This is a genomic window from Neptunomonas qingdaonensis (genome assembly GCF_900113275.1).
GTDB lineage: Bacteria > Pseudomonadota > Gammaproteobacteria > Pseudomonadales > Balneatricaceae > Neptunomonas > Neptunomonas qingdaonensis.
In genome coordinates, this window is record NZ_FOOU01000019.1 from 1 (window position 1) to 57,671 (window position 57,671).

The window sequence follows — 57,671 nt, forward strand, 5'->3', positions numbered from 1 at the left end:
TACGTTGTTCATTTATAGTGTCCACTAACGAATAAGTGGACACTATCATGACGCCTGCCGCACCAGGCTCAAGATGGGTTTACCGGACGCTTACCCAACAGATAGGTTTCATCCATCACAAAGGAATGGAATCGTTCCTGCCAAAGATGACCGCGCCAACCTTCCCTAACATTAATGCGCCGTGTGTATTGTCGATGAGCTGCACGAAAGAAAACCGCCAGGCTATCTTCATGTTCGGGAACCACCACCAGATGTACGTGATTTGGCATCAGGCAATAAGCCCATACATCTATGCCTGCCTGCTTTTTAGCATTACTCAGCAGTGAAATGTAAGCCTGATAATCATCACCTATAAAAAAGGTTTCCTGGCGGCGGTTGCCACGCTGGGTAATATGGTGGGGGTAGTTTGGAATAACCACTCGAGCCATCCTGGCCATAGTTTTGCTCCTTGCATTCGATACATCCTTATCGAGTATAGCTTATCGCAACAGAACTGATGAATTAAGTAAACTGTCCCCGGAATAACTAAATTAACATAAACTGATGAATCAACTCATATAACGCTACGCAGCCGAATGCGATAAAGAGCACCCCGCTACCCCGATGAATCCAGCTGATCGGTACCCGCTGGAATAACGCCTGACCAACAATCACGCCAAGCAGCGTAGTGAGTGACAACGCCAACGTAGCGCCACTCCAGACCAGCCAGATGTTATTAACACTCGCCAGCGCCGCAACAGCCAACTGAGTTTTATCACCAAACTCCGCAACAAAGATCAGCAGGAAGACCGACACCAACAACTGCTTACCGACTTTAACGTTGTCATCACTCTCGGCTTCTGCATCGAAGCGTAGCGACTGAAAGCCAAAAACAAAAAACAGAACAGCCACCACCACCGCGACGATCCATCCAGGGATCCATTGCGATATCACGCCTCCAAAAAGCACACCCAACAGGTTAAGCACTGAAAATGCAGCCACTGCCCCAATAATAACCGGCCACGGCCGGTACCGGGCACTCAGAGTCATGGCGACTAGCTGGCTTTTATCGCCAAACTCAGCCAGGAAAACCAAAAATAAGGTTTGAAAAAAAGGGGTTATCACATCCAACAGAGATTGGCCTGTAGTCAATAATGGTCAGAATATTACGGGGACAGTTTACTTAATCCATCTTACTTTTTGGTCCGGTTTTTTGCCTTTACGTAAAATACGCTTTGTCTGCTGCTCTAGTTTATTCAAAAATCATCTGACGATTTACCGGGAATTAAGTAAACTGTCCCCGGAATCACCTGTCCCCGGAATCACGGAATCACCGGAATCACGCGCTAACCATTCTTTGTCAGTTTTTTTTACACCTTCTATTATTACTGTAAGAATTTTTTTACTATCCCCATGATAATATTGTTTTTTTTATTTATGGCGCGTTTATTGCTGTATTTTAAAATACAAATAATTCTTCGATTGGAGACACCACGCCATGCAGACTTTATTCCGCCACTTACTAATTTTCATGACCTCGATAGTGCTCTATATCCCCGCAGCACACTCAGCTGTTCTCTATGATCAGGATTTCGAAAACCCTACAGGCTTTAACAATGATGGCGCTGATGTCAATGTTTATAACAATGTGAACACTTTATACGGTAATCAACCACCGGGGTTCTCTTTTGCCCAGACTTTTACGGTGGAAACGCTTCTGATCACCGGAACGTCGGCGTTCGGAACTGGTTATTCTGACCCCACAGGCACCGGAGGTAACTATGCAATAGGCATGCTTTCAAATCGACAGGACGACAAGCTCGGCCTCTCCTTCGATGTCGGCACCAACGATTTTCTCAATATTAGTGTCGATTTATCCAGTATAGACCTCAGCGCCTTCGCAGGACCCTTCGTACCTCAAGGTGCAACACCTACATTTCGATTCACCCTATATGACAACCCTACTGGTGTTGCTGGCGTAAGCACCCCCACTGCCCTAAGTTTTCTCGAAGCGACCGCTACCGCATCCGCACCAAGTGTGTTCGACTGGACAAATTTCGTGTTGCCGCTCGATGCAACTGGTAACACTAATGGGAATGTGATTCTAGGTATCGATCTTCTGTCTGGTGGTTATGCATCCTTTGATAATCTTCTGATCGTGGCTTCAGATATATCGGGAAATGTTGGTAACAATGTACCCGAACCTGGCACCATAGCACTTTTTAGCTTGGGCTTGGCTGGGCTTACATTTGCGCGAAGAAAGAAAGCTTAGCAATTTCTGCTAACAAAAGCCCCGCCTATTGGCGGGGCTTTTTGTATATAGTGAATATCTCCTCGAGGTTAACACTAAGAAAAAGGCCGCCCCTTTCCTAGATGCTACCTAAGTATCAAAGTGGAAATGCGAATTACCACTAAAAAGAAAACCAGCAAAGTCATGCCAAACAGCCCCGCACTAATAACCTTTCTCTGACTTAGCGAAACGTATAGACTTTAATCGCTATTAGCAGCCTACAACTGGGGACTGACTGGATTAACATCCAATAATATTATTGGCAGAGTTTCTTCCGCTGAGGACTGCGTGTCATTTGAGAACACATGGGGTAACGCAACCTGTAACGATCTAGTAATGTACGCACCGCCCGAAAACGATGATCTGTAGCTCGTTCGGCCGCAGCAAGAACCTGTATTTGCAACTCAGGCTGCAGCTGCCTCCAGCCTATCAGCCCGGCTTCAAGTACAGTCAGATTAGCACTTAACTCCCAAGGCCCGAACTTAGCGGCTTGCGCTACTGCGGTTGAAAATTCCTGGTCAAACTCGCCTAAATACGCCTTCATCAGGCTTTTATTGGCCCAACTATACGGCCAATGAGGACGGTGCCCAATAGCAGACTCATGCAAGCTCAGCGCCTGCCGAATATTGCTTTCAAAATCAGCGGGCTCTTCTCTCGAAAGCAGCGCCCGATATAACAACAAACGGGCTTTTAGCTCATAATATTCGGCATTATCCGCGCTCCAGTCCAGCGACGTATCGATATTATCCGTCACCTTATCCAGCGCTGCTAACGTAACCGCCTCATCCGAAGACTGCCAACGCTCAATCGCATAACGGACCGGATACGCATTCATATCCGCTGCGGCCCAGCGAAAAGATTGATAAATCAACGGAATAGCCAGCAGGATAACAAGCATCGCCGCCATACGTGGGAGTGCGTTACTCAACGTTCTGTCCAGCAGCATCTTTACCAGAAAGAATCGTCTGCGGATTTTTATCAAACAGCAGTTCAGCACGCGCTGCGCCATACATCTGCTCGATTACATGACGCGCTTTAGACAAAAGAGGGGGGCGATGCTGCAGGTTATGCCCATCGGTAGCGATCACTGTCGCCCAATTATTTTCAAGGATTTCATGTGCACGCTGATGCGCCGGCATACCAAACTCACCGGTCACCGACATAGCAGTAATCTGGAATAAACAGCCCAGATCAACAAAAGGCAGGATCTTATCAGGATTGTGAATAATATCTTTATTACGCTCAGGGTGAGCAATCATCGGCAGAATATTACGCGCTAACAACCATTTAACTAACTTGTCACTACCCGGCGGAATATGGCTATGCGGCAACTCTAACAACACCACGTTATAACCATTCCAGATGCCGATAAAAGGCAGCTCATCAGCGGCGACAAGCTGCAACACTTCGGGGCTTAAACGCACCTCGCCCGCCAATGAAACAGCCAATGCAATCTCGGCCTCGGCCAACGCCTTTTTAAATGCGATAAAGTGCGGCTGCAAACCCGCAATGGAATTATCATATCGTCCCGGATGCACATGCGGCGTCAACACCGCATGGAGAATCCCATCAGCAACAGCCAGTCGCGCTAAACTAAGCGCCTCCGACAGATCAACTGCACCATCATCAACACCCGGTAACAGATGACAATGCAGATCAATCACGCTTTTTCGCTGCTATAACCGTAGACATCATAATAACCGGCATAATCCTCGCCGTAGTATTTAGCCCCTTTTTTAACATCCACCTGATTCAGCACCACACCAATCACAGGCGCATGTGCTTCCCGCAAACGCTTCAAGCCATTTTTCGCATGTTGATAAGAGGTTGAATCTGACTTAACAACGTAGATCATTGCACCCACCAGCGGCGCTAACACCAGCGCGTCACTCACGGATTGCGACGGTGCCGTATCAATAATGATGCGATCATAGCGACTCTCAAGCTGAGTTAACACATCCGCAAAACGCTTAGAAGAGAGCAACTCAGACGGGTTAGGTGGAATAATCCCCGCAGGCATCACATCAATATTACCCGCCTCGTAATGCTGAATACATTCATCAATAGCCGCCGCACCGGCCACCAAACTCGACAACCCAGGTGCTGCCCGATCAAGTCCTAATGCTTTTGCCACAGAAGGACGACGCAGATCCGCATCGATCAGCAACACTTTTTCCATCTGACCTGTGGCGAACGCCAAACCCAGCGCCAAAGAAGTTTTACCTTCACCCGGCAAAGTGGAGGTCACAGACACCACTTTATGCGGATTATCCAATGCCGACAAAATCAAACCGGTACGGATAGTGCGCAACGACTCAGCATAACTCGACTGCGGATCCTCCATAAACATAGCATAGCTCTGATGAGGCTTTTTCCGATTCCTGGGCAGCAACGGCAGCAAACCCAGCATCGCCATACCCAATTTAGTTTCAACTTCTGATGCGGTTTTAATCGTGTTATTTAATGCCTGCAAGACAAACGCAATCATCACACCAAACATCATACTAGCAACAAACGCCAGGACGACTAACAGCTTCTTCTTAGGCTTGGCCGGATACAGCGGCACAACTGCCGGATCTGATACGCGCGCATTCGCGGTTCTCAGGTCGCCGGTAGCCGTTGTCTCGTTAAAGCGCGTCAGGAAAGTATTAAAAACCGCACGCTTAGTTTCAACATCCAGCTCATACTCACTTAACTTATATTCTTTACGGCTCAGGCTCTGAATATTGCCTTTCGTACCTTCCAATGCAGATTTTAAAGAGTTCTCATTAGCCACAGCCACTTTGTAGTTTGTTTCTATACCATTGACAACAGACAAAATTTGATTATTCAAAGCGAATCGCGCATTGGCCAGCTCAGAATTAACCGCTTGCATGGTAGGATGTTTCGCGCCATAACGCTTAGCCAACTCAGAACGCTTCAGCTCAACCCGTGCATACGACTCTTTCATGCGCTGCACCAGCGGATGCTGCAATACCGTAGGCACTAACTCCAAACGCGACGGGTTATTCTTACCAATGGCGCGCACTTGCTGATACAGACTTTCTGCCTCCAGACGATCACGGCGGGCATCAACCAGCTTACCGGCCACCAGTTCAAGCTCTTGCCCGGCAATATTCAAGCCGCCTCTTTCACCAACAATCTGCTCTTTCTCGCGATATTCCTGCAAACGCTGCTCAGCCTTGGTCAGCTCGGTACGCAGGCCTTCCAACTGCCCACTCAACCAGGATGAGGCTTTCAAGGTCAGCTGTAACTTGGCATCCAGATTACTCTCGATATAACTCTCACCCAAGGTGTTAGCGATCAACGTGGCTAGCTCAGCATCGGAAGACTCATAGGTAATATTCACCAACTGAGTTTTTCTCAGCGGAGAAATAGTCAACCCTGCCATAAACTGATCGACGATACTACGGAACTTAGCGGCTTCGGTTTCTACCTGCGCTTCGGCAACGGGTAATTCAAACGGCAGCCATTCACGCCACTTAACTTCAAACGGCAACAATGATTTTTTCGGCTGATTAAAAACAGGATGATTAACCAGATCCAACTTTGTCACGACTTTTTCAGCCAGACTACGAGATTTCAGGATCCCAAATTGTGTTTCGAAATACTCTGATTTACCACCATCCAGCCCATAAACTTCTTCGATAGAGACAATATTAGCCTGCTGCGACTCAATCAGCAGCGTAGCGGTGGCACGATAGATAGGTGTGATTGAAGAAACCACCAGCGCGGTTAATAAGGTCACAATAAAGGCAAAGCCGATAATGCCCCACTTATGGCGCATTATGGTTTGCAAATACTGGCGCAAATCGATCACATCTTCTTGTGGCAGGCGATCAACCGTTCCCTGCTCTTTGTGAATATCCATGTTCTGTTTTAATTCTCTCTATATTAATTCTGTCTACGTTAGCTCTATGTGATTAGCGCATTGCCACTAGCAAAATGACTAACCAAGCAACTAGCAAAATGACTAGCTAAAAAAAGCTTTCTTCGATGTTGATAACATCACCCGGGGCAACCGGCGAACCCAACTTAGCCCTCACACTTTTATTATTGCTCGTGCTACCTTCATGAGAGATATAAAACTTGCTAGAAGACGCACGCTCAGTAAAACCACCGGCCAGCGACACAGCCCTCTGTAATGTCAGGCCTGGCTGATAGGGATAAGCTCCGGGTTTTTTCACGGCACCATCAATATAAAATTCACGATATTCCAGTACCGTGATATTGACGCTAGGGTTGACTAAATAACCATCCAATAACTGGTTCGTGATCAGCTCGCTCAATGCACCAATAGTCATCCCCTGAACCCGCAACTCACCCAAAAAAGGGTAGGAAATGGTGCCGGCATCACTCATCCTGACTTCAACGCTCAAATCATCCTCACCGAAAACCTGGATACCGAGTAAATCACCCGCCCCCAGACGATAATCAGAAAAACCATCACCGGCCACGGCAGGGCTATTATTAGAAGCACCAGCAGAAAAAGATAATTGGCTGACCGTAAGCAAAAACACGAAAACACAAAACCGATATAACATTTTTAACAAAACCTCTACGCTAACAGTAACATTAGAGCCACATTAATCCGAAGCACCAGCATTATTACTAGCAACAAAACCGCAAGAACTACTGATAAGACATAAACTCAGAGCGAACCCTGAAGCGACAGATATACACCATTATCATCGTATTCATACTCTGCCTGATTTGACGACCGTTCCGTATGGTAGACATCAAGCCCCAAGGTCATCCAACGACGCAGATCATAAGAAACACCTGCCGTAACGCTATTAGTATCATCTTCACGATTGGTCAGGTCATACGATCCATTAGTAAAAGCATAAGCCAAGGCCGTGTCGAGTTGATCATTCCAGGAATGATCCCAGTTAATACTCATGAAACGCGTATCAATATAGTCATCATTGCCATTAGACTCTTCCAGCTCCTGACCGGTGCGCAACACAAACGTAGAATAGGTACGTGGTGCCCAGCTAACCTCCGCTTCCCAGCTAAACTCGCCAGTATCATCTCTAGCGTCAGCAGAGAAGTTTTTCTTCGTATATCCGGCTTTGACCACACCCGTGGTTTTAGCAGTAGCATCCCAGGTAGCACCTACCAGGTACTTCCATTCGGTGCTATCCAGACTTGATGCGGCGGTTACATCGTTTTGATAATTGATGTCATCGCGGCGCACTTCAAACAGCAAGGAAGTTTTTGGCATCACACGATAGTAAAAGGTAACGCCGGTGCTTAAGATATCGTAGTCACGGGGCTCTGTCAGACTGCGAAAATTAGTGTAATCACGCACCGTATAAGAAAGCTTACCAACAATCCGCCCCTGAGCCTCATCTACCCCGTAGGTATAAGTAGCACCTACTATTTTTTGATTATATTTAATAGGCGCATCATTGATAGTGGCATTTGGACCCTCAGTGATAGTCCCCGTACCACGCGCTTCGTGCGCTTTAAGATATGCAGCCAGCAAGTCGAGCTTTTTACGCACATCAAAAATGATATTCGCATCTCCAAACAACTGCAGATCAGTATAGTTATCATCTTTACTACTATGGTAAACGCCACGACGCAGGTCAGCGGTCAATTTATAGGCATTCGCTCCATCCTCAGCAATAAACTGCACAACCGGATTAATCACCGTTACTGCTGAGCTTTTCTGATTCTCAGCAGTAAAAAAAATATTATCACTGTGACCTGTCCTCACCGTAAGTGTAGGCTCCATCGACACCGGCCCCAACGAAACAGACGCAGGTTCGATTGCATTAACAAACGTTGACGAAAGAACTAACGACGCAAAAACGCCACAACGAGCATGCTTAAGCTCCATGAAGAACCCCCCTAGAATCCATTAGATGCCATAACTACATTAATTGCAGATTATTGCAATGCAAAATTGTTTAGATTTTATCCGTTTAACGGGAAAATTAATAGTCCAAGAATTAACCAACAAGCACCGCCCAACAACTGCACCTAACGAAAAGGTTTTTTGTCGCCTAATGCATGCTAAAATGCGCGTCATTTTGAAATCAGATTGAAACCAGAACTAGGGCTCTTTTATCCAAGACCTCTACACATGAACTCTTTACGCTCTTCATTACAAGATAGGAAGCAAATGGATGTCTGCACTTACTAAAATTGTCATACCCGTCGCGGGGTTAGGTACCCGTGTTCTGCCAGCCAGCAAGTCAATTCCAAAGGAAATGCTGACCGTGGTCGACAAACCAGTGATTCAACACGTAGTTGAAGAAGCGATAAAAGCAGGCTTTAAAGAGATTATTCTGGTAACACGTAATGGCAAAGCATCTATAGAAGACCATTTTGACAAGCACTACGAACTTGAAGCCGAACTCGCGCGTAAAGGAAAAGAGACATTATTAAAAGCCGTGCGCGACATTTTACCTGCTGATGTTAGCATTTGTGCATTGCGCCAAAATCAACCACTCGGGCTGGGCCATGCGGTTTTATGTGCGGCGCCCGTCGTCGGCAATGATGATTTTGCGGTGATGCTACCCGATATGCTGATCCACAGCTCAATCGCAGGCCAATCTGACCTGACCGACATGGTCGCTGACTATCACAAAAGCGGCGCAGCTCAGATCATGGTAGAGGCGGTACCTATGCAACATGTTGAGCGTTATGGTGTGGTGGATTGCGCCGGAAAACCGCTTAGCCCTGGGCAAAGCCAACCCATCGTTGGCATGGTAGAAAAACCACCACAGGCACAAGCACCTTCCAATCAAGCGATTGTCGGTCGCTACATCCTACCGGCCCGTGTCATGGAACTGCTCAAGGACACCAAACCCGGTGCCGGCGGCGAGATCCAACTCACCGACGCCCTCGACCAACTGATTAGCGAAGCGCCGGTAAACGCCTACAGCATGCGCGGCAAAACCTACGATTGCGGTAACAAACTCGGTTACCTGCAGGCTAATGTTGTATTTGGTATGCATCATGAAGAAACCGCTGAAGAGTTCAAAGCGTTTCTTAACTCTTTATAAGTGCAGTTAACACTTAGACAACAAGCAGACAGCAAGCAGTTAACTGGCTAATATTTATTCAGAGGAGATGGAACCTTGAGCGTACACGATACACCGGCCTGGAAGGCTCTCGACGATCACGCAGCGACAATGAAGCAAACGCACCTGCGCGATCTATTTTTGGGCACTGAATCAACAAGCCGATTCGATACGCTCAGCGTCAGCCATCAACACCTGCTGCTCGACTTTTCCAAACAGCGCATTACGCAAACCACGCTGTCATTATTAAAAGCACTGGCGACAGATTGCCAGCTCGATGACTGGAAAGCGCGGTTATTCTCGGGTGATACCATCAACACCTCCGAAAACCGACCGGCCCTGCACACGGCACTGCGTCTGCCGGCGAACAGTGAATTACTGCTGGATGAACACAACATTGCAGAAGATGTTCACGTCAATTTGACACACATGGGCAGCATGGTAGAGCGCATCCACGCCGGGCAATGGCGTGGATACTCAGGCCTTCCCATCGACACCATCGTCAATATTGGTGTTGGCGGCTCAGATCTTGGCCCACTAATGGCCTGCAAAGCACTCACCGATGCACAGCCACCGGCAGGCCACCAGCTGAAAGTGCATTTTGTGTCTTCTATGGACGGCAGCCAGATCGCCGATTTGCTCGACCAGCTGTCACCGCAAACCACGTTATTTATCATTTCCTCCAAATCGTTCACCACCATCGATACGCTGTCCAACGCCAATACGGCACGCCAATGGCTCAAGTCAGCCAGCGATGTAAAAACAGAACTACTCAACCGCCGCCACTTTATCGGCGTATCGGCCAGCCAGGAAAAGATGAACCAATGGGGCATTCCGGAAAACAGCCAACTCAACTTTTGGGATTGGACCGGCGGGCGCTATTCCATGTGGTCTGCCATTGGCCTACCGATTGCGTTACGCATTGGCATGCCAGGCTTTAAAGCCATGCTCAGTGGCGCACACGCCATGGACGAACACTTCAAGACGGCTCCCTTTGAAGAAAACCTACCCGTACAGCTGGGCATGATCGGCGTCTGGAACATCAACTTCTTAGATATCCATGCACACGCGATTCTGCCCTACGATGGCCGTTTAAGCCATCTACCCGCCTATCTCGAACAGCTGGAGATGGAGAGCAACGGCAAAAGCGTGAGCCGCCAGGGAAAAACTATTGATTACCACACCTGCCCGATCCTCTGGGGCGAGATAGGCCCTAACGCGCAGCACGCTTTTTACCAGCTACTGCACCAAGGCACCGAATCAGTGATGTGTGATTTTATCGCGCCTGCCAGGCGCTATGAAGAATTAGACAACAGCGAGTTACAGCAGCAGCACCAGCTGTCGCTGGCAAACTGCCTGGCCCAGTCACGCTTACTAGCCTTGGGCGATGCCGCCATTGCCGGCAACGATGCTGCACCGATCCATAAACGCTATCGCGGCAACCAACCCAGCACTACCGTACTGATCGATGAACTAACCCCCTACTCCTTTGGCCAGCTAATCGCCTTATACGAGCATAAAGTGTTTGTCCAATCGGTGATCTGGGACATCAACCCGTTTGACCAATGGGGCGTCGAACTGGGCAAAAAAATGGCGACTGATCTTCTCAAACCTCTGTTAAAAGAGCAACCCACCACCGTAAAAGAGCGGCCGTTCGACAGCTCAACAGAAGGCCTTCTCAGCGCCATTCTTCAGAAACAAGAGCTGGCTAAGCAAGATCAGACACAGGCCAAAGAAAAGGGATCATCGTTATGAAAATCGCCATCTGGGGCCACGAACTCACCGCCTGGGCAACCGCCGCTTTACTCGCGCAATCCGGCAATGATATCTTTCTCGTTAACGACACACAGATCACCGACCCCGTTACACTCATGGGCAGCAGCATCCGCAATGAGCCAGGGCTTCAAGACCTGATCAACCAGCAGTTCGAAAAACAAAATCTGCAGTTTATCCACAGCGGCTCCGCTTCATTGCTCTCGACACATATCATCAGCATGAACCCGGCGGCTTTTGATCAAGCCCACCAGCTTGTCAGCGGCATAGCCCGGGTCCGTTCTGGTAAGCCCCTTTCTGCAGATCAACAGCCAGATAAGCTGCTGATCATTAACCAGAGCCATTTCGGTGTAGGCTCTACCGACAAGCTACAAGCACTACTGGATATCGACAAAGACCAGGTCGTGGTTTATCTGGCCGAGAACATCTCAGAAGGCGAAGCCCTGAAAAACATCCGCCAGCCTAAATCACTCACCTTTGGCAGCACCAACCAATGGGCCAGCATGATGACTCGCGCATTGCTACGACCTTTCAGCAGCCAGTTGGAACAACTACTGGTGATGACACCCAAAGAAGCCGAGTTTGCTAAGCTATCCATCACCGGCATGCTGGCGCTGCGCATAGGCTATATCAATGAGCTCGCCAACCTGGCAGAACAGCTGGATGTTGATATCGACGTCATCAAGCAGAGCCTTGGGGCCGACCCGCGTATCGGGCATCACTACCTGGCACCCGGATGTGGCTTTGGCGGTAATACTTTCTCGCAAACCACCAAAGGGCTGGCCAATCTGTTAACGGAAAAGCGCCAATCACATCTGCTGGATACCGTACTACAAGAAAACGAGAAACAGAAAGAGCAACCGTTTCGTAAGCTATGGCGGCATTATGAGTGTGATATTCACAAACTGAATATTACCCTGTGGGGCGTATCCTTTAAGCCCGGCTCTGCCGCACTGGACAGCGCACCCAGCCTAAAAATCATCAATGCCTTGCTTGCCCAACAAGCCAACATCCACATACACGACCCGGAAGCGCTGGAAAATATCGAAAAACTCTACGGCGGGCATCCACAAGTACACACCTACCGCGACAAGTATGAAGCACTTAACCAGTCAAACGCCCTGCTACTGCTGACCGAGTGGCCAGAATACGCATCGCCAGACTACGAACAGATGCTAGAACGTATGCAAGCCCCCCTTATCATCGACGGGCGCAACCTGTTAAGCAAAGAGCTGGCGCAAAGCATCGGCTTTACCTATTACGGCATTGGGCGATAAAGCGGAAAAAGCTCACACACAGCAACGCGATAGCGACGCCGACTAGGTTGGCGTAGCTATCCTCCATGCTATACACGCGCAACGGGCGAAACTCCCCCTGCAAGTATTCCAACAAGGGCGCCAAGCCAAACAGCACAGGCCAGAAATAGAACCAGCGCACATGTCGCAAGGCCCACCACGCAGTTAATGATAACCCCAGAAAGGCCAGCGCATGGCCGACTTTGTCGGAGTGGTGGAATAATTGTGGCGGTGGCGTCGGCCTGAAAATACCGTACGCCACACCAGCAACACACAAAAGAAATACACCCCAACGTAATCCGGTTTTAGCGCTGGCATTAAGCCAAACTTTAGACCCAGTCTTAACCATTCGGTATCCAGACGTGTGCGTCAGGCACAACCGATTGTAACTTTTTCACCAATGCCTCCTTCGCCTCGTCATCGCCATGCACCACTCTAATCTCTTTCGGTTTACGGTAGATACGTTTAATAAAGTTTACCAAATTCGCCTGGTCAGCATGCGCCGAATAACCGCTGATAGTAAACACACCGGCACGAATATCAATCCGCTCATTATCCAAAAACACATAACCACCACGCGGGCCGTAGGTCTGGATATCTCGCCCCGGCGTCCCCTGCGCCTGATACCCAACAAACAGCACCTCAGTACGTGAGTCCGGCAATAGCGCTTTGAGGTAGTTCATTATACGCCCTCCGGCGCACATACCACTGGCCGCAATCACGATGGATGGCCGACCGCTGGATTTAAGATGCTGAACCAGCTTTAGGTGATCGCCATGGCTTTCGATGGTAATTAGCTGCTCAAAAGAGAGCGGATGGCGACCAGACGCCAGTTTTTTACGTGCTTCGGCATCCCACAAATGACGCAGATCCCGATAATGCTGGGTAAATTTAGCCGCTAACGGAGAATCGACAATCACATCAATCGTTTCCCATGGGCTGCCCTTCCTAGAAAGATCATTTTTCTGGTTTTTACGCGCAGCCCGATGAATAATCTCTTCGATCTCGTACAGCAACTCCTGAGTACGGCCAATACTGAACGCCGGAATCAGTACCGTGCCGCGATCTTTTAAACAACGCTCAATGATAGATTTCAACAGCTTACGACGGGTACGCCGGCCTTCATGCAGTTTATCCCCATAGGTGCTTTCAATGACCACCACATCAGCTTTATAAGGCGGCTTAGGTGCCGGCAATAACGGCGCATAAGGTGCACCCAAATCACCAGAAAACAATACCCGCTCGCCCTGCGCATCAAACTCGACATACGCCGAGCCCATAATATGCCCGGCTACCCGAAAGCGCCCACGGGTTTGCGGCAAACCCTCGACGCTAAACCACGCATCATAAGGGATAGGCCTTAATAACTGCTGCAAGCGCTGCAATACTTTTGTGATCAGGTTTTTATCCCGCGACACGCCCACTTTGATGGCATCCTCGATGACCAGCGGCAACAAACGCGCCGTCGCTTCTGTCGCATAAATAGGCCCATCAAACCCGGCCGCCAGCAAAAACGGAATACGTCCAACGTGATCAATATGGCAGTGAGTCACCACCAGGGCTTTGATATCGTCCAGCGGAAAATCTATTTGCCTTTCGCCTAATTCCCTGCCTACCGATTCTGCCCCCTGAAACATGCCGCAATCGACCAATAACGCTTCGCCACTGGCCAATGTCATCTGATGACACGAACCGGTAACACCTTGTACCGCCCCATGATGTGTAATTGAAACCATATAACCTCCTTGTTTTTATCTATTTAGGGTCAGTGTAAAAACCCACAAAAAGATTTGACGGTTAGCGATGAATAGTCGACGATACGATTTAAAGCAACCATTATCAAGGATGATCAATGGCTCGCCTACCTCGTTTGTGTCTACCTGACATTCCACAGCATATTATTCAACGCAGGACTAACCGCCAGGCTTGTTTTGCCTCGAACGAAGATTATACGGCCTATGTGCACTTGCTGAATAATCCTATCAACGTACAGGTACTCTATGGGAAGGACGTTTTAAATCCTGTGTGGCTGAGGCAGAGGATTATCTATTGATGCGCCAGCGTTATATCGAATTGAACCCAGACCGCGCAGGAATAGTTGAGACACCCAATGACTATTCGTGGTCGAGCTATCAGGCTAACGGCCAGGGCAAGCCGATAAAGATGTGGACGCCTCATCAGGTTTATCAAGCGCTTGGTAAACCATTGAGTCCTCTCAAGCTTATAGGGCTCTTTTTATCGGGCCGCTTGAGAGCAATATGCTTACTCAGATAAGCGATGCATCCAACAAAGGGCTGGCGTTGGGAAATGACCGCTTTAAGGCAGAAATAGAGTCATTATCTGGTAGATGCGTCGCGCCCTTAAAAAGAGGCCCCAAGCCTAAAAAGGCGCAACAGTAGTTTTTACCCTGACCACAATATCATGACGACTTTATCATTTGAACAAGCAGCAAGCTCAGGAAATATCAAAGCGAGCTGTTCATCAAAGTTATCGTCTACGCTTTCTTGCGTTTTGACCAACCAATTCCAGCAAGAACAAGTCCAAAAAGAGCCAATGAAGCGGGTTCAGGGACAGTAGCTGCATTGCCGAATAGCTGTACTTCCGCAAGCTGCATGCTATTTGCGGCAAGCTCGTTTTTAACCGTAGGGAACAACAAAAGGTAACTGGTGTAGGCCACAGAATTAGTAAATGAGATAGTCTGTGAATTCCCGTCAACTAGAGCACTGCTGCCGCCAGCGTTACGCGAAGAAGGCAGGGAGAGCGCGCCAGCACTGATGATGTCGAAAAGTGAAAGATCGAAAGTTTCGTCGGGGCTTGCACTATCGATCAGTAAGTTGATGCCATATAACTCAAACGAGGCGGGGTCACGCTCCACTGCGTCATTAGCAACCCAGAACTGGATACTATCGACAATCGAACTACCGAAATCAGGACTAATGATGACACCAGCATTTGTTTTTGAAAAGTTGAGGTATTTTTGTCCGACGCCGTCAATTAAGTGATCCGGACTCTCACCACCCGGCCAATTGTTTACTGAAGCATCAGTGCCAGAAGTTCCAATCACGAAGTTTGTGCCGTCACTTTGGCCACCAAAAATCGGATCAGTAGATGCAATAATCGGCACCGCGTAGGCGTTGCAGACCGAGAGCGTCAGCACCAATCCAGTTAAGATTTTCTTTAAATTTCTCATTGGTTTGATTCCTTTACTTCTAGTAACCACATGAAATAGAATTTAATTATTATTTAAAGCAATAATAATGCCATCATAGCAAACCCCCTTATATTTCAAGGGGTAGGTATTTTCTACTCAAAAAAAATTGAGCAAGTGTAAAAAAACCTGACGCATTCAAGCCGACCTTCAATTCCTCAATCAAAGTAAAACTGCAAATTGGTTCACACCATTAGCCAGCGTATCACCAGATATTTAAAGAGAGTCAGCTTAGCGGTTGAGCATAGAAAGACTTTTTATGTGTGCTTCTTGTACAGCGTTGTTAACATAAGTATTTGACGCTTTTCTGGCTTGCTAACCTGCTTTAATTGTATTTACAGAATAAACGTTTTTTATGTAGCCCTAGATTACGATTTATCTCTGCTACATCAACCTCCGCAGCCCTATGCACTTTAGTTGCTACTTTTTTCCATCATTGATGTTTTTTTGCTTCTTTTAGCCCTTGAGCAATACTTTCATATACACTGGTCATGATTGTTCCCCAAAGCTGTTTTAACGAGTATTGTTACTAGCCTAGACAGAGAGTTTCTATCGAACTTTGTTAAATTTTCTTACTCAGATAAGCGTCGCATCCAACAGAGGACCAGCGTTGGGTCATGGCCGCTTTATGGCAGAAATAAAGTCATTATCTGGTAGACACGTCGCGCCCTTGAAAAGAGGCCCCAAGCCTAAAAAGACGCAACGGTAGTTTTTACAATGACCCTAATTATAGAGTCATATTAATCAACTATCAGTTATCACTCACTATAACCGTCAGGGTTAGTCGACTGCCAGCGCCAATGATCAGTGACCATACGCTCCAAATCAAACTCTGCTGACCAGCCCAGCGCTTCGGCGCTATGTGCAGGATCGGCATAACAGGCAGCAATATCACCGGCACGTCGCTCACTTATCTGATACGGCACATCACGGCCACTCGCCTGCGCAAACGCATTAACCACTTCTAATACGGAGTAACCGTTACCCGTACCCAGGTTATACGCCTGGCAGCCATGAGTAGCAGAAAGCGCATCCAATGCTTTCAAATGCCCAGCAGCCAGATCCACCACATGGATATAATCACGTACGCCCGTGCCATCAATAGTTGGGTAATCGCCACCGAACACATTCAGCTTATCCAGCCGGCCAATCGCCACCTGTGCAACAAAGGGCATTAAATTATTCGGGATACCGTTGGGGTCTTCACCAATCAAACCACTTTCATGTGCGCCTACCGGATTAAAATAACGTAAGATTGAGATCTGCCACTCAGGATCGGCCAGCGCAATATCGCGCAAAATATTCTCGATCATCAACTTAGACTGGCCATAAGGATTGGTCGCCGATAACGGAAAATCTTCCCTAATAGGCACACTAGCCGGGTCGCCATACACAGTCGCAGAAGAGCTAAACACAATACGCTTACAGCCGTGTTTGGCCATTACATCAAACAGGTTAATCGAGCCCGCCACATTGTTCTGGTAATACATCACAGGCTTAGCTACCGATTCACCCACGGCTTTAAGCCCGGCAAAATGAATCACCGCATCAATAGAATAATCGCTAAACACCTGCTTCAGCACTGCGCTATCAAGGATATCTCCCTCAATAAACACAGGGCGTTTACCGGTGATCGTCTCAATGCGGTTAAACACTTCAGGATGGCTGTTACAAAGGTTATCCACCACCACCACATCAAAGCCTGCTTGCAACAACAATACATCCGTATGGCTACCGATATAACCTGCACCACCTGTGACCAGAACCGCCATGTTCTTCTCCCGAACTGTCATTATTTATTTAGCGAATGTCATTATGCTTTGGTTAAGATAGAGTTCCACAAAAAACCCCGACATTGCGGGGTTCGTTATGCTTTTTTATATATTCTTCAGCAACCGCCTCTTAAGCTTTTACCCGCCCATAACGATCTTCAAAACGGACGATATCATCTTCACCCAGATAAGCACCGGACTGTACTTCTATCAGTTCCAAATTAACTTTTCCAGGATTTTCTAACGCATGCACCGCCGTAATCGGGATATAAACCGACTGGTTCTCGGTAATAAAGCTTTCGGTTTCGTTAATCGTTACCTTCGCCGTACCCGAGACCACAATCCAATGCTCTGCACGGTGATGATGCATCTGTACGGATAGCTTAGCGCCGGGCTTAACGGTGATGCGTTTAACCTGATATCGCTCGCCATTATCAATCGAATCGTACTTACCCCACGGACGATAGACCTCTCGATGCTGAAAATGCTCGGTGCGCTCAGAGGCTTTAATCTCGGCAACAATCGCTTTTACATCCTGAATTTTATCTTTATGCGCAACCATTAACGCATCTTTGGTATCGACAATAATCAAATTATCCACACCCAGGGTGGTAATTAAGCGATCATCCGACATCACCAGCGAATTACGTGTATCGTGGGCAATCACATCACCGGTCAGTACATTACCTTGTTCATCTTTCTGTTTAATATCCCAGAGTGCTGACCAACTACCCACATCGCTCCAACCAGCATCTAGTGGAACTACTACAACTGAAGCGTCACCTATACCAGCGCCACCGGCACTACTTAACGGCTCCATCACGGCATAATCGACTGATTCATCCGGGCAGGCTTTAAACGCCTCTGTATCTACACGGATAAAATCAAAATCAGCTGCCGTGGTTTGCATAGCCGCTTCACAAGCGCTCAGAATATCAGGGCGAAACTTACCCAATTCCTCTAAATAGCGATCTGCGCGGAACATAAACATACCACTGTTCCAGTAATACTCACCGGAGGCAACATAATCCTGTGCAGTTGCAGCATTGGGTTTTTCAACAAAAGCCGCGACTGGATAGCTTCCATCAGTAACATTGTCGCCACGCTTAATATAGCCATAACCGGTTTCGGCGCAGGTAGGCACGATACCAAAGGTGACAAAGCGGCCAGATTCAGCCAAAGGAGCAGCCACTGCTACAGCATCGCGAAAGGCTTGTTCGTTTTCGATTACATGATCAGCCGCCAAGACTAACAACGCCTCAGTGCCACGCCCTTTAGCCACCGCATCCAAGGCAGCCAATGCAATCGCAGGGGCTGTATTACGGCCAACAGGTTCAAGGAAAATAGAACAAGGCTGATTCATTTGGCGCATCTGCTCAGCCGCCAAAAAGCGGTGCTCTTCATTACAAATCACATTAACCGTTTTGACATCACCTAAGCGAGCCACGGTTTCCTGCAACATGGTTTTACCAGAGATTAATGGCAAAAACTGCTTTGGGTATTGCGTACGAGACATCGGCCATAAGCGTGTACCAGAGCCGCCAGATAGAACCACGGGAATCATAAAAACATCCTATTATTTACTTCGTTTTTACATACCATTTCGTATGCATATGCACCACATCTGCGGCTAATAGATCGGATACTAACCACCAGGCATAATCACTATGCTGTAACTTTGGCAGATGTTCGGGCAGCGCCGCTAAAGGCGTATCCAGCACTAATTCAAAAGCATTCACCACATAATGCGTTGTGATCTTGTCACCAAAAATACTATCCGGATAAAAATGCTCATACAAACCCATGTGACGCGCCTGCTGCATCTCAATTGCTATGCCTAACTCGGCCTGAGTTAAGCGCAAAAAAGCTGCGGCAAGCGTTTCATCTTTCAGAACCCGTCCACCCGGCACAAACCAAAAGCCTTGCGCAGGGCGGTTATTGCGCATCCCCAACAAGATTTCACCTTGCTGATTTTTGACAATCAGATCAAGTGAAATCAGCGGCGTTAAATCGACTACTGTGCGAAACTGCTCATCCGAAAGAAAAGTGTTTGCAGGCTCAGGCACGAAAGTCATCCTGGTGCTGTAAAAACCACTGATAGGTGGCCTCTAAACCCTCTTTTAAATCAATGTTATAAGTCCAGCCCAAACTCTTAAGCTTGCTTACATCCATCAATTTACGCGGTGCACCATCAGGCTTAGTTGCATCAAATGCGACATTACCCTGATACCCCACTACAGCAGCCATAGTCAACGCCATTTCACGGATCGTACAGTCCACACCGGTACCCACATTAAGATGCGATAACATCGGTTCGGTATTGTTTTGATAAATGGATTGATCAACATTCATTACGTAGATAGACGCCGCCGCCATATCATCCACATACAGGAACTCCCGCATGGGCGTGCCTGTACCCCACACGACCACTTCCGGGGTATTTGCCAACTTGGCTTCATGGAAGCGGCGCATCAACGCAGGGATAACGTGTGAATTTTCAGGATGGAAGTTATCATTTTCGCCATATAGGTTAGTCGGCATCACACTGCGATAATCGACGCCGTATTGACGGTTATAAGATTCACACATCTTAATACCGGCAATTTTAGCAATCGCGTAGGGCTCATTGGTTGGCTCAAGCGTACCGGTGAGCAATGCACTTTCTTGCATCGGTTGTTCAGCCAATTTAGGATAAATACACGACGACCCTAAAAAGAGCAACTGGGTAATACCCGCATGATAAGCCGAATGAATAATATTGTTCTGGATCGTCAGGTTCTGATAAATAAACTCAGCAGGGTAGGTATTATTAGCCACTATACCTCCCACTTTAGCCGCCGCTAAGTAGACCTGATCAATATTTTGCTCTGCAAAGAAGGCAGCCACCTGCGCCTGATTGAGTAAATCCAACTCAGCACGATCTCTTACGATCACTTCACAATTATGCAACGCCTGCAATTGACGAACAATCGCAGACCCTACCATCCCTTTATGACCGGCAACAAATATACGGGTAGTCATGAGTACTTTCCTGTTTCCTTAGTCCTGTCTACTGTGATGTGTCCTGTTTCCTTTAAATACTTAACCTTCAAGCGCCACGTTGACATCAAAACCGTGCTTCTTGAGCAATGCATGCTGCTTCGCATTGGTTAAGTCATTCTGTACCATCTCTGCGCACATCTCTTCAACGGTAATTTCCGGAGTCCAACCTAGTTTTTCTTTCGCTTTAGTTGGATCGCCCAGCAAGGTTTCTACTTCGGCAGGTCGGAAATATTTAGGATCTACCCGTACAATCACATCTCCCGCTTTAACAAACGGTGCATCATCGCCGCTAACAGATTTAACAACCGCGACTTCTTCTAGCCCTTTACCTTCAAATACCAGTTCGATACCGGCTTCCTGAGCCGACATACGCACAAACTCACGTACTGAGATTTGCTTACCGGTGGCAATGACAAAATCTTCTGGCTTATCTTGCTGCAACATCATCCATTGCATACGCACGTAATCTTTTGCATGGCCCCAGTCACGCAGTGCATCCATATTGCCGAGGTACAAACACTTCTCTAGTCCTTGTGCAATATTGCTGATAGCACGGGTAATTTTGCGGGTGACGAAGGTTTCACCACGACGTGGTGATTCATGATTAAACAGAATACCGTTACACGCATACATATCGTAAGATTCACGATAGTTAACCGTGATCCAATATGCGTACATTTTAGCGGCCGCATAAGGCGAGCGTGGGTAAAACGGCGTGGTTTCACGCTGAGGAGTCTCTTGTACCTCACCGAACAATTCAGATGTTGACGCCTGATAAAAACGAGTTTTCTTTTCCAGCCCCAAAAAACGAATCGCTTCTAACAAACGCAACGTACCAATGGCATCGACATCAGCGGTGTATTCAGGAGACTCAAATGACACGGCTACATGCGACTGAGCGCCCAGGTTATAAATCTCATCTGGCTGCACCTGCTGAATAATGCGTGTTAGGTTGGACGTATCCGACAGATCACCATAGTGCAGGTGAAAATTAACATTCTCATTATGCGGGTCTTGGTAAATATGATCGACACGCTGAGTATTAAATGAAGACGCCCGGCGCTTAATGCCATGGACCTCATAGCCTTTCTCTAATAAAAACTCCGCGAGATAAGAACCGTCTTGTCCTGTAACACCGGTAATTAATGCAACTTTACTCATTATAAAATCCTTATAGTCCTATTTTGCCTCGCGGCCACATAATTGTTGTAAGTCTTGTTCAAAACGCGACAGTACTGTTTCTTTGGATAGATATTCAAGCGCATAATCGCGTGCTATTTGATTAGTCGAGCGGAGATCATTATTTAGAAGCTGCTGGAGTGCAACCGTAAACAACTGCTCATCTTCGGGTTCGACACAAGTATAAATACCGGGGAAGCGTTCAGCAATGACGCCTAGCTCGGTATGTGACTCTGCTGTCACCAACGCATGCCCACCTGACGATAAAATATTGGTCAGTTTAGAAGGCAACACCGCATCAGCCGCCCCCTTCTTTTGCACCACCAAATGAATATCAGCTAAGGCCAGCATTTCGGGCACACGCGCCCACGGCTGTAACGGCTTAAAATGCACATTGGTTAATTTACGTTCTGCTGCATCTGCCTGCAAATCATCACAATGCGCACCCGAGCCGACTAACATAAAATGTACATCGCTCCGTGATTGCATTGCCTGCGCTGCGGATAATACAATCTCTAAACCTTGTTTTTTACCAATATTCCCCGCATACAGAACAATCTTGTCATCTTGATTAAAGCCCCACTCTTTTTTCAGTGCGCTTCCATCATTATCGGGCGTGACAAAGTTGGTGTCTGCCCAATTAGGGAAAAACATTAATCGATCTTCTGCAACACCTTTTAAACGTGCATTCTCTAACATACTGTACGAAATGGAAGAGACGACATCAAAGCGCTTTAATATCCAAGATTCAACAGCACACGCAAAGCGTTTAAATTTACGTGCGCCTCCCATGCCCAAACCAAACATGGCATCAACTTCGAAGTCTTGAATATGCATTATTGATTTAGCGCCAGTGAGCTTACAAAAAATCAAGGCAATTGGTGCACAAAACAAAGTTGGTTGCACTAATAAGAGTACATCGGGCTTAGTACGCCATAAGCTAAATAATCGCACGCCGGAAGAAATTGCAAATGATGACAAATGAAACAAGCGCTTTACGGTGGTCACTTCTGCAGGCACATACAAGGGACAACGATAAATATTTACACTGTTTTCGCTCAACGTAGCCGTGTAAGCATTCTTAAAGCCTTTATGCACAGCCCACTCCGGATAGTAGGGCGCCCCTGTTATAATGTCAGTCTTAATTCCACGGGCAACCAAATCAATTGCCAGTTCACCATTATATTTGCCAATACCCGTTAACTCAGGGGCGTAGTTAAGGCTGTAAAGTAGGAACTTCATTCCCAATCCTTGGTTTAATGGGTTTTGCTGGATATCCGTAACAGATCATCCCCGCAGGCATATCTTGGTAAACTGAACTACGTGCACCAACAACACAACCTTTACCAATAGTAACAGCAGGCGCTATAAATACATCGGTGGCAATCCATACCTCATCTTTAATTATAATTGGCTTAGCAAAAATATCGAATGTATCTGATTGATAATCATGACTACCTGTTGATAAATAACTACGTTGTGACACAACTGAATTTGAACCAATTATTATTTCACCCAAAGTATATAACTCAACATCGTCACCAATCCACGAATTATCACCAATCGTAAGTTTCCATGGGTACGTAATTTTAACCGAGGGACGAATTATCACATTATCCCCTATACTTGCACCAAAACATTTTAAAATAAAAACACGCCAACGGTACATAAACTGAGGAGAACAAGCAAAAAGAAGCGAACTAACAAACCACCAAAGTTGAACAGTAAAAATATTTCTACCTCTAAATCCGTGCGGAACTGTAAATTTTTCAAGGTTTTGAAACATAACTAACATCACTCAACATTAATTTCAAAGAAGAAAGAAAATTGTCTTTAGTAAACAATTCCAAGACTTGCCCACTATCAAATTCCTTTATATCACTTGCATATACATGCCTTAGATGATCTAACAATTCATTGTCATCATGATAAATAAGTACTCCTGCACACATAGGTAAATCATAGGTAATACCAACATTATTTGAAACTATAACTGGTGTGTTCATCATTAAAGATTCGAGTGCAACTAAGCTAAAACTTTCATATTTACTAGGCACAACAACACAATCAGAATTTTTTATAATATTATATTTATCAATGCTGTATATAGCACCAAAAAAATTTATTTTGATATTTTTAAAATCTCGTAGGTAACCCGCTATAGTTTTCTTACTAAAAGGGCCTATAATATTTAAACAAATATCAAAATCGCAACTTTCGTCGATAACACTCAACTCATGAAGGAAACCAGACAAACCTTTAATTGGGTCATCTCGTCCAATGAATAAGATATTAAAAAAATCACTATCTAAGCCAGCTAACCCAGAAAAATTTTCTGATAAAGTATCGACTTTATTAAGATAAGGACGAATAATAAGTTCTTTACCTGAAAAGGCACCTGCCAAAAGATCAGAACAAAAATTTTTCTCCCCCTCCCCCATATAAATAATACATGAAGCTTTTTTAATAAGTAAACGCTCTACAAAAAACCAATACACATATTTTTTTAACTTCTTTAGTTTAAATTGGTCAAAATACGCCCCCCCCATACCGTGAGGAACGACAATAACATTCGCTTTTTTAAAATATGAAAGTAATAATGCTAGAAATCCATGAAACTGCCAGAGACCATGTACCACGATTATAGATTTGTGATTAATTTTTTTAAAGCAACAAATTAAAGCCTTTATTGAAAACCCATACACACTGCTAACATTTTCAGCCAAAGAATAAACATTTTCATTTTCTTCATGATCGGAAATTGACACAATATGAGAATCTAAACCTAAAGATTTGAAAGCTTCATTATAAATAGAACACGCTGTAACTGTACCACCATTACATGGATCCATAGAACGAATAAAATTATAAACTATCATTTCACACCCCTTTTAAGAGGGCTGTACAACATAGGCTTCATCGAGGATATTAAAATAAAAATACTCAAAACAACCACCTTATCATATGAAAAAACCGAACCATTAAAGTTAAAAACTAAGATCATATACACCACACCAAGATAACCAGCATGCTTATAAAAAGCAAACAACAAATAGAAAACTATAAAAATTGATAAAAAACCATACCTAATAACTAAATTGTAAAATGCATTATCAAGGCCGGAAACTCCTACTGCATAAAAGTAATTATCAGATATAGTATTAGCCACTCCAAAATAATTACCTTCATAGAACACAAGCTCATTTATCATCTCAACGGGCAAACTAAACCGAATAAAAAAAGAGTAATCATCAGAAGCATTAACAATCCGGTCAAAAAAATAATCACCAAACAGAAAAAACAAAAAAAAGCACGCCACCCAGACAAACCAATACCTGTAAAAACGCCCTCCAAACATAAAGAAAAATAAAATTATAAGTGAAAATAATGCAGCACTAGACTTTATCAAATAAAATAAAATAAAAATAAAAATAAAAAACAAAAAGTCACGTTTTAAAAAAACAAAACTATAATTCTTATACAAATAAAAATAAGAAACAACCAATGTTATTAAGACGAATCCCATATACGAAGGTTCGCCATAAAAACCAGCAGGTCTTACTGTAGTATTATAAAAAAGAGCTTTTTCTATACTTGCATATGTATTTATATTGAAAACAAAATAATCGACTGGAAAACCAATATAAACACCATATGGAATCAATAAAAACTGAAATAAAACAACAAAAAAACTTAAAGCGACAAATAAAACAAAAAAATATTTTAGTTTAGAAGCTTGAAAATCATCAAGATAGAAAGATGGTGCTTGAAGTAAAAGCAGAATGACAAGAAAACATAACGCCTCTCTAGAGGTTACAAGAAGATCATCAATTGACAATATATCAAAATCAACAAAGTACTTTAAAAACAACAGAAAAAAAACCAAAAAAAAGTTAAATACAACATTCAAAAATGGTACATAAAAAAACACATATATTAAAATAATTATAAATATAAGTATTTGAAACGACAAGTAAAAAGTCAATCCAAGCTGGATAAATGGTAAAAAAAACAGAAGCACATACGAAAGGCTTAATCGATCAAATAACACGAGGGAAAACCAACCAAAAGTAACCTTTTAGAAGTAAAACAATATAACGACGAGTGTAAACACGTGCACCATACTTCTTACGCACAAAGCCAAACTCACGGTACGTAGTTAATCGTGAACGCTTATCATTAGAAACACCACCATCCTGCATGTCAGCAACAATAAAATCTTCTATAAACTGAGGAACAATTCCATTAATATAACATCTAAATAAAAAATCATAATCACCTGCAATTTTTAAACTTTGATCAAAAAAACCATATTTATTAAAAAGCTCAATATGATGAAATACGGACTGATGGGGCACACAATTTTCAGCAGTAGCGAATATTTGATTCACTTCACCCCAAGGTTTACCTACCAAATCAAGATCCAACCATTCTTTATCTTTCATCTGCACTGTGGCATAAAACAACTTGCCAGTTTTATTTTTTTGCTCATTATAAAATCTTTGAATAACATTTTCATCTTTTAGACAATCATCTGCGCCTAAAAAATAAATCCATTCTCCATTGCTAGCTTTTACTCCCTTATTCCATGCTTCATGTATGCCACTATCAGGTTCTGAAACAAAATAATCGACTATACCTTTAGATTTATTATTTACAATACTAGCGGTTTCATCAGTGGAACCACCATCAATAATTATCAACTCTATATATTCAAACTTTTGAGAAGCAACACTATCAATCGCGCGCTTTAGAGTTGAAGCTGCATTATATGTGGCAATTACAATTGAAACAAATGGCTTACTTAGAGACATAAATACCCTCTTAAAAAAAATTAAATACTAAGTAATTCGAATTCTAATCAGGTTATACTTAACGTTTTTATATATAATTTCAAAAAACATTTTCATACCAATAGCACTTCTAAAAAAACAAACTTTCCCCAAACCAGCAAAACTGCCACGCCAATCACCAAACATCATTTTTCTCTTCGCATTTGAATAATAACAACCACTGGTATAGATGCTTTCAAATTCAGTGCCCAACTCGCCGTTCCATTTTTCTAGTACCTGATTAAGCCCCTTAAGTCTCTTACTATATGTCACAGATGTTCTTATTCCATCGTGTTGCCTAAAATTCACCAAGCACCCTTTAGTTCTTTTGAATTTTATTTTTTTTGAAAGCCGATACCATAAATCCCAATCTTGAAAACTTTCTAACTCGATATCAAAACAACCTACTTCTTTAATGGCAGATGTTTTAACGACAACCGCACTAGTAGTTTCTGGACAAAACAAGCCCTGGGACATTTTGTTATTTAAGTCATCTGGTGCTTCATTCGTTTGAACCAATATTGTAATCTTCCTATCCAAGCCATCCCAAAACTCTACATAATCTGAGTAGACCAAATCTACTTTATGTACTTCAATAGTTTTTAACTGTTCAAACAGATATTCATCACACCAAAAGTCATCATCATCAAGAAAAGCAACATAATCGCCAACACTTTCACTAATCCCTAAATTTCTAGATTGGTTAGCCCCTGGCGTTTCAAAATTTTTTAAATATCTGACATTTGAATAATTTGCTACTAAATCACGCACTTGTATATCTGTGTCTATATGATCATTTATAACAATCACTTCATCTGGCATCCTTGTCTGCATTAAAACACTTTCAATAGCTTCCTCTAACATATCTAATCTATTGTGTGTTGGTATAATTACTGAAACAATAGAACCCATATTTCGACCACCTTAACTTAAGTATTTATAATAGACATTATTTATGAGATAGCAGCCACTTACTGGGACAAATCATACTATCTGGATACAATCTTTAAATTAGACAGCGCCTTTAGAATTATTGTTTAATATCACTTAACACAGTTCGGTTTTCGCCACCACTCAAAGCACGACACCAGCCAATTGTTTCTACCACTTCCTTTTTAAAGCTCAATAGAACGATTAGAAGTAACCCAAACCAAATTAAATGAAGGATATAGCCAATTTGCTCACCATATAATGTAGTAATCAAGGCTATAACAACCATTAGAAATGTAAATAAATAAATTTTTCTTCGAGGTATCGGCCTCCATAACTTTACAGAGAACTCTGTACGCAGTAATAAAAACAACAAAAAGGCCATGCTGGTAGATACGGCAGCGCCGGCAGCACCAAAATGCGGAATTAAAAGCATATTACCCAGTACGTTGAAAGCAAAAGCGACAATGCACGCGACCATAGAATAAAATGTCTTTCTTGAGATGTGAATACCGATAACAGTCGTTTCTGACATTGTATATAACAAAGGATAGCCCAAACAGGAGACTACAATATATTTCACACTGGAATATGATTCTGGCAAAATGAAATCAACTATCCATGAAAATGCACCAACAAAGCAAAACAGGAGCAATACACACAGCAACACATACTGAGTGACCTTCTCTACTTTATCCAGCCCCTCGCCACTATGGGCCCATTTATAAACAATTGGTGCCCATACAGTTGAAAACACACTCTGAAAAATAGACGCTGCAGCGGCAAAGCTAACTGAAACAGAATAGATACCCAATTGCTCGAAGGAAGAGTAGCTGCGTAAAAATAATTTATCTATAGCTGTTAGTCCCCAAAATGCGGCACCGCCCAAAACCAGCGGGGCACCAAAACGAATCATGACTTTTAAGTTTTGTATATCCACTTGGGATTTACAAGCAGCTAGCCATTCTATACGCGTGTTCCATGCATAGATAAGGGTAACAACCAAAATCGAAATCGTATGTGCGATTACTAAGTGAAACAGATCAAAGCCAAACGAAAATAGAACATAAGTTCCAATAACCAATACAAACAAAATTTTTGGCAATATCTGGCTCATAGAGTAAGCCAAGCCTTTTTCCTGCATCCGAAGGATGAGTGACAGAAAACGCGAGATAAAAGTGGCTAGGAAACAGATAGCCACAAGCAAGCTTATCAAGACACTATCTACAGCAAACAGTGCTTTGGAAATAAAACCAGGTTTAACTAAGCATATGATTAAAGCCACAGCCAGCAAAATCAGTCCTGGCAACAAAGTGGCTTTTAGTAACGCCGATTTCCCCTTCCCCATTGTTATATGGTATTCGCGCACATAGGCCTGATCCAACCCCAAACTGAATAGCATTACACAAAAGTTTGACATTACGTATAGCATTGCTATTCGGCCAACATCTTCAGTTGAGTAGAACCAAGTAACGATGGGCAACGTGATAAAACCTAATGCGGCGGCACCAATTGGCCCAATAGCAAAACTACTAATTGTTCTAATATTCATTCTATGTAGGTTCGCAAACTTTGTTTAATAAGTTAATCGTTTTTTTATCAGAAGCTTCTCTTGACCAGTTCTTTTCGACAACTTTGCGATTTATAGTCATACTTTTTGAATCAAGCCTCACTTTCAGTAGTTCAGGTTTTTTTTCCAAATCTTGAACCGAAAAAATAACAGCACCTTGCTGAATAAAAAAAGTATATGTTGGTGATTCTGCACGTAAAAAAACTTTAGCACCCAAATAAAGCATTATAACTATATTGCCCACGGCCTGCTGCCTAATATGATTCATAACAACAAAACCACATGATTTTAATATTTTGACGTACTCATTTATCGGCATAAAGTCAGTAAGCGGTTCAAAATAATCACCAAATAACTCCACCCCTTTGCCTAAAACAAAATCTCTATATTCATTATCCCCATAACTCAGTGGCGCAATCACTTTTTGATTATTGATCTTTAGTTTAGACAATAGATCAAATGCCTCCATATGATTATTTTCAGCAAACGCACTATTTCCAACCAATACCGAATCCCCACTCACTTGCGAGTTTTCAAAACCGCTAACCAAGTCATCCTCTAGATTCCCATAGTTCCATATCATATTTTCAGGAAATTTTTTTAATGAACATTTATTTTTTACGATATCATATTCACTAGACAGTACTGGTGAAAAGTAATTTATTCTTTCAATTACTTTTAACTTATCTACAGGATTTAATAAAATTTTTTTTATTAAACTTTTAATTTTTTTTACAAAGTCATACTGTCCAGAATTCACTTTTTTTATGTATTTTCGCGTCAAAGCAAGAGTCATTTTATCTTTTGAGTCATATATCAGATCATAATAATCGTACCCCCAACCAAGCCAAACTAAAATAGCATCTTTGGATAGCTTACTAATGACTTTAAACCAAACAGGATTGAGTGAGTGTATTATTACAATATTATATCCTGAAAGCTCGCTTGAAATACTGCCCGTTAATACCGGTATCCCTGAAATAGTTTTAGCTGGGGACTTGATAAATTTTAGTGGTTTTTTTCCGCAGACATACAAATCATTTTTCCCTGGCGCAGCCCGCTCGAAAGAACTTATCGCTTGATCAATAAACTTTTCATCATTTGCTAGGTGAAGTATTCTCATTCGATTAATCGCTTCCCTTTTCAATAAATCTTTTCTCTAACTCTAATAGATCTCTGCTTCTTGCTTTTATTCTTTTGGCTGGTACGCCTGAGTAAACGCCAAATTCACTGCAATTTTTTGAAACCAGACTCAACGCACCAATTGCCACACCCTGCTCAAGAGTCGTACCTGGAAGTACAACAGAGCCTGCACCAATAATCACATGCCTACCGATAATGACATCTGAATGACTGACATTAGTAAATTCTGCAGGCACCATGGGATTAGTCATGCTTGCTCCGCTGTAATCATCATTGCTGCTATAAATTGCAACCTTTGAAGAAATATTGCAAAAATCAAGTAGAGTAATTTTTCCAGCGCCTATTAATGAGCTATAGACAGCTATATGGATATAGTTCCCAATTTCAATACCCCCTTCGCCAGCAGAAATTACCGAGAAATCATCAATACGCACATTGTCACCAATGACGATATTTGAACAATTATAATAGGATGCTTTACTGGAAAGACGAGCATTTTCACCGACTTTACCAAAACCCATTTCATCAATTTGTTCACGACTCAATAACGCCATTTTACTACACCTTTAGTGCGGCTATTATTCGACTTAGCTCATTGTTACTAATATCTGGATATATAGGTAGACAAAGAACTTTGCCTGCAATTTCACTCGCCACAGGAAGGCCACTGCGCTGTGATGATGGTAACCCTCTGTACATAGGAAACTCAGTAATCAGGGGGTAAAAGTAACGACGCGCAAAAATATTGTTATCTTTCAGTCTTTGGTACAGTTCGTCACGGCTTAGAGGATACTCTGCTTCGATCAGAATAGGAAAATATGAATAGTTGGCGCTAACTTCCTCTGATTTCTCAGCGATGTGAATTCCTTTCACATCCTTGAGCTGTTCGCGATAAATTTCGTCTATCTCCTGCCGGCGGGAAAAAACCCTGTCAATATGCTGCAATTGTAACAGCCCAAATGCAGCATGAATTTCGCTCATTTTGCCGTTTATGCCCGGTGCAACAACAGTTGTTTCATCCGCAATACCAAAATTTTTGAGATAATCGATCCGCTGTTTAGTCTTCGAATCAGGACAGATGATTGCCCCTCCTTCAAAAGTGTTAAACACCTTCGTAGCATGAAAACTCAAAATTGATAAATCTCCATGGCGTAGAATACTACCACCCTGATCTTTCACACCAAAAGCATGAGCGGCATCGTAAATCACCTTGAGCCCATAGGAATCAGCGATCTGCTGTATCCGGTCCGTGTCGCAGGGATATCCATAACAATGCACTGGAAGGATTGCGGTAGTCTGTGGAGTGATTGCGGCCTCAATTTTTTCTGCTTTTAAATTAAAAGTACTGGGATCGATATCGACGAAAACAGGTTTTATACCATTCCAAAGGAGGGAGTGTGCCGTGGCTACAAACGAATATGGAGTAGTAATCACTTCACCTGTCACCCGCAACGCTTGCAAAGCCGAGACTAGCGCTAAAGTGCCATTCGCAAACAAGGCGATATGTTCTACGCCTAAATATTCACAGAGCGCCTTCTCTAGCTCTTGATGATAAGGGCCACCATTGGTCAGAATCTTATTATCCCAAATCTTTTCAAGATAGGGAATAAACTCCTCCAACGGAGGCAAATAAGGCTGAGTCACAAAAACCGGCTTGTTACTCATGTTTTTTCCTCAAAAGTGACAAGATATACTGCCCATAACTATTTTTACTCATTAACTCACCTGAATAAGCCAAATCTTTTTCTGTAAGCCATCCATGACTAAAAGCAATTTCTTCCAAACAAGCAATTTTATAACCCTGTCGTTTCTCCAGGGTTTCCACAAATTGTGCCGCTTCCAACAAACTTTCATGTGTACCAGTATCAAGCCACGCAAAGCCTCGTCCCAATAACTCCACATTTAAACTACCGCGTTCCAAATAAGCATTATTCACACAGGTGATCTCTAACTCGCCGCGATCAGATGGTTTTACATCTTTTGCGATTTGAATAACTTCATTATCGTAAAAGTACAACCCTGTTACTGCATAATTAGACTTCGGCTGTTTAGGTTTTTCTTCAATTGAAAGGGCTCTCATATTATCGTCGAAGTCGACGACACCAAAGCGCTCAGGATCTTTTACTTGATAACCAAAAACAGTGGCGCCTTGTTTTTGTTTTGCTCGCTCAACAGCCTTATTCAACTTTGGGGTAAACCCCTGACCATAAAAAACATTATCACCAAGGACTAAACACACATCATCCTGACCTATAAAATCTTCACCTATAATAAAAGCCTGTGCTAAACCATCAGGGCTTGGCTGCACCGCATACGTCAAATTGATACCCATTTGACTCCCATCATTTAATAAACGTTCGAAGCCAGCTTTATCTTCAGGTGTCGTAATGATTAAAATATCACGAATACCTGCAAGCATCAGTACTGACAACGGGTAATAGATCATTGGTTTGTCGTATATTGGTAATAGCTGCTTTGATACCCCCATGGTTATTGGGAAAAGACGTGAACCACTACCGCCCGCTAAAACAATGCCTTTCATTTCTTTCCCTCTATACCTAATCTTTCTCTACTATACGAACCATTCAAAACACGATTCCACCAACTCTCATTGCTCAGATACCATTGAACTGTCTTGCGCATTCCGGTATCGAAGGTTTCTTTTGGTACCCAATTTAATTCTTTTTCTATTTTTATTGCATCGATTGCATAGCGGACATCATGCCCAGGACGATCAGCCACAAAAGTTATTAAGTCTTTATAAAAATTAATTCCTTCTGGTTTATTCGGCACGTACTCTTCGAGTAGTTCACATAAAGTATGCACAACATCTATATTTTGTTTTTCGTTATGCCCGCCGATATTGTAAGTTTCGCCTACATATCCTTTGGTGATAACTGTATAAAGTGCGCGGGCATGATCCTCTACATATAGCCAATCACGTATTTGTGTACCGTTTCCATAAACAGGTAAAGGCTTCCCCTCTAAAGCATTAAGAATCATTAGCGGTATTAGCTTTTCCGGGAAATGGTATGGACCGTAGTTATTAGAGCAATTTGTTATTAATACAGGCAACCCGTAACTACGAAACCACGCTCTTACTAGGTGATCTGAGCTTGCCTTGCTGGCTGAATAGGGTGAGCTTGGTGCATAAGGTGTTTCTTCAGTAAATAAATCTTCGGGACCCTCCAGGTCACCATATACCTCATCTGTAGAAATATGATGAAAACGAAACGCTGCCTTTTTCTCTGCGGCTAAACTACTCCAATAGCTGCGCGAAGCTTCCAATAACGTATAAGTACCTACAATATTGGTTTCTATAAAAATAGCTGGCCCATCGATAGAACGATCCACATGGCTCTCTGCAGCTAAGTGCATTACCACATCAGGATTGTGCTTGTTAAATACCCGATCAAGCTCGGAACGATTGCAAATATCAACCTGCTCGAATGAATAGCGCGCACTGTCACTGACATCAGCTAAAGACTCTAAATTGCCCGCATAGGTAAGTTTATCAAGGTTGACTATTCTATCCTGAGTATTCTCTATGACATGGCGAATGACCGCTGAACCGATAAAACCTGCGCCACCTGTAATCAGAATTTTCATACTGGAATGTCCATAACGTTGTAAATACTGCCCTTCAATTTCAATACCAAATGATTTAACAAATTACGATTAGCAAAAAACACAGTTCACCTATTTTGAAATTTCATTTACATAACAGCCGCCACAGCCACTCCGAGCTGCACGATTACCCAAATCAAAACTAATAAATATTTTTCGAGATAAGACTAAAAGGCGTCTTAATCAAAATCTTAATATCAAGACTTAAAGACCAGTTATTGATATACGCCAAATCCAATTCGACACGCTTTTGCATTTTCTCCAGCGTTTCTGTTTCACCGCGGTAGCCTTTAATTTGCGCTAAACCGGTAATGCCGGGTTTAATTCTGTGCCGTGCCAAGTAGGCATTTATTTTGTCCGAGTAATAATCGTTGTGCGATACGGCATGCGGGCGCGGCCCGACCAACGACATCGTGCCATTGAGTACATTGAACAGCTGAGGTAATTCATCGATGGAGCTTTTACGGATGAACTTACCTATTTTAGTAACACGCGGGTCTTCTTTAGTCGCTTGCTTTACTATTTCTGCATCATTGTGCAGTTTCATACTACGGAATTTATAAATCTCTATCAGCTTCCCATCAAAGCCATGGCGTTGCTGCTTAAAGAAGACAGGACCAGGTGATGAGCGTTTAACCAGGATAGCGATAGCTATGAATAATGGCGACAACATCAGCAGACCGGCTAAAGCCAACACTCTATCCATGATGCCTTTAATCACAATCGACACGCGTGATGAGGTTAGCGGGCTTTCGTTTAATGAGATAAGCGGTACACCTGCCACCTCCCTGACTGAATGGTTAAGTAGATTAAGGGCAAATATATCCGGTGCCCAGATAACATCTACATTCATATCCAGCAGGTCTATATGCAAGCTCTCGATCTGTTCTGATGCAGCCAACGGCAGTGCAATATAGATACGCCTAATACCATGCTGTTTTATAATCGTTCGTAGGTTAGCCACCACCCCTAACACGGGCGAGGGTAATGTTTCGGAGCTGGTAGGATCAAGCTGATCGTTATTGGCGACTACGATCCCCATGACACGGTCTGGTAGCCAACGGTTTTGCGTTAAACTATTAACTAAGTGCTGAGCAATATTACCAGCGCCTACAATAATCACAGGCAGCTGCTGCGAGAGTTGCGCGTGATAATGTTTGATCAGTTTATTTAAGCAAAGATGGTTAACTAGCTGCAACCCCAGAGCTGTTGGTGCCCATATTAATAAAACCTGCCGAGAGAACATGTCAGTGGTTTTGGTGATAAAGCCCAGACACAGCAAGAGGAAAAGCAACAAAGACCAGGCGATGGTTAAGCGGCCCGTTAGGCGCCAGAGGCTGGATGAACGCCGATATACGCCCCTGGCAGAATAGATTGCAAACAAGGCTAGTACGATAATAATAGCGAGAAAACGATAGTACGGCGGAATTTCCTGCATATTCCAATAGGTGAGTAAGCCTAACGAGCCAATCACAATGAAAACATCAGCAAACAACTGTGCCCAGAACATTAGTGTTTCGTGATTTCTTAGTAGACGACGTTGCCGCCCCATTGGGGACGATGATAATTTATTGCTCTCCAGGCCAAGCTCCATCGTAGTATCCTTTTTTATACTTCCAGTATTAGCACAACAAAACAACTCCAACTCCCTTTGTTGCGCCGCGAAATATTCTAATTCAGAGTCTTACTATTAACAAGGAATTTACATAAAAACTGTTCAAAATTTGATCTGTTTTTTCTTTGCATATAAGTAACAAGATTGGTAGGATTCTATCTTATTTTAATGTCTATATTGCATGGGGCATACGATGCGCAGATTACTGTTATGTGTTTTGGCAGGAATACTGCCCTTTACTACTGTCTTGGCTGATATTTCGACTGACCTTGCAAGCGAACAACCGATGGCAATAATCTTCAACAATGCGGTGGAAGCAGGTGATACGATCGAGAATATTCTTGGCTCCGTTATCAAATCACAAAGCGGCCTAGGCCCAGAGGCTGTATGTACAGCCGTTACCCTTGACCCCGAGAACGCCGCTAACCTTGCTGAATTTGCTGTCAATAGCGGATTGACTGCGTCTACTGTGGTAACTTCGGCGATGCAATGCGCACCGGATAAAGCACCAGAGATTTATACCAAAATGAAGGAACTCGGTATGCCGGAAGATGAGCTATTAGCTTCTGCGATTGAGGCAGGACAAGATCCGACCGCATTACTCGAAGCTGCGGCTGCAGGTAACCCGATTGCTCCGTTGGTTGCGGCACCCGGCCAAACCAGCCTGCCTACTCCGTTAACTTTTGGAGAAGATGATGGCGGTGGCGGTGTTGCCAGTCCAAATTAAACACTCGTCGCTTTGTCCTCCCCATTGACAACACAATCCAGTGACAAGTCACTCTTTTACGTCTTTTTGGGCTTAATAGTTTGGCTTCCGCTACCCTTAGGTAGCAATAGGACGTGGGCAACCTCTTTTTTTATTATTGTCACCCTAGGTCTCCTGGCGTTCTGGTGTGTGCTATTTTTGAAACAGCAGACAACCATTACACGCACGTTTCGCAAATCCTGGCCTCTGTTACTGTTGTTTATACTGTCTAATCTATGGGTTGGACTACAAGCTATTCCTTCCTTCGCACTGTCAATTGATGTAAACAGCACACTACAGCAGTTTGTTTTGGGCTGGGGCTTGATCGGCTTTTTAGTGCTGGCCTTATTGCTGATTAACAGTAGCTTACGCATTCGCTGGACCATTTATACCTTAGTGATTAGCGGGCTCTTTCAAGCTACCTATGGCAGCTTGATGACGCTGAGCGGGATCGAATCCAGCTTTTTACTCCCTAAAGATACTTATCTGGGTGTCGCTACCGGCACCTTTATTAACCGTAACCATCTGGCGGGTTATCTGGTCATCTGCTTGTCTATGGGATTAGGCATGATGATTGCCTTGCTTAACCTTACACCTTCAGGAAATTGGCGTAACCGTTTGCGACGCTGGATAACCGCACTGCTAAGCCAGAAAATATTATTACGTCTTGCATTAGTGATGATGGTGATTGGGCTGGTACTGACGCACTCGCGCATGGGCAACACTTCCTTTTTTGCGGCGATGATGATTACGGGTGTACTGGCTTTATTACTCAGCAAGCATGCATCCCGATCCACACTTATCCTGCTGAGCAGCCTGATTATTATAGATATTTTTATTGTCGGGACTTTTTTTGGTATTGAGAAGGTGGTCGACCGCCTGGAAAACACCTCCAGCCAGAGAGAAACACGCGATGAGGTTGATCACTATAGCCTTACCTTAATGAGCAACAACCTTTTACTGGGTAGTGGCAGTGGCACTTTTTATACTGCTTTTCCTGAATACCGCGAAGCAGATATCCGGCTGTTTTATGATCATGCGCATAATGATTATCTGGAATTTTTAACAGAACGCGGGCTGATCGGTTTTATCCCACTACTGCTGGCGATCATCCTTTCTTTTTTAGTCGCTTTGAAGGCCCAATGGACGCGCCGCAACCCTCTAATGCGCGGGCTTTCTTTTGGTTGTCTGATGTCGATGATTGCTATGGGTATGCATGCAACGGTAGATTTTAATTTACAAATTCCTGCCAATGCGGCTTCTTTTATGCTGGTGTTGGCACTGGGTTGGATTTCGTTTTATCACCAGCCGGTTCCAAAAAAATTAGTGCCCACCACTCACTACGACAAAGATAGTCAAGCGGCGCACTTTTAAACTCTTTTTAGGTATAATCCTCTCCAATTATTTTTTTTATTTATCTCTTTATTATTCATTAGGAAAAGGATCTTTTCATGAAGGTTACGGTGTTTGGTACAGGCTATGTAGGCTTGGTAACGGGTACATGCTTAGCCGATGTTGGTCACGATGTCTTGTGTGTCGATATTGATGAAGCCAAGGTTGAAGGGCTTAAAAACGGCATTATCCCGATTTATGAACCGGGCCTTGAGCCGATGGTGACTCGCAATCATAAAGAAGGTCGCCTTAACTTTACGACCGATGCCGAAGCCGCTGTTAAACACGGTACGCTGCAATTTATCGCTGTGGGTACGCCACCCGACGAAGATGGTTCTGCTGATCTGCAATACGTTCTGGCTGTTGCCAAAACAATTGGTCAATACATGGACGGCTTTAAAGTGATCATTGATAAGTCCACCGTCCCGGTGGGTACAGCCGATAAAGTAAATACTGCTATTGCTGGCGTGCTGGCAGCGCGTGGCTGCAAAACTGAGTACGCAGTCTGCTCTAACCCCGAGTTTTTGAAAGAAGGCGCCGCGATTGAAGACTTTACTAAGCCTTCGCGTATTGTTGTTGGGACTGATTCTGAAAAAGTACGCGAGTTAATGCACGAGTGTTATGGCCCATACAATCGTAACCACGACAAACTTATTTTTATGGATGTACGTGCTGCCGAACTGACAAAGTATGCAGCTAATGCCATGCTGGCGACCAAAATCAGCTTTATGAATGAGATGTCGCAGCTGGCCGAACATTTGAATGTGGATGTTGAACAGGTGCGCTTAGGGATTGGTTCTGACCCGCGTATTGGTTATCAGTTTATCTACCCTGGCTGTGGTTATGGCGGTTCCTGCTTCCCTAAAGATGTTCAGGCGCTGGCGCGTACTGCTGATTCTGTCGGCTACGATGCCCAACTGCTAAAAGCGGTTGAAGCGGTTAACTACCGCCAGAAAGAGACATTGTTCACTAAACTGGAACGCGCTTTTGATGGCGATTTAGCGGGCAAAACGATTGCCATATGGGGTTTGTCGTTTAAGCCAAATACTGACGATATGCGCGCGGCGCCTAGTCGCGTTTTGATGGAGTCACTGTGGGCAGCCGGTGCAAAGGTTGTTGCTTACGACCCTGAAGCGATGAATGAAACGCACCGTATTTACGGCAAGCGTGATGATTTAAGCCTGGTCGGCACACGTGAAATCGCCGCTGAAGGCGCGGATGCACTGGTAATTTGTACTGAGTGGAAAGCGTTTAGGGCGGTTGATTTTAGCTGGTTAAAGGCCAAACTGAATTTCCCTGTGATTGTTGATGGTCGTAACCTGTATAACCCTGAAGATGTTAAAAAAGCCGGGCTAATGTATTACGCGGTTGGTCGTGGTGATTCATTGCAAGACTCTCTTTAGGTAGAAGCATTCAACTTAAAGCACTTAATTCGATACATTGAGTTAAAAGCATAAAAAAGGGGCTTCACACTAATTTGAAGCCCCTTTTATTTCTACTTTCCAGATGCTATCAATCTTCTTTATATTTCAGCTACAAGCGTCTGTAAAACGACTTAACCAATAATCCCACGCGTATCAATCACCACTTTTGTGGCGAACTGGGTTTTATCCGCTGCTTTAAACTCTTTGTGATCAACCAAAATCACGATCACATTGGCTTTATCCAGCGCACTTTCCAGACTCGACAATTCGATACCCGAGTCGACCAGTGTTGCCGGCAGCTTGTTGATGTTTGGCTCTACCGCGATGATCTCGCCAATATTACGCTTCACTAAGTCTTCTACTATGTGCAGTGCCGGACTTTCGCGCAGGTCATCGATATCGGCTTTAAAGGCTAAGCCTAAGCAGGCAATCACCGGACGCTTGAACTCATCCGCCGCTTTTGCGATCTGATTAATCACATACTGCGGTTTTGCATCGTTGGTTAAACGCGCCTGTCTGATTATTTTTGCTTCTTCCGGGCAGCTATCGACGATAAACCACGGGTCTACGGCGATACAGTGACCGCCGACACCCGGGCCGGGATTGAGAATATTCACACGCGGATGGCGATTCGCCAGCTTGACCAGCTCCCAGACATTGATTTTTAGCTTATCGCAAATCACCGACAGCTCGTTAGCGAAGGCAATATTGACATCGCGGAAGGAGTTTTCGGTCAGTTTGGCCATTTCGGCGGTACGTGCATTGGTAACGATACATTCACCGCGAACAAAGGTTTGATACAGCTCTACAGCGAGGTCGCTACAGGCTTTTGACATACCACCAATGACACGGTCGTTAGAAACCAGCTCTTGTAATACGTAACCTGGCAGCACTCGCTCCGGGCAATGTGCGACTTTAATATCGGCGGCACTGCCTTTATCCTGCGGGAAGGTTAAATCAGGGCGCGCTTCGGCCAGCCAGGCGGCCATTTTTTCGGTTGTACCGACCGGCGAGGTCGATTCCAGCACCACCAGGTTACCTTTTGCTAATACCGGCGCGATACGCTTAACCGCTGATTCGATATAAGACAGATCAGGTTGGTGGCGGCCATCGTCACTTTCAAGAAACGGCGTAGGTACGGCAATCATGAAGACATCGGCCGGCTCTGGCGTGATGGTGGCGCGTAAGTTACCGGTGGTAACGACACTGCGTACGACGATATCCAGATCCGGTTCTACAATATGGATTTTACCCGCATTAATAGTATCTACCGCGGATTGCACGACGTCGACACCAATCACTTTTATGCCACGCGACGCAATAATCGCAGCGGTGGGTAATCCGATATAACCTAATCCGATAACCGATACTGTTTCAAAACTCATTGTTTTAATACCTTTAGGAAAGTTATTAACTGGATTTAATTAATAACTTTTGATTAGCTTTTATAATTAGTGCTGCTTCAGCGTTGCGACGATTTTCTGGCATGCGGTGCCGTCGCCGTAGGGGTTTATGGCGCGCGCCATGGAATCATATTTTGTTTGTGACTCCATCAGCTCAACCACACCCGCCACTATTCGCGCATAATCTGTACCCACCAGCTCGACGGTGCCGGCATCGACCGCTTCTGGTCGCTCGGTGTTATCGCGCATCACCAGCACCGGTTTGCCCAGCGAAGGTGCTTCTTCCTGAATACCGCCGGAGTCGGTCAGGATCAGATAGCTACGGTTCATCAGGTAAACAAAGGGCAGGTAGTCTTGCGGGTCGATCAGATAGATATTATCGACATCTTTTAACAAGCGGTTAACCGGTTCTTGCACATTCGGGTTTAAATGCACCGGATAAACGATTTGTGATTCTGGGTAACGCTTAGCGATATCGACTAACGCTTCACAGATACGCTCAAAACCGCCGCCAAAGGATTCACGCCGATGGCCTGTAACCAGAATGGGTTTTTTACTCTCATCGAGGAAAGGAAAACGCGATGATAAAGTGGATTCCAGGGTGCTGTCGCTATTGATTTTATCCACGACCCAATGCAGCGCATCGATGACGGTGTTACCGGTAATAGAGACATACTCTTTCGAGACTTTCTCATCGATTAAGTTCTGATACGACAACTGCGTCGGTGCAAAATGCCATTTAGTCAGCGTCGCCGTTAGCTTACGGTTGGCTTCTTCTGGCCACGGTGACGTGATATCACCGGTACGTAATCCTGCTTCGATATGCCCTACGGGTATCTGCTCGTAAAATGCCGCCAATGCCGTAGAAAAGGTGGTGCTGGTGTCGCCATGCACTAAGACGATATCCGGCTTAAACTCACGTAATACTTCGCGAATACCTAACAAGATGCGCGATGTCACATCAAAAAGATCCTGGCCGGGCTGCATAATGTTGAGATCGTAATCGGGGGTAATTTCAAACAGCTCTAAGACTTGATCGAGCATCTCGCGATGCTGAGCGGTGACACAGACACGGCTTTCAAATTGAGATTCCTGCGCCAGTGCTTTGACTAAGGGCGCCATTTTAATCGCTTCCGGACGCGTACCAAATACCGTGAGAATTTTTTTCATATTATCCTTAATCTCTCTGTTGAGTCATTAAGCCTTATCGTTCTTATGTCAGCCATGGCTAAATTAACTTTTTCGATAATCTGTTGCAAGGTGCTGTGAGGAACCCTTGGTTTTATACGTCATTATAGCTATGTATTTTTTAAATCGCAGACAAAAAAATAGGGTTCCTTTCGGAACCCTATAAAGCTAAGCCAAGGGACTTGCTAAAAATTTACGCTTTACAGCGTTAAGCGGCGGATGTCGCTGAGTAAGCTGTTGAGGTAGGTTAGGAATCGACCTGCATCGCCGCCATTAATAGCGCGGTGATCGTAGGATAAGCACAATGGCAACATCATACGTGGTTCGAACTCTTTACCGTTCCAGCGTGGTCTGATATCTGCTTTAGACACACCCAGAATACCGACTTCAGGTGCGTTGACGATTGGCGTAAAGCCCGTTCCGCCAATACCACCCAAGCTAGAGATCGTGAAGCATGCGCCTTGCATTTCGTTTGGCTTGAGTTTGCGATTTTTTGCTTTACCCGCCAGTTCGTTTGCTTCTAAAGACAGCTCATAGATTGATTTTTTATCCGCATCTTTGATCACGGGTACCATCAATCCATTTGGCGTATCAACTGCCAAACCGATGTTGATGTATTTTTTGTAGACGATGTGTTCACCGTCTGCATCCAGTGATGCATTGAATTTTGGATTCTCTGCTAAGGCTTTAGCGACCGCTTTGATCATGAAAGGCAGCGGCGTTAATTTAACACCTGCTTTGAGTGCATCTTCTTTCATCTCTTTACGGAACGCTTCCAGCTCGGTGATATCTGCATCGTCAAACTGCGTGACGTGCGGGATATTCAACCAGCAGCGCGACATATTGGCTGCGGTCAATTTACCGATTTTGCTCAGTGCGACTTTTTCGATCTCACCAAACTTACTGAAATCAACCGCAGGAATAGCAGGAATACCTGATCCACCGGTGACACCAGCGGCTGCGGCTGGTTTTGCTTTCAGCTGAACCAGTGCATTTTTCACATATGCCTGAACATCTTCTTTAAGGATACGACCATTACGGCCTGTGCCCTTAACGTCGCTCAAATCAACACCGTACTCACGTGCGGTTGCACGTACTGCCGGCCCGGCATTCACTGTGCGATTTTTCTTTTCAAGTTCAACCTGGCTAACAGCGCTGGCTGCAGGGGCCGCTGCGGCTGCAGGAGCTGCTGCTTTAGCAGGTGCCGCAGGTGCTGCCGCTGCTGCCGCTGCTGGTGCAGCAACAGGCGCACTGCCCGCTACTTCCAACACCAACAACACATCACCTTCGTTACAGGTGCTGCCTTCTTTGATCAGTACTTCTTTAACCGTACCGCCTTTAGGCGCCGGTACTTCCATTGACGCTTTATCGGTTTCCAGTGCGATCAGGCTGTCGCCTTCCTGAATCACGTCGCCCGCTTTTACCATCACTTCAATAACGTCAACATCGGTTGCGCCACTCAGGTCTGGTACGAGTACGTTTTCAATACCGCCGGCTGCTGCAGGTGCAGGTGCAGGAGCTGCCGCTGCTGGAGCGGCGGCTGCTGGAGCGGCGGCTGCTGGCTGTGATGCCGGGGCCGCTGCGGCAGAAGCTGCACCGCCACCTACTTCCAACATAATCAGCAGGTCGCCTTCGTTACAGGTGCTGCCTTCTGTAATTTTAACTTCAACGACCTTACCACCCATCGGGGCAGGTACTTCCATTGATGCTTTGTCAGTTTCCAGCGCGATCAGGCTATCGCCTTCTTCGATTACGTCACCGACTTTAACCATGACTTCGATAACATCGACATCGGTTGCACCACTGAGGTCAGGCACTAATACCTGCTCGACACTTGAAGCAGCTGTTGCCGCCGGAGCCGGTGCTGCGGCGGCCGCTGCGGGTGCAGGTGCTGCCGCTACCGGAGCGGGCGCTGCTGCTGGAGCTGCTGCGGCTGCCGCGCCTGTTTCCAATGTCAGAATCACGTCACCTTCGTTGCAGGTATCGCCTTCTTTAATCGTTACTTCTACGACGGTGCCTGCTTGTTCTGCCGGTACTTCCATCGATGCTTTATCAGTTTCCAGGGCTATCAGGCTATCGCCTTCTGCGACTACGTCGCCGGCCTTAACCAGCACTTCGATAACATCTACGTCTTCTGCGCCGCTTAAATCTGGAACTGTAATTGTGATTATGCTCACGATAATGTCCTCTATTCGTTATTCGCCAATGCGTTCAATTCAACTTTTAAAATCAGCATGCCTGAGCTGACGCTCAGGCAGTTTCTAAGACTTGTATATAAGAATCTATACAGTCCAGGGCGCTGGTTTCTCTGGGTTGAGATTGAATTTCTGCATGGCTTTAGCGACGACAGAAGCTTCTAGCTTGCCATCTTCCTGCAGTGCTTTGAGTGCTGCGATAGTCACGTAGTAACGGTTTACTTCGAAGAACTCACGCAGTTTAGTACGCGTATCAGAACGACCAAAACCGTCTGTACCCAACACTTTGTAACGTGCCGGAATGTATTCACGCAGCTGATCAGCATACATGCGCATGTAATCGGTTGCGGAAATGACAGGACCCTGACGATCTTGCAGACACTCAGTCACGTAAGCCACTTTAGGCTGTGCTTCCGGATGCAGCATGTTATGACGTTCAACGCTCATCGCATCACGACGCAATTCGTTGATCGATGTGGTGCTCCAGATATCTGACTCGATACCGAACTCTTCGCGCAGGATAACAGCCGCTGCTTCCACTTCGCGCAAGATAGTACCGCAACCCATCAACTGAACTTTTAGTTCAGCGTCTTTGCCTTCATTAAGCAGATACATACCTTTGATGATGCCTGCTTCTGCACCGACCGGCATTTCCGGGTGGCTGTAGTTTTCGTTCATAGTGGTGATGTAGTAGAAACGGTTTTCACCTTTTCCGTACATACGCTCTAAACCATCCTGAACAATAACGGTTAGTTCGTAACCATAGGTCGGATCGTAAGAGACACAGTTCGGCACCATCTGTGCCATCAAGTGGCTGTGGCCATCCTGATGCTGCAGACCTTCACCGTTAAGTGTGGTTCGCCCTGCTGTCGCTCCGATGAGGAATCCGCGTGCCTGCATATCGCCGGCAGCCCAGATCAGATCCATGACGCGCTGGAAGCCGAACATTGAGTAGAAAATATAGAACGGAATCACCGGGCAGTTGTTGTTTGCATAGGAGGTTGCACAGGCAATCCAGGCAGACATAGCGCCGGCTTCGTTGATACCTTCTTCCAGAATCTGGCCAGTTTTAGACTCTTTGTAGAACATGATCTGGTCGCTATCATGCGGTACATAGCGCTGGCCGACAGAGGTGTAGATACCTAACTGACGGAACATCCCTTCCATACCAAAGGTACGTGCTTCATCCGGAATGATCGGCACGACACGGTCGCCGATATTTTTGTCTTTCACCAGTGTATTGAGTACGCGGTTCAACGACATCTGCGTTGATAGCTCACGCTCACCACTGCCTTTGAGGTTGTTAGAGAAAGCCTCCAACGCCGGTGTTTCGAGTGTTTGCACCTGGCTGCGACGTACCGGATAGAAACCGCCGAGTTTTTCGCGGCGCTCAAACATGTACTTCATTTCGGCTGAATCAGCTGACGGACGGTAATAAGGCACGTCTTTCAGTTGATCATCATCCAACGGGATGGTGAAACGATCACGGAAATCTTTCAGATCATCAATCGCCACTTTCTTCAGCGAGTGAGTATCGTTTTTCGCTTCGCCGGATTTACCTGTGCCGTAACCTTTTACGGTTTGCGCAAGGATAACCGTTGGACGGCCAGTGTTGCTCATTGCAGCATGGTAGGCGGCATAGACTTTGTACGGATCGTGACCACCTCGGTTGAGGTTCATGATCTCGTCGTCAGACATGTCCTTAACCATTTCTAACAGTTCAGGATATTTACCAAAGAAATGCTCACGCGTGTATGCGCCGCCGTTGGCTTTAAAGTTCTGCAGCTCACCATCGCAGACTTCATCCATACGTTTTTGCAGCAGACCGTTAACATCTTTTTCAAAGAGTGGATCCCAGTGACGACCCCACAAACATTTAATAACGTTCCAGCCAGCACCACGGAAGACACCTTCCAGTTCCTGAACAATTTTTCCGTTACCGCGAACAGGGCCATCAAGGCGCTGCAGGTTACAGTTGATAACGAAGACCAGGTTTTCCAGGCTTTCACGTCCAGCCAGAGCAATAGCACCGAGTGATTCCGGCTCATCACACTCACCGTCACCGAGGAATGCCCATACTTTACGGTCAGCACGGTCAATCAGACTACGTGCCGACAGGTAACGCATGACGTGTGCCTGATAGATGGCCTGAATTGGCCCAAGACCCATAGAAACGGTCGGGAACTGCCAGAAGTCAGGCATTAACCATGGATGTGGATAAGACGACAAACCGTTGCCATCGACTTCACGACGGAAGTTGTCGAGCTGATCTTCGGTTAAACGACCTTCAAGATAGGCGCGTGCATAGATACCAGGAGAGATATGTCCCTGGAAAAACACCATATCTGATTCTTGTCCACCTTCATTACCACGGAAAAAGTAGTTAAAGCCAATATCATAAAGCGTGGCTGAAGAGGAGAAACTGGAGATATGTCCGCCCAGCCCTTCTTTATTGTCATTGGCGCGCATTACCATTGCCATTGCATTCCAACGAATGAATGAACGGATGCGGCGTTCCATGAACAGGTCGCCCGGCATGCGGACTTCATCTCTGGGAGCTATCGTATTGCGGTAAGGAGTAGTAACAGCACCACGGCTCTCTACACCCATATCTGACGCTTTGCGTCCTAGTTGAGCTAATAGGAAACGCGCACGATCATCGCCATCATTTTTAGCGACTGATTCGAGCGCTTCTAGCCATTCATTTGTTTCAATTGGGTCGATATCATCTATTTGTTGCACGTTGCCTTCTCCACGTATGCTTAAAAGCACTCATCCCTTGGTAATTGTATATCAGGCTTCTTTATCTGTTAGGCGGACTAACCGAGCCTGCTTTTTAGTTGAGAGAACTTTTGATACTACCGAGCAATACTACCGAGGTACTGTAATTTAACTACCGAGCAGTATCTGGTTCCTCTTTTTTATTTGTAGTAATACTACAAAATTTTTAAAAACCTGTCTACAAAACACTCAAAACTTAATGACAAAGACCTATAAATAACCTTTTTGTAGTTTTTATACAGAAATCTATTTATAGACTAACGTCTTATGGCGCGGCTTTTTATACATTTTTTGAACGCCGCATCGCCCTTTCTATCCGAGTATTTTCACGCCCTTGTTCCAGCAATGACTCTTCGACATATGCCAAATGATCATGCGCTGCTTTTTGAGCGAGGTCAGGCTCACCCGAAAAAATCGCCTCCATCAGTTTAAAATGTTGATCATGAATTTTTTGCCGGTATCCCGGCTTCGGATATATGTTCTGCAAATTATCACCAATGTGCTGCCTTAACAAACTGAACAAGGCCCTCATCATATGCAATAACACCATATTATGCGTAGAGGCGGCAATGGTGAGATGAAAATCCACATCCGCTGCCACTTCTTTTTGAAAATCTTTATTCTGGTGATGTACCTGCAGAGCATCGTAACTGCTTCTGATTGCTTCTTTATCTGCGGCGGTACTGCGCAACGCGGCGTAATAGGCCGTCACGCCTTCCAGAGCATGCCGAAACTCAAGCAAATCATATTGGGCTTCAGGATGCGTTTTGAAGAGCTCGAGCAAAGGATCCATAAAGGATCCACCCAGATCTTCAGAAACATATGTACCTCCCCCCTGCCGGCTAACCAATAAGCCTTTAGCCGTAAGTTTTTGTATAGCTTCGCGCAATGAAGGCCTGGACACCTCAAATTGAGCCGACAAAGCTCTTTCCGGTAACAGTTTCTGCCCTGGCTTTAAGGTTCCTTCCAGTATCATCTCTTCCATTCGCTCTACGATGACATCTGATATTTTAGGCTGTTTCACCTTTTGATACGCCATACTCTACGATTCCAACCCATTGGTTTACCCGCTACCAATTACTGACTAACAGCGTCGCTTTACGCACCTGCAGCAATTGGTCATACCTATTTATAGCTATCCATACCTATTCTATCCCTGCTGATTCTTGTCGCTCTGTCGGCTTAACTGAATATGAAACTAGCGCTTATTCGCGATAAAACCAAACACTATTTAATTTATCAAAAAGATTGACAAGTACTGGTCAAAAAAAATACAGTAGCAACCTATACTATGGTAAATTGGTATTACCAATTTAACAAGATGTTTGTCTAACACTGTTATATCCATGAATCTGTTGTATATTTAGCACCGGGTCTACAAAAAAAATAAATAAATATCGTTATTGAGGATGAGACATGAAAAAATTTACCAAGTCTGTAATCTCTGCTGCTGTTCTGGCAGGTGTTGCTGCAACGGCGATGATGCCTGCTCAGGCAGCTGATAAAGTATTACTGAAAACTCCAATTGCTTTCGGCTCTCATCTACCTGCGTTGGGCACTCCGATTGTTTGGGTTTCTGAGCAATTGAATCTTGTGAGTGATGGCACGATAAAGATGAAAATCTACGAGCCAAGCAAGCTGGTTGCTCCGCCGGAAATTCTAGGCGCTGTTTCTTCTGGTAAAGTTAACTCAGGCTATGCTACTGCCGGTTACTGGCAGGGTAAAATGCCGGCTTCCGGTTTCTTCTCTGCTGTGCCTTTTGGCCCTGAAGCAGGCGAATACATGGCGTGGTTGTATTACGGAAACGGCCTGAAGCTGTATCAGTAAATGTATGACACCAATGGCTACAACGTCAAAGTTATTCCTTGCGCCATTCTTTCGCCAGAAACATCTGGCTGGTTCAAAAAAGAGATCAATACACCTGAAGACCTTAAAGGCCTGAACATGCGTTTCTTCGGTCTGGGTGCTTCCGTGATGGAAAAAATGGGTGTATCTACCTCGCAGCTACCTGGCGGTGAAATCTTTGGTGCGCTGGAGAAAGGTGCAATCGATGCCTCTGAGTTCTCTCAGCCTGCAATCGATCAGCGTCTTGGTTTCCAGAAGATCATGAAATACAACTATTTCCCTGGCTGGCATCAGCAAGCAACGATTTTCGAATTGCTAATCAACAAAGACGTATGGAACAAGATGTCTGAAGGCCAACAGGCGATTGTTGACGGCACCTGTAAAGCCTCTATGACCAACTCATTTGCTGAAGGTGAAGCAATGCAGTTCCCGGTTATGGCTGAAGCCAAAGCCAACGGCGTTGAGATCCGTTACTGGAATGACACTATGCTGAAAGCCTTTGAAGACAAATGGCTTGAAGTGGCTGCTGAAAAGTCTGCTGAAGATGCGTTCTTTAAGAAAGTATGGGATGATTTGAGCGAATTCCGTAAAGGTTACGACCTTTGGGAAGCTAACGCATTCCTACCCCGTAGCCGTTAATAGTTCGCTTAACTTAACGCGATTTACCAGCGTTATGTAGCAAAAAGCTATGCTAAGGCAGACAATAATTATTGTCTGCCTTTCATTTATACAATAATAATCGATGTAGGTACCTTCCTGTGACTGAGAACGATACTCTCCCATCAGTACCTCTGGCCGATATGATCGATCGCTTTATCCAGCGCATCGGCATGTCGGTTGCCTGGTGCTACGTCCTGCTGGTTTTTGTCATTATTTTGCAGGTCGTACTTCGAAAAGGATTTTCAAGCGGTTTAATTATATTTGAAGAGCTGCAATGGCACCTCTATGCGCTAGGCGTGATGATCGGCCTGTCTTATGCGCAAACCACTAACTCACATATTCGCGTGGATCTCTTTTATTCACGCTTTCGGGCGCGCACTAAACATATCATTGAAATTCTTGGCATCCTTATTTTAGTCATGCCGTTTATTGTGATTGTGTTCCTCCACAGTATCGATTTCTTTTATGACGCATATCGCATCAATGAAGGCTCTCAATCCCCTTCCGGGCTGCCTTATCGTTGGATTATAAAAGGGGTTATTCCGGTCAGTTTTGCTTTATTGGGTCTTGCTATGCTTTCTCGACTTTACCGTGACACCGTTTTACTTATGCGTGGAGAATAATGATGGACGCCAATGAAATCATGGTCATTGCGATGTTCGTATCTTTCATCGCTCTGTTATTTACCGGTATACCTGTTGCCTGGGTGTTAGCCGGCGTCGGGATTATTTTTGCTTTTATCGGCCAGTTTGCCGATGTTTACCTGGATACGATGACCGGACTGGATTACACCACGCTGGGCCTGGTGGTAAACCGTCTGTATAAGATTATGGACAACTGGATTCTGGTCGCACTGCCGATGTTTATCTTCATGGGCATTATGCTGGACAAATCCGGGGTTGCTGAAGAACTGATGCACTCGATGCAAGAGCTGTTTGGCCGTGTTCGCGGTGGGCTTGCAGTCACCGTAACGGCGATCGGTATTATTCTGGCGGCCTCTACCGGGATTATTGGCGCGTCCGTTGTACTGTTGGCAGTCATGTCTCTTCCATCGATGACGAAACAGGGTTACTCAATGCCGTTAGCACTGGGGACGATTGCGTCAGCCGGTACCTTGGGTATTTTGATTCCACCTAGTATTATGCTGGTTATCATGGCCGATCAGTTAGGCCTGTCGGTTGGTGACCTGTTTATGGGAGCGGTTATCCCTGGTTTGATGCTCGGCGCTATGTATATTGTTTACATTCTTGTTTATGCCTATATCAAGCCGAACGCTGCACCGGTGCCTAAGGATGCTAAAGCGGTTACCTGGCCTGTTGTATTGAATGTACTGAAAGCGGTCTTACCTACTTTATTCCTTATTTTTGTCGTGCTGGGTTCTATCTTTGCTGGCTTTGCCACTCCGACAGAAGCCTCCGGCGTGGGTGCATTAGGCGCTACACTGCTAGCGTTATACAACCGTCGTTTCAGCCTTCCGGTACTTAAAGAAGTCATGGGCGGCACGCTCAACACCACAGCCTACATTTTCGCTATCTTTATTGGTGCGACCTGTTTTGCACTGGTATTGCGTGAGTTGGGCGGCGATGAGCTGATTGAGTCATTCCTGACCGGTCTGCCTTTTGGCCCTTACGGTATTATCCTCTTTATACTGGCTGTAATTTTCCTCCTCGGCTTCTTCCTTGACTGGATAGAGATCACCTTGATTATCCTGCCGCTGCTAGCACCGGTTATCACGGCACTTGGATTAGATATCGACGGTTACGGGGTAGTGGATAGCCCGGAGCTGGTGTGGTTCGTGATGTTGGTGGCGATGGCATTACAGACATCCTTCCTGACACCGCCGGTTGGCTTTGCCCTCTTCTATCTGAAAGGTGTTTGCCCGCCGAATGTGAAGTTGTCTGATATTTATAAAGGTGTCATTCCTTTTATCGGCCTGCAGCTAATCGCGCTATTCATTCTGGTTTTCTGGCCGCAGTTAGTGCTTTGGCTACCCGCCATCGCTTACGCTAAATAAGCAAAGCCATTGCGTTACCCGTGGTATCCCAGTTGATACCACGGTTTTTAAATTCAGTTCTGCGCTCAGTTTTAAGTGACGCTCATCCTTCTGAGCAGGCTGCTCTCAATCAGCGCCCTATCAACAAGCTTCCAGCAGGTGGCCCCGTGAATAATATGAAACAGACACATCGTGATTTTCTTGCCACACTTCAGCAATTTATTCCTGAAGAGCGCTTAATTACCGATCCTCTTCGTACGTTGGCGTATGGCACAGATGCGAGCTTTTATCGCCTGATTCCACAGATTGTGGTGCGAGCTGAAAGTGAAAATGATATTGCTAAGATTGTTACCTTAGCCAACCAACATCAGATTCCTGTTACCTTTCGTGCAGCGGGAACGAGTCTCTCCGGCCAGGCGATTACTGACTCAGTATTGATTCAGTTAGGCGACGGCTGGAAAGGCTATAAAATTAATAAAGACGCCACACAGATCAGCTTACAACCGGGCGTCATCGGTGGCCAGGCGAATAGTTATCTGGCACCCTTTAATAAAAAAATCGGCCCGGATCCTGCCTCTATTAATGCGGCTATGATCGGCGGTATTGCCGCTAACAATGCCAGTGGCATGTGCTGTGGTACGGCGCAGAACAGTTACCGCACCTTAAAAAGCATGAAGCTGATACTGGCAGATGGCACGCAACTCGATACCGGTAATCTTCATTCTATAAACCGGTTCAAACTGTCTCACAAAGCATTACTCGATTCACTGGATGCGTTAGGCCAGCAAACCCGTGCTAACAAGGTGCTGCACGAGCGTATCCTGCATAAATACCGCCTTAAAAATACCACCGGCTATGCGCTTAACTCTCTGGTGGATTACACCGATCCTATCGACATGCTGCAGCATTTGATGATCGGATCTGAAGGTACGCTGGGCTTTATGTCGGAGATCACCTACCGCACCGTTGATGAGCATCCGAATAAAGCCTCTGCTCTGATCTTCTTTAACAGCGTTCGCACTACCTGCGATGCCGTCGCTATTCTGAAGAAAACACCAGTATCTGCGGTGGAGTTGATGGACCGTGCCGGTTTACGTTCGGTGGAAGATAAACCCGGCATGCCTGATTTTATGCGTGAGCTTGGGGAGGATGCTGCTGCCCTGCTGGTTGAGACACGTGCGGCTGATCCTGCCGATCTCGCCACTCAGGTGGAAACCATCAAAGCCTCATTGGCAGGCCTGACGACTACCCGCCCGATCGAATTCACGACCAAGCCAGAAGAGTACGCCAAATACTGGGCGATCCGTAAAGGGCTGTTCCCCGCTGTTGGTGCGATACGCCTGACCGGCACGACGGTGATCATCGAAGATGTCGCTTTTCCGGTTGAACAGCTTGCCGATGCGGTACACGATCTCCACCAGCTCTTTAAGAAATGGCACTACAACGAAGCCCTGATTTTTGGCCATGCGCTGGAAGGCAATCTCCACTTTGTATTTACTCAGGCATTTGATACTCAGGAAGAGATTGATCGCTACGATGGCCTGATGGAGGATGTGGCTAACATGGTGGTTGGTACGTACGATGGCTCACTGAAAGCCGAGCATGGTACCGGCCGCAATATGGCGCCGTTTGTTGAACTGGAATGGGGTAAAGATGCTTATCAGTTGATGTGGGAACTCAAAGAGCTGCTGGATCCGAATGCTATTCTGAATCCCGGCGTTGTACTCAACAGAAACAGCCATGTTCATCTGGAAAACCTCAAACCGTTACCGGCGGCTGATCCTCTGGTCGACAAGTGCATTGAGTGCGGTTTCTGTGAACCCACCTGCCCGTCGCGCGACTTAACCCTGACGCCTCGCCAACGCATTGTTATCTGGCGTGAAATTGCACGCCTTGAAGCCGAAGCCTCAGGCCCTAAAGCAGATCCTGAGCGCTTAGCCGAACTGCGCAAAGAATATCAATATCAGGGCACCGAAACCTGTGCCGCCTGTGGTTTATGCTCAACAACCTGCCCCGTAGGTATTAACACCGGTGACCTGACACGCTCTATCCGTAGTCAGAACAACGAGAAACACACCAAACTGGCGCAATGGCTGGCAGACCACTACGGCACACTGGCAAAAGCCAGTAGAGTGACCTTTGCGGCAGCGGATATGACCCACGGTTTAATCGGCACGCAAGCGATGACGGCGATCACCGGTACGGCACGCAAGCTGTCTGGCGGACGTATCCAGCAATGGACGCCCTCTATGCCGACCGGCGCACCTAAAATAAAAGCGCCAGCTAACGCCGCGAATGCTTTAGCTACGACTGGATCAAGTGCTGCGCCGAAAGTTGTTTATCTGCCCAGCTGCGCCAGCCGAACCATGGGCCCTGCGCGAGGCGACTCAGATCAGACTTCTCTGGCGGATAAAACCGAAGCCCTGTTACGTAAAGCGGGTTTTGAGGTGATCTATCCTGCAGCAATGGATAACCTTTGTTGCGGTATGCCGTTTCAATCTAAAGGAATGTTTGCCGCGGCTGATTCTAAATCTGCTGAAATCGAAAAAGTACTGCTTGAGATCACAGAAAACGGAACACTTCCTGTGTATTCTGACACCAGCCCTTGCAGCTTACTACTAAAGGATAAACTCGACTCACGTATCAAACTTTATGATACCGTCGATTTTATTGACGAGTTTCTGTTAGACCGTTTGATTTTTACTGCCACTTCCGAGCCTGTTGCGCTACACATCACTTGTAGTGCAACGCGCATGGGACAAGCTGACAAGCTCAAACGCATTATGTCTGCATGCTCGACACAGGTTGTTATTCCTGATCAGATAACCTGCTGTGGCTTTGCTGGCGACAAAGGCTTTTCAACCCCTGAGTTAAATGCATCGGCTTTGCGTACGCTGAAAGGCGCTGTACATGAGTGTACTGCAGGCTATTCGACCAGTCGCACCTGCGAAATTGGTTTAAGCCATCATAGTGGGATTGATTATAAATCGATCATTTATCTGGTTGATCGCTGTACTCAGCCAATCATGAGTAAAACAGCATCAACTGAAGAAAATAACCGCATTCAGACTCAAAAAAGCTGAGCGGTAAACTAAACATATTCAACTAAATACCGTTGTGAGGATAGCATCATGGCTTTACCTGAAATCAATACCATTCTTTACACTACCTCTTTGGGTAGCCACACGCGTCCGGTTTTTCGCCATGCCGTAAAACTTGCCACTGCATTGAATGCAAAAATTGTTATTCTGCATGTTGTTGAGCCTATTGGTGAGATGGGTACTGCTCTGATCAAAAATTATGTACCGAAAGATCTGTTGAAAAAAATACACGATGAAGGAATCAATGAGATACATGAGGAGATGCATATTCGCATTGAAAAATTCTGTGCAGAAGAGTTAAATAACCTGCCTGCAGCTGACAAACTGAATGTTGAATATGTCGTCGTTGAAGGTAATCACACTGACTCTATTCTGAATGAAGCGAAAAAGCGCGGCGTACAGTTGATTATTATGGGCTCTGAAAACACCTTCGGCCGTCATAGCCACACCACTCAGCAAGTTGCCAGAAATTCGACTGTGCCTGTTGTGATTGTGCCCACCGGCAAAAAATACGATTAATTACTCAGCTGTTTAATACCAGCCTTTATGGAAAGTAGCCTATATGGATAGTAGTCTTTATGGATAGCAGTACACTGGCATTACTGGAACGGATTTTTCTTACGGTATTTCCGCTTGTGGCGATTGTCAGTGTGGGCTACTTTTATGCGCGTAAACGGCATACCGATATGTCGACGGCCAACACGATCAATATTGATGTGTTTGTCCCCGCTTTAATTTTTTCTGTACTGTCTGCCAAATCATTTGATCTGCCACAATTTCAAATGCTGGCCGTGGGTGCAGCCATTATCGTCTTAGGTTCTGGCTTGCTGTTGTTTCCACTGTGTAAGCTGCTTAAGGTGAGCCCTAAAACGTTCCTGCCGCCCATGATGTTCAATAACAGCGGTAATCTGGGATTACCCTTGGCGGTGCTGGCTTTTGGTGAACAAGCGCTACCGGCCGCGGTTGTGCTTTTTCTGGTTGAGAACCTGCTGCACTTTACGGTTGGTTTATACATTCTTGATCATAAAACCAACCCGATTAATGTGCTGAAAATGCCCATGATCCTGGCAACTATTGCCGGGCTCGTCTGGAGTACTTTTGATCTGCATGTACCCACTGCTGCAGCAACCTTTATCGACATGCTCGGGCAGATCTCTATCCCGTTAATGCTTTTTGCGTTGGGTGTGCGGATGACCAGCGTTGATTTATCACATTGGAAAATCGGCCTCTGGGGCGCTATTTTATGTCCCCTCAGCGGATTAGTTATCGCATTGGCGCTGCAACCATTATTACAGCTTGAACCCATCCAGTTTACTTACCTTGTGTTATTTGGCGCGCTCCCTCCTGCCGTCCTTAATTACATGGTGTCTGAACGTTATCAACAAGAACCGCACCAGGTCGCTTCGATTGTATTACTCGGCAATATCGCTAGTCTGATCATTATCCCGGTAACATTGTTCTTTGTACTGTGACGCTGGCTCTTTTGTCTGCTGGCGGCGTTAAAAACGTACTCAAGCGGTCATTTATAAGTTATAAACGCCCTTATTCCGTGTGTTTTTGCCTTGCCTGAAAACATAATTGCGGCTCGTGCCAAAGCATCATTGTGACTTTTCCCACAGTTTAGGCCCTGTCATGCGTTTAGGAATAGATCTGGGTGGTACGAAGATAGAGATCATTGCGTTAGATAATAACGCGGTGATCTACAGAAAACGTGTTGCGACACCCCAAGGCGATTATCCCGCCACACTGGCAGCCATTACCAAGCTGGTTCAGGCCGCCGAACTCAAGGTAGGTCTCAAGGCAGAATTTAAGGCAGGAGCGCAGCCTGAACTTACGGCAAAAGAGCCGGCCAGTATAGGAATAGGTATTCCTGGTGTTATTTCAGCCGACACCCAAAAAGTTAAAAATGCCAACTCAACCTGCCTGATCGGTAAGCCCCTGCAGCACGATTTAGAAACGCTACTCGCTCGTCCCGTTCGTATTGCAAATGATGCTAACTGCTTTGCCCTTTCTGAAGCGACTGATGGTGCCGGGCAATCAGGCAATGTTGTCTTTGGCGTAATTCTGGGTACGGGAGTGGGCGGCGGCCTTGTCGTTAATCAACACGTACTTTGCGGCAGCAACGGCATCACCGGTGAATGGGGTCACAATCCCCTGCCCTGGCCCACTGAAACAGAATACCCTGGTCCCGTCTGCTATTGTGGACAAAAAGGCTGTATTGAAACCTTTATCTCCGGGCCCGGCGCTTTGCAACGCCATATCGAAAGCAGCAAAGATCAACACATCTCTTCGTTTGCACAGGTCTGGGAAAAAGCAGCAACGGGGTGTGTAGCATCAGAAGATACTTGTCGAACCTATATTGATCGACTGGCGAAAAGCCTAGCCTCAGTGATCAATATACTGGATCCGGATATCATCGTGCTCGGGGGAGGATTATCTAATATCGAACGCCTTTATAGCGACGTACCTGAACAGTGGGGCCGCTACGTTTTCTCAGACTCTGTAAAAACATCACTACGCAAAGCGCAACATGGTGACTCAAGCGGCGCACGCGGCGCCGCTTGGTTATGGCCCGAGTAGTTTAAAATTTTCTGCAACAGACATAGTATTCTCTGGGATAAATAAATAGCAGCGCACGAAGTGCGGCAGGAGCAATGGAACGACATTGATTGACTTGATATTGGCTTTGTACCAATATTTGGTAATTATTGGTATATAAGAGGTGATCCCATGCCTAAAAATACAAGTATTTCCCTTGGAGAGCACTTTGATAGCTTTATTGCTAAGCAAATTACAGAGGGTAGATACGCCTCCACTAGCGAGGTGGTGCGTGCTGCTCTGAGGCTGCTTGAAGATAACGAGCAGAAAATAGCTACACTTCGCAAACTACTTGAAGAAGGCGAAAATAGCGGAACGGCTGAATATAGCTACGAAGCGCTGATGAATGAACTTGACGATGAACTTGGTTAATGGGGACATTTACTTTAACCAATAAAGCCAAGGCTGATTTGAAATCTATCGCTACTTGCACACAGCGTAAGTGGGGAAAAAGCCAGCGCGGAATTTACTTGAAGCAATTTGACGAAGCTTTCCATTTGATTTCAGATACGCCTGAGGTCGGGATCAAATGTGATTTTATTAAATTAGGCTACCGTAAATTTCCAAATATCAGTCACCTGATTTTTTACCGAATACTCGATAATTCTAAAATCGAAGTTATCCGTATTTTACACAAGCGCATGGATGTAGAGATAAACTTCAGGAACCCATGATGGATTAGGGGACAGTTTACTTAATTCCTTAAAGTTGGCTGGGTTAAGTAAACTGCCCCTGAAACTCCCAAAAGTAGGCTGCCCCTGAATTAAGTAAACTGTCCCCGAAACTCCCCCGAAACTCCATTCCGACCTGAGTCCAGGAGGTGAGATCCGTGGTCAGGTCATCAGGCAAGCTAGTAGCACTGTCCCTGAGCCCGCGACTATGTTTCTCTTCGTTGCAGGCATCACTGGCCTTGCTCTCTCAAGACTACGCAGAAAGAAGAAATAAAGTCTTATTCATCGTTGATCAGGAATACGGGGACAGTTTACTTAATTCCTCAAAGCCGGCTTAGTTAAGTAAACTGTCCCCATAATTTATACGAAACTCACGAGAAATT

At 45.3% G+C, this 57,671-nt stretch carries 51 protein-coding genes and 1 pseudogene (1 of these 52 running past the window's edge); 18 read left to right on the forward strand and 34 right to left on the reverse strand.

Annotated features, from left to right (window positions below; translation table 11 throughout):
- Positions 1-68: 68 nt before the first annotated feature.
- Both BM099_RS18560 and BM099_RS18565 read right to left on the reverse strand, forming a co-directional pair.
- Positions 69-437, reverse strand: a complete 369-nt coding sequence (locus BM099_RS18560) for a transposase (RefSeq protein ID WP_090730488.1) — start codon at positions 435-437, stop codon at positions 69-71.
- Between the two features lie 88 nt (positions 438-525).
- Positions 526-1,131: a TMEM165/GDT1 family protein gene (locus tag BM099_RS18565; protein WP_232348821.1), complete on the reverse strand. Its 606-nt coding sequence runs from the start codon at positions 1,129-1,131 to the stop codon at positions 526-528.
- A gap of 346 nt (positions 1,132-1,477) precedes the next feature.
- Between BM099_RS18565 and BM099_RS18570 the strand changes: the two genes are divergently transcribed.
- Positions 1,478-2,251, forward strand: a complete 774-nt coding sequence (locus BM099_RS18570; protein WP_090730490.1) for a PEP-CTERM sorting domain-containing protein — start codon at positions 1,478-1,480, stop codon at positions 2,249-2,251.
- 274 nt (positions 2,252-2,525) lie between these two features.
- Here the strand turns inward: BM099_RS18570 and BM099_RS18575 are convergent, their stop codons facing one another.
- From BM099_RS18575 to BM099_RS18595, 5 genes are all read right to left on the reverse strand, one after another.
- Entirely contained in the window at positions 2,526-3,197 is a 672-nt protein-coding gene (locus tag BM099_RS18575) for a hypothetical protein (protein WP_143083804.1), read from the reverse strand.
- Positions 3,190-3,933: a tyrosine-protein phosphatase gene (locus tag BM099_RS18580; RefSeq protein ID WP_090730494.1), complete on the reverse strand. Its 744-nt coding sequence runs from the start codon at positions 3,931-3,933 to the stop codon at positions 3,190-3,192. Before BM099_RS18580 ends, BM099_RS18575 begins: the two co-directional genes overlap by 8 nt.
- Positions 3,930-6,140, reverse strand: a complete 2,211-nt coding sequence (locus BM099_RS18585) for a GumC family protein (RefSeq protein ID WP_090730496.1) — start codon at positions 6,138-6,140, stop codon at positions 3,930-3,932. Before BM099_RS18585 ends, BM099_RS18580 begins: the two co-directional genes overlap by 4 nt.
- Positions 6,141-6,246: 106 nt before the next feature.
- A complete protein-coding gene (locus BM099_RS18590) occupies positions 6,247-6,813 on the reverse strand; it encodes a polysaccharide biosynthesis/export family protein (RefSeq protein WP_090730498.1) in 567 nt (188 codons plus the stop codon).
- A gap of 107 nt (positions 6,814-6,920) precedes the next feature.
- On the reverse strand, positions 6,921-8,117 hold the full coding sequence (locus tag BM099_RS18595; RefSeq protein ID WP_090730500.1) for an outer membrane beta-barrel protein: 1,197 nt from the start codon (positions 8,115-8,117) through the stop codon (positions 6,921-6,923).
- A gap of 289 nt (positions 8,118-8,406) precedes the next feature.
- Between BM099_RS18595 and galU the strand changes: the two genes are divergently transcribed.
- From galU to BM099_RS18610, 3 genes are all read left to right on the forward strand, one after another.
- Positions 8,407-9,288, forward strand: a complete 882-nt coding sequence (gene galU, locus BM099_RS18600; protein WP_090730502.1) for a UTP--glucose-1-phosphate uridylyltransferase GalU — start codon at positions 8,407-8,409, stop codon at positions 9,286-9,288.
- 75 nt (positions 9,289-9,363) lie between these two features.
- Positions 9,364-11,061, forward strand: a complete 1,698-nt coding sequence (gene pgi, locus BM099_RS18605) for a glucose-6-phosphate isomerase (protein WP_090730504.1) — start codon at positions 9,364-9,366, stop codon at positions 11,059-11,061.
- Entirely contained in the window at positions 11,058-12,356 is a 1,299-nt protein-coding gene (locus tag BM099_RS18610) for a nucleotide sugar dehydrogenase (protein WP_090730507.1), read from the forward strand. The genes pgi and BM099_RS18610 overlap by 4 nt, the downstream gene beginning before the upstream one ends.
- Here BM099_RS18610 and BM099_RS18615 read toward each other — a convergent pair.
- Positions 12,331-12,723, reverse strand: coding sequence for a VanZ family protein (locus BM099_RS18615; protein WP_090730509.1), 393 nt, complete (start codon positions 12,721-12,723; stop codon positions 12,331-12,333). The two genes, BM099_RS18610 and BM099_RS18615, sit on opposite strands and share 26 nt — an antisense overlap.
- Entirely contained in the window at positions 12,716-14,110 is a 1,395-nt protein-coding gene (locus tag BM099_RS18620; RefSeq protein WP_090730511.1) for an MBL fold metallo-hydrolase, read from the reverse strand. The genes BM099_RS18615 and BM099_RS18620 overlap by 8 nt, the downstream gene beginning before the upstream one ends.
- A gap of 116 nt (positions 14,111-14,226) precedes the next feature.
- Here BM099_RS18620 and BM099_RS20745 point away from each other — a divergent pair, with 116 nt between their 5' ends.
- Positions 14,227-14,427, forward strand: a complete 201-nt coding sequence (locus BM099_RS20745; protein ID WP_232348819.1) for a hypothetical protein — start codon at positions 14,227-14,229, stop codon at positions 14,425-14,427.
- A 441-nt stretch (positions 14,428-14,868) separates the two neighbouring features.
- On the opposite strand, the gene BM099_RS20590 is transcribed toward BM099_RS20745, so the two are convergent.
- From BM099_RS20590 to BM099_RS18720, 19 genes are all read right to left on the reverse strand, one after another.
- Complete coding sequence (locus tag BM099_RS20590) at positions 14,869-15,564, reverse strand: PEP-CTERM sorting domain-containing protein (protein ID WP_090730513.1); 696 nt, start codon at positions 15,562-15,564, stop codon at positions 14,869-14,871.
- Positions 15,565-16,340: 776 nt separating this feature from the next.
- Positions 16,341-17,354 carry a UDP-glucose 4-epimerase GalE gene (galE, locus tag BM099_RS18635; protein ID WP_090730515.1) on the reverse strand — a complete coding sequence of 338 codons (1,014 nt, stop codon included), beginning with the start codon at positions 17,352-17,354 and terminating at the stop codon, positions 16,341-16,343.
- 130 nt (positions 17,355-17,484) lie between these two features.
- Positions 17,485-18,918: a mannose-1-phosphate guanylyltransferase/mannose-6-phosphate isomerase gene (locus BM099_RS18640; protein WP_090730517.1), complete on the reverse strand. Its 1,434-nt coding sequence runs from the start codon at positions 18,916-18,918 to the stop codon at positions 17,485-17,487.
- 16 nt (positions 18,919-18,934) lie between these two features.
- Entirely contained in the window at positions 18,935-19,420 is a 486-nt protein-coding gene (locus BM099_RS18645; RefSeq protein WP_244889959.1) for a GDP-mannose mannosyl hydrolase, read from the reverse strand.
- Positions 19,413-20,375 carry a GDP-L-fucose synthase gene (fcl, locus tag BM099_RS18650; protein WP_090730521.1) on the reverse strand — a complete coding sequence of 321 codons (963 nt, stop codon included), beginning with the start codon at positions 20,373-20,375 and terminating at the stop codon, positions 19,413-19,415. Before fcl ends, BM099_RS18645 begins: the two co-directional genes overlap by 8 nt.
- A gap of 60 nt (positions 20,376-20,435) precedes the next feature.
- Positions 20,436-21,557: a GDP-mannose 4,6-dehydratase gene (gene gmd / locus BM099_RS18655; protein ID WP_090730523.1), complete on the reverse strand. Its 1,122-nt coding sequence runs from the start codon at positions 21,555-21,557 to the stop codon at positions 20,436-20,438.
- Between the two features lie 18 nt (positions 21,558-21,575).
- The gene (locus BM099_RS18660; protein ID WP_090730524.1) at positions 21,576-22,817 is read right to left on the reverse strand and encodes a WcaI family glycosyltransferase; all 1,242 of its coding nucleotides are present in this window, start codon (positions 22,815-22,817) and stop codon (positions 21,576-21,578) included.
- Positions 22,792-23,361, reverse strand: a complete 570-nt coding sequence (locus BM099_RS18665; protein ID WP_090730526.1) for a putative colanic acid biosynthesis acetyltransferase — start codon at positions 23,359-23,361, stop codon at positions 22,792-22,794. Before BM099_RS18665 ends, BM099_RS18660 begins: the two co-directional genes overlap by 26 nt.
- Positions 23,345-24,454 carry a glycosyltransferase gene (locus BM099_RS18670; RefSeq protein WP_090730528.1) on the reverse strand — a complete coding sequence of 370 codons (1,110 nt, stop codon included), beginning with the start codon at positions 24,452-24,454 and terminating at the stop codon, positions 23,345-23,347. Before BM099_RS18670 ends, BM099_RS18665 begins: the two co-directional genes overlap by 17 nt.
- Positions 24,451-25,413, reverse strand: a complete 963-nt coding sequence (locus tag BM099_RS18675) for a hypothetical protein (RefSeq protein WP_143083805.1) — start codon at positions 25,411-25,413, stop codon at positions 24,451-24,453. Before BM099_RS18675 ends, BM099_RS18670 begins: the two co-directional genes overlap by 4 nt.
- A gap of 202 nt (positions 25,414-25,615) precedes the next feature.
- Positions 25,616-26,389: a glycosyltransferase family 2 protein gene (locus BM099_RS18680; protein WP_090730533.1), complete on the reverse strand. Its 774-nt coding sequence runs from the start codon at positions 26,387-26,389 to the stop codon at positions 25,616-25,618.
- Between the two features lie 27 nt (positions 26,390-26,416).
- A complete protein-coding gene (locus tag BM099_RS18685) occupies positions 26,417-27,319 on the reverse strand; it encodes a glycosyltransferase family 2 protein (RefSeq protein WP_090730535.1) in 903 nt (300 codons plus the stop codon).
- 118 nt (positions 27,320-27,437) lie between these two features.
- A complete protein-coding gene (locus BM099_RS18690) occupies positions 27,438-28,889 on the reverse strand; it encodes a lipopolysaccharide biosynthesis protein (protein ID WP_090730537.1) in 1,452 nt (483 codons plus the stop codon).
- Between the two features lies 1 nt (position 28,890).
- Positions 28,891-30,054 (reverse strand): TDP-N-acetylfucosamine:lipid II N-acetylfucosaminyltransferase family protein, encoded by a 1,164-nt coding sequence (locus BM099_RS18695; RefSeq protein WP_177201231.1) that lies wholly within the window; start codon positions 30,052-30,054, stop codon positions 28,891-28,893.
- Positions 30,035-30,604, reverse strand: coding sequence for an acyltransferase (locus BM099_RS18700; protein WP_090730541.1), 570 nt, complete (start codon positions 30,602-30,604; stop codon positions 30,035-30,037). The genes BM099_RS18695 and BM099_RS18700 overlap by 20 nt, the downstream gene beginning before the upstream one ends.
- Before the next feature lie 4 nt (positions 30,605-30,608).
- Positions 30,609-31,715, reverse strand: coding sequence for a DegT/DnrJ/EryC1/StrS family aminotransferase (locus BM099_RS18705; RefSeq protein ID WP_090730543.1), 1,107 nt, complete (start codon positions 31,713-31,715; stop codon positions 30,609-30,611).
- Positions 31,708-32,592, reverse strand: coding sequence for a glucose-1-phosphate thymidylyltransferase RfbA (gene rfbA / locus BM099_RS18710; protein WP_090730545.1), 885 nt, complete (start codon positions 32,590-32,592; stop codon positions 31,708-31,710). Before rfbA ends, BM099_RS18705 begins: the two co-directional genes overlap by 8 nt.
- Positions 32,589-33,659 carry a dTDP-glucose 4,6-dehydratase gene (gene rfbB, locus BM099_RS18715; RefSeq protein WP_090730547.1) on the reverse strand — a complete coding sequence of 357 codons (1,071 nt, stop codon included), beginning with the start codon at positions 33,657-33,659 and terminating at the stop codon, positions 32,589-32,591. The genes rfbA and rfbB overlap by 4 nt, the downstream gene beginning before the upstream one ends.
- 160 nt (positions 33,660-33,819) lie before the next feature.
- Positions 33,820-35,271, reverse strand: coding sequence for an undecaprenyl-phosphate glucose phosphotransferase (locus BM099_RS18720; protein WP_090730549.1), 1,452 nt, complete (start codon positions 35,269-35,271; stop codon positions 33,820-33,822).
- 214 nt (positions 35,272-35,485) lie between these two features.
- Between BM099_RS18720 and BM099_RS18725 the strand changes: the two genes are divergently transcribed.
- The 3 genes from BM099_RS18725 (at position 35,486) to BM099_RS18735 (ending at position 38,832) form a co-directional block, all read left to right on the forward strand.
- The gene (locus BM099_RS18725; RefSeq protein ID WP_090730552.1) at positions 35,486-36,019 is read left to right on the forward strand and encodes a hypothetical protein; all 534 of its coding nucleotides are present in this window, start codon (positions 35,486-35,488) and stop codon (positions 36,017-36,019) included.
- 168 nt (positions 36,020-36,187) lie between these two features.
- Complete coding sequence (locus BM099_RS18730; RefSeq protein ID WP_244889960.1) at positions 36,188-37,411, forward strand: O-antigen ligase family protein; 1,224 nt, start codon at positions 36,188-36,190, stop codon at positions 37,409-37,411.
- Between the two features lie 77 nt (positions 37,412-37,488).
- Positions 37,489-38,832 (forward strand): UDP-glucose dehydrogenase family protein, encoded by a 1,344-nt coding sequence (locus BM099_RS18735; RefSeq protein ID WP_090730556.1) that lies wholly within the window; start codon positions 37,489-37,491, stop codon positions 38,830-38,832.
- Positions 38,833-38,984: 152 nt separating this feature from the next.
- Here the strand turns inward: BM099_RS18735 and wecC are convergent, their stop codons facing one another.
- The 5 genes from wecC to pdhR form a co-directional block, all read right to left on the reverse strand.
- Positions 38,985-40,238 (reverse strand): UDP-N-acetyl-D-mannosamine dehydrogenase, encoded by a 1,254-nt coding sequence (wecC, locus tag BM099_RS18740; RefSeq protein WP_090730558.1) that lies wholly within the window; start codon positions 40,236-40,238, stop codon positions 38,985-38,987.
- A gap of 66 nt (positions 40,239-40,304) precedes the next feature.
- Positions 40,305-41,426 carry a non-hydrolyzing UDP-N-acetylglucosamine 2-epimerase gene (gene wecB / locus BM099_RS18745; protein ID WP_090730560.1) on the reverse strand — a complete coding sequence of 374 codons (1,122 nt, stop codon included), beginning with the start codon at positions 41,424-41,426 and terminating at the stop codon, positions 40,305-40,307.
- A gap of 218 nt (positions 41,427-41,644) precedes the next feature.
- Positions 41,645-43,621: a dihydrolipoyllysine-residue acetyltransferase gene (gene aceF / locus BM099_RS18750; RefSeq protein ID WP_090730562.1), complete on the reverse strand. Its 1,977-nt coding sequence runs from the start codon at positions 43,619-43,621 to the stop codon at positions 41,645-41,647.
- 105 nt (positions 43,622-43,726) lie between these two features.
- Positions 43,727-46,381, reverse strand: coding sequence for a pyruvate dehydrogenase (acetyl-transferring), homodimeric type (aceE, locus tag BM099_RS18755; RefSeq protein ID WP_090730564.1), 2,655 nt, complete (start codon positions 46,379-46,381; stop codon positions 43,727-43,729).
- 319 nt (positions 46,382-46,700) lie between these two features.
- Positions 46,701-47,459 (reverse strand): pyruvate dehydrogenase complex transcriptional repressor PdhR, encoded by a 759-nt coding sequence (pdhR, locus tag BM099_RS18760; protein ID WP_090730566.1) that lies wholly within the window; start codon positions 47,457-47,459, stop codon positions 46,701-46,703.
- A gap of 443 nt (positions 47,460-47,902) precedes the next feature.
- On the opposite strand from pdhR, the pseudogene BM099_RS18765 reads away from it, so the two are divergent.
- The 10 genes and pseudogenes from BM099_RS18765 (at position 47,903) to BM099_RS20950 (ending at position 57,562) form a co-directional block, all read left to right on the forward strand.
- A pseudogene (locus tag BM099_RS18765) lies at positions 47,903-48,904 on the forward strand (TRAP transporter substrate-binding protein).
- 119 nt (positions 48,905-49,023) lie between these two features.
- On the forward strand, positions 49,024-49,548 hold the full coding sequence (locus tag BM099_RS18770) for a TRAP transporter small permease subunit (RefSeq protein WP_090730568.1): 525 nt from the start codon (positions 49,024-49,026) through the stop codon (positions 49,546-49,548).
- A 2-nt stretch (positions 49,549-49,550) separates the two neighbouring features.
- Positions 49,551-50,939, forward strand: a complete 1,389-nt coding sequence (locus BM099_RS18775) for a TRAP transporter large permease (RefSeq protein WP_090730570.1) — start codon at positions 49,551-49,553, stop codon at positions 50,937-50,939.
- Positions 50,940-51,094: 155 nt separating this feature from the next.
- Positions 51,095-54,001, forward strand: coding sequence for an FAD-binding and (Fe-S)-binding domain-containing protein (locus BM099_RS18780; protein WP_090730580.1), 2,907 nt, complete (start codon positions 51,095-51,097; stop codon positions 53,999-54,001).
- A 48-nt stretch (positions 54,002-54,049) separates the two neighbouring features.
- Positions 54,050-54,538, forward strand: a complete 489-nt coding sequence (locus tag BM099_RS18785) for a universal stress protein (protein ID WP_090730572.1) — start codon at positions 54,050-54,052, stop codon at positions 54,536-54,538.
- Between the two features lie 59 nt (positions 54,539-54,597).
- Positions 54,598-55,491 (forward strand): AEC family transporter, encoded by an 894-nt coding sequence (locus tag BM099_RS18790; protein WP_090730574.1) that lies wholly within the window; start codon positions 54,598-54,600, stop codon positions 55,489-55,491.
- Between the two features lie 160 nt (positions 55,492-55,651).
- The gene (locus BM099_RS18795) at positions 55,652-56,599 is read left to right on the forward strand and encodes an ROK family protein (protein ID WP_090730576.1); all 948 of its coding nucleotides are present in this window, start codon (positions 55,652-55,654) and stop codon (positions 56,597-56,599) included.
- Between the two features lie 150 nt (positions 56,600-56,749).
- Entirely contained in the window at positions 56,750-56,989 is a 240-nt protein-coding gene (locus tag BM099_RS18800) for a type II toxin-antitoxin system ParD family antitoxin (RefSeq protein ID WP_090730578.1), read from the forward strand.
- On the forward strand, positions 56,989-57,291 hold the full coding sequence (locus BM099_RS18805; RefSeq protein WP_090730579.1) for a type II toxin-antitoxin system RelE/ParE family toxin: 303 nt from the start codon (positions 56,989-56,991) through the stop codon (positions 57,289-57,291). The genes BM099_RS18800 and BM099_RS18805 overlap by 1 nt, the downstream gene beginning before the upstream one ends.
- 166 nt (positions 57,292-57,457) lie before the next feature.
- A complete protein-coding gene (locus BM099_RS20950; RefSeq protein WP_415860138.1) occupies positions 57,458-57,562 on the forward strand; it encodes a PEP-CTERM sorting domain-containing protein in 105 nt (34 codons plus the stop codon).
- A gap of 97 nt (positions 57,563-57,659) precedes the next feature.
- On the opposite strand, the gene BM099_RS18815 is transcribed toward BM099_RS20950, so the two are convergent.
- Positions 57,660-57,671: part of an orotidine 5'-phosphate decarboxylase / HUMPS family protein coding region (locus tag BM099_RS18815; RefSeq protein ID WP_177201232.1), annotated on the reverse strand (this coding region is incomplete at its 5' end). 144 nt of the annotated region lie beyond the right edge of the window; the window shows 12 of its 156 annotated nt.

What these genes read in the sequence shown, in the direction of transcription:
- gmd (WP_090730523.1), bottom strand. Translation starts at nt 21,557, where the DNA reads ATGAGTAAAGTTGCATTAATTACCGGTGTTACAGGACAAGACGGTTCT.
- BM099_RS18620 (WP_090730511.1), bottom strand. Translation starts at nt 14,110, where the DNA reads ATGGTTTCAATTACACATCATGGGGCGGTACAAGGTGTTACCGGTTCG.
- BM099_RS18720 (WP_090730549.1), bottom strand. Translation starts at nt 35,271, where the DNA reads ATGGAGCTTGGCCTGGAGAGCAATAAATTATCATCGTCCCCAATGGGG.
- BM099_RS18640 (WP_090730517.1), bottom strand. Translation starts at nt 18,918, where the DNA reads ATGATTCCCGTGGTTCTATCTGGCGGCTCTGGTACACGCTTATGGCCG.
- BM099_RS18700 (WP_090730541.1), bottom strand. Translation starts at nt 30,604, where the DNA reads ATGGCGTTATTGAGTCGTGAACAAATTGATGAAATGGGTTTTGGTAAA.
- BM099_RS18800 (WP_090730578.1), top strand. Translation starts at nt 56,750, where the DNA reads ATGCCTAAAAATACAAGTATTTCCCTTGGAGAGCACTTTGATAGCTTT.
- BM099_RS20745 (WP_232348819.1), top strand. Translation starts at nt 14,227, where the DNA reads ATGGCTCGCCTACCTCGTTTGTGTCTACCTGACATTCCACAGCATATT.
- BM099_RS18805 (WP_090730579.1), top strand. Translation starts at nt 56,989, where the DNA reads ATGGGGACATTTACTTTAACCAATAAAGCCAAGGCTGATTTGAAATCT.
- BM099_RS18780 (WP_090730580.1), top strand. Translation starts at nt 51,095, where the DNA reads ATGAAACAGACACATCGTGATTTTCTTGCCACACTTCAGCAATTTATT.
- BM099_RS18595 (WP_090730500.1), bottom strand. Translation starts at nt 8,117, where the DNA reads ATGGAGCTTAAGCATGCTCGTTGTGGCGTTTTTGCGTCGTTAGTTCTT.
- rfbA (WP_090730545.1), bottom strand. Translation starts at nt 32,592, where the DNA reads ATGAAAGGCATTGTTTTAGCGGGCGGTAGTGGTTCACGTCTTTTCCCA.
- galE (WP_090730515.1), bottom strand. Translation starts at nt 17,354, where the DNA reads ATGGCGGTTCTGGTCACAGGTGGTGCAGGTTATATCGGTAGCCATACG.
- BM099_RS18570 (WP_090730490.1), top strand. Translation starts at nt 1,478, where the DNA reads ATGCAGACTTTATTCCGCCACTTACTAATTTTCATGACCTCGATAGTG.
- wecC (WP_090730558.1), bottom strand. Translation starts at nt 40,238, where the DNA reads ATGAGTTTTGAAACAGTATCGGTTATCGGATTAGGTTATATCGGATTA.
- BM099_RS18705 (WP_090730543.1), bottom strand. Translation starts at nt 31,715, where the DNA reads ATGAGTAACAAGCCGGTTTTTGTGACTCAGCCTTATTTGCCTCCGTTG.
- rfbB (WP_090730547.1), bottom strand. Translation starts at nt 33,659, where the DNA reads ATGAAAATTCTGATTACAGGTGGCGCAGGTTTTATCGGTTCAGCGGTC.
- BM099_RS20590 (WP_090730513.1), bottom strand. Translation starts at nt 15,564, where the DNA reads ATGAGAAATTTAAAGAAAATCTTAACTGGATTGGTGCTGACGCTCTCG.
- pdhR (WP_090730566.1), bottom strand. Translation starts at nt 47,459, where the DNA reads ATGGCGTATCAAAAGGTGAAACAGCCTAAAATATCAGATGTCATCGTA.
- wecB (WP_090730560.1), bottom strand. Translation starts at nt 41,426, where the DNA reads ATGAAAAAAATTCTCACGGTATTTGGTACGCGTCCGGAAGCGATTAAA.
- BM099_RS18685 (WP_090730535.1), bottom strand. Translation starts at nt 27,319, where the DNA reads ATGGGTTCTATTGTTTCAGTAATTATACCAACACACAATAGATTAGAT.
- BM099_RS18775 (WP_090730570.1), top strand. Translation starts at nt 49,551, where the DNA reads ATGGACGCCAATGAAATCATGGTCATTGCGATGTTCGTATCTTTCATC.
- fcl (WP_090730521.1), bottom strand. Translation starts at nt 20,375, where the DNA reads ATGACTACCCGTATATTTGTTGCCGGTCATAAAGGGATGGTAGGGTCT.
- BM099_RS18610 (WP_090730507.1), top strand. Translation starts at nt 11,058, where the DNA reads ATGAAAATCGCCATCTGGGGCCACGAACTCACCGCCTGGGCAACCGCC.
- BM099_RS18585 (WP_090730496.1), bottom strand. Translation starts at nt 6,140, where the DNA reads ATGGATATTCACAAAGAGCAGGGAACGGTTGATCGCCTGCCACAAGAA.
- BM099_RS18665 (WP_090730526.1), bottom strand. Translation starts at nt 23,361, where the DNA reads ATGTTTCAAAACCTTGAAAAATTTACAGTTCCGCACGGATTTAGAGGT.
- BM099_RS18680 (WP_090730533.1), bottom strand. Translation starts at nt 26,389, where the DNA reads ATGTCTCTAAGTAAGCCATTTGTTTCAATTGTAATTGCCACATATAAT.
- BM099_RS18725 (WP_090730552.1), top strand. Translation starts at nt 35,486, where the DNA reads ATGCGCAGATTACTGTTATGTGTTTTGGCAGGAATACTGCCCTTTACT.
- BM099_RS18735 (WP_090730556.1), top strand. Translation starts at nt 37,489, where the DNA reads ATGAAGGTTACGGTGTTTGGTACAGGCTATGTAGGCTTGGTAACGGGT.
- galU (WP_090730502.1), top strand. Translation starts at nt 8,407, where the DNA reads ATGTCTGCACTTACTAAAATTGTCATACCCGTCGCGGGGTTAGGTACC.
- BM099_RS18795 (WP_090730576.1), top strand. Translation starts at nt 55,652, where the DNA reads ATGCGTTTAGGAATAGATCTGGGTGGTACGAAGATAGAGATCATTGCG.
- BM099_RS18560 (WP_090730488.1), bottom strand. Translation starts at nt 437, where the DNA reads ATGGCCAGGATGGCTCGAGTGGTTATTCCAAACTACCCCCACCATATT.
- BM099_RS18615 (WP_090730509.1), bottom strand. Translation starts at nt 12,723, where the DNA reads ATGGTTAAGACTGGGTCTAAAGTTTGGCTTAATGCCAGCGCTAAAACC.
- BM099_RS18590 (WP_090730498.1), bottom strand. Translation starts at nt 6,813, where the DNA reads ATGTTATATCGGTTTTGTGTTTTCGTGTTTTTGCTTACGGTCAGCCAA.
- BM099_RS18690 (WP_090730537.1), bottom strand. Translation starts at nt 28,889, where the DNA reads ATGAATATTAGAACAATTAGTAGTTTTGCTATTGGGCCAATTGGTGCC.
- BM099_RS18660 (WP_090730524.1), bottom strand. Translation starts at nt 22,817, where the DNA reads ATGAAGTTCCTACTTTACAGCCTTAACTACGCCCCTGAGTTAACGGGT.
- BM099_RS18785 (WP_090730572.1), top strand. Translation starts at nt 54,050, where the DNA reads ATGGCTTTACCTGAAATCAATACCATTCTTTACACTACCTCTTTGGGT.
- BM099_RS18790 (WP_090730574.1), top strand. Translation starts at nt 54,598, where the DNA reads ATGGATAGCAGTACACTGGCATTACTGGAACGGATTTTTCTTACGGTA.
- BM099_RS18670 (WP_090730528.1), bottom strand. Translation starts at nt 24,454, where the DNA reads ATGATAGTTTATAATTTTATTCGTTCTATGGATCCATGTAATGGTGGT.